The organism is Streptomyces oryzae (assembly GCF_017676365.1).
GTDB classification, from domain to species: Bacteria; Actinomycetota; Actinomycetes; order Streptomycetales; family Streptomycetaceae; genus Streptomyces; species Streptomyces oryzae.
This window is the reverse complement of sequence record NZ_JADKMA010000007.1, coordinates 1-56212: the sequence shown is the minus strand read 5'-3', so window position 1 is coordinate 56212 and position 56212 is coordinate 1. Positions and strand designations below refer to the sequence as shown.

At 71.6% G+C, this 56212-nt stretch carries 51 protein-coding genes and 4 tRNA genes (1 of these 55 cut by a window edge); 22 read left to right on the top strand and 33 right to left on the bottom strand.

Annotation, left to right across the window (positions count from 1 at the left end):
- The 5 genes in view from ITI46_RS02635 to ITI46_RS02615 are tightly spaced (at most 57 nt apart) and all read right to left on the bottom strand, a layout consistent with a single transcriptional unit that may run on beyond the window.
- Positions 1 to 56: the start of a cytochrome c biogenesis CcdA family protein gene (locus ITI46_RS02635; RefSeq protein WP_209237715.1), read on the bottom strand. 790 nt of this gene lie to the left of the window's left edge; the window shows 56 of its 846 coding nt (coding positions 1–56); it begins with the start codon at positions 54 to 56; its stop codon lies off the left edge, out of view.
- Positions 57 to 72: 16 nt separating this feature from the next.
- Positions 73 to 912, bottom strand: coding sequence for a DsbA family protein (locus ITI46_RS02630; protein ID WP_209237714.1), 840 nt, complete (start codon positions 910 to 912; stop codon positions 73 to 75).
- 57 nt (positions 913 to 969) lie between these two features.
- The gene (locus ITI46_RS02625) at positions 970 to 1341 is read right to left on the bottom strand and encodes a hypothetical protein (protein WP_209237713.1); all 372 of its coding nucleotides are present in this window, start codon (positions 1339 to 1341) and stop codon (positions 970 to 972) included.
- A 36-nt stretch (positions 1342 to 1377) separates the two neighbouring features.
- A complete protein-coding gene (locus ITI46_RS02620) occupies positions 1378 to 3462 on the bottom strand; it encodes a tetratricopeptide repeat protein (protein WP_209237712.1) in 2085 nt (694 codons plus the stop codon).
- The gene (locus tag ITI46_RS02615; RefSeq protein ID WP_209237738.1) at positions 3459 to 4145 is read right to left on the bottom strand and encodes a SanA/YdcF family protein; all 687 of its coding nucleotides are present in this window, start codon (positions 4143 to 4145) and stop codon (positions 3459 to 3461) included. Before ITI46_RS02615 ends, ITI46_RS02620 begins: the two co-directional genes overlap by 4 nt.
- Positions 4146 to 4323: 178 nt before the next feature.
- Here ITI46_RS02615 and hrpA point away from each other — a divergent pair, with 178 nt between their 5' ends.
- The 3 genes from hrpA (at position 4324) to ITI46_RS02600 (ending at position 8861) form a co-directional block, all read left to right on the top strand.
- Positions 4324 to 8382, top strand: a complete 4059-nt coding sequence (hrpA, locus tag ITI46_RS02610) for an ATP-dependent RNA helicase HrpA (protein ID WP_209237711.1) — start codon at positions 4324 to 4326, stop codon at positions 8380 to 8382.
- 65 nt (positions 8383 to 8447) lie between these two features.
- Positions 8448 to 8522: transfer RNA gene (locus ITI46_RS02605), tRNA-Asp, on the top strand.
- Between the two features lie 168 nt (positions 8523 to 8690).
- Positions 8691 to 8861, top strand: a complete 171-nt coding sequence (locus ITI46_RS02600; protein ID WP_209237710.1) for a DUF6274 family protein — start codon at positions 8691 to 8693, stop codon at positions 8859 to 8861.
- Positions 8862 to 9246: 385 nt separating this feature from the next.
- Here the strand turns inward: ITI46_RS02600 and bldC are convergent, their stop codons facing one another.
- The gene (bldC, locus tag ITI46_RS02595; protein ID WP_003949541.1) at positions 9247 to 9453 is read right to left on the bottom strand and encodes a developmental transcriptional regulator BldC; all 207 of its coding nucleotides are present in this window, start codon (positions 9451 to 9453) and stop codon (positions 9247 to 9249) included.
- A gap of 511 nt (positions 9454 to 9964) precedes the next feature.
- Positions 9965 to 10840, bottom strand: coding sequence for a DUF8083 family protein (locus ITI46_RS02590; RefSeq protein ID WP_209237709.1), 876 nt, complete (start codon positions 10838 to 10840; stop codon positions 9965 to 9967).
- Positions 10841 to 11041: 201 nt separating this feature from the next.
- Between ITI46_RS02590 and ITI46_RS02585 the strand changes: the two genes are divergently transcribed.
- Both ITI46_RS02585 and ITI46_RS02580 read left to right on the top strand, forming a co-directional pair.
- On the top strand, positions 11042 to 12154 hold the full coding sequence (locus tag ITI46_RS02585; protein ID WP_307808036.1) for a Leu/Phe/Val dehydrogenase: 1113 nt from the start codon (positions 11042 to 11044) through the stop codon (positions 12152 to 12154).
- Between the two features lie 273 nt (positions 12155 to 12427).
- Positions 12428 to 12688, top strand: coding sequence for a DUF3073 domain-containing protein (locus ITI46_RS02580; RefSeq protein ID WP_209237708.1), 261 nt, complete (start codon positions 12428 to 12430; stop codon positions 12686 to 12688).
- Positions 12689 to 12880: 192 nt separating this feature from the next.
- On the opposite strand, the gene purM is transcribed toward ITI46_RS02580, so the two are convergent.
- The 6 genes from purM to purS form a co-directional block, all read right to left on the bottom strand.
- Positions 12881 to 13951, bottom strand: coding sequence for a phosphoribosylformylglycinamidine cyclo-ligase (gene purM / locus ITI46_RS02575; protein ID WP_209237707.1), 1071 nt, complete (start codon positions 13949 to 13951; stop codon positions 12881 to 12883).
- A 111-nt stretch (positions 13952 to 14062) separates the two neighbouring features.
- Positions 14063 to 15613 (bottom strand): amidophosphoribosyltransferase, encoded by a 1551-nt coding sequence (gene purF / locus ITI46_RS02570; protein WP_209237706.1) that lies wholly within the window; start codon positions 15611 to 15613, stop codon positions 14063 to 14065.
- A gap of 54 nt (positions 15614 to 15667) precedes the next feature.
- Positions 15668 to 16510, bottom strand: coding sequence for a maleylpyruvate isomerase family mycothiol-dependent enzyme (locus ITI46_RS02565; RefSeq protein WP_209237705.1), 843 nt, complete (start codon positions 16508 to 16510; stop codon positions 15668 to 15670).
- Positions 16511 to 16636: 126 nt separating this feature from the next.
- Positions 16637 to 18940 carry a phosphoribosylformylglycinamidine synthase subunit PurL gene (gene purL, locus ITI46_RS02560; protein ID WP_209237704.1) on the bottom strand — a complete coding sequence of 768 codons (2304 nt, stop codon included), beginning with the start codon at positions 18938 to 18940 and terminating at the stop codon, positions 16637 to 16639.
- Positions 18937 to 19620: a phosphoribosylformylglycinamidine synthase subunit PurQ gene (gene purQ / locus ITI46_RS02555; protein ID WP_209237703.1), complete on the bottom strand. Its 684-nt coding sequence runs from the start codon at positions 19618 to 19620 to the stop codon at positions 18937 to 18939. Before purQ ends, purL begins: the two co-directional genes overlap by 4 nt.
- Positions 19617 to 19925: a phosphoribosylformylglycinamidine synthase subunit PurS gene (purS, locus tag ITI46_RS02550; protein WP_209237702.1), complete on the bottom strand. Its 309-nt coding sequence runs from the start codon at positions 19923 to 19925 to the stop codon at positions 19617 to 19619. The genes purQ and purS overlap by 4 nt, the downstream gene beginning before the upstream one ends.
- A 414-nt stretch (positions 19926 to 20339) precedes the next feature.
- On the opposite strand from purS, the gene ITI46_RS02545 reads away from it, so the two are divergent.
- From ITI46_RS02545 to ITI46_RS02535, 3 genes are all read left to right on the top strand, one after another.
- On the top strand, positions 20340 to 20657 hold the full coding sequence (locus ITI46_RS02545; protein ID WP_209237701.1) for a histone-like nucleoid-structuring protein Lsr2: 318 nt from the start codon (positions 20340 to 20342) through the stop codon (positions 20655 to 20657).
- Between the two features lie 216 nt (positions 20658 to 20873).
- Positions 20874 to 20945: transfer RNA gene (locus tag ITI46_RS02540), tRNA-Gly, on the top strand.
- A 79-nt stretch (positions 20946 to 21024) separates the two neighbouring features.
- Positions 21025 to 21097, top strand: a tRNA-Gly gene (locus ITI46_RS02535).
- Between the two features lie 164 nt (positions 21098 to 21261).
- On the opposite strand, the gene ITI46_RS02530 is transcribed toward ITI46_RS02535, so the two are convergent.
- From ITI46_RS02530 to ITI46_RS02520, 3 genes are all read right to left on the bottom strand, one after another.
- The gene (locus tag ITI46_RS02530; protein ID WP_209237700.1) at positions 21262 to 21630 is read right to left on the bottom strand and encodes a hypothetical protein; all 369 of its coding nucleotides are present in this window, start codon (positions 21628 to 21630) and stop codon (positions 21262 to 21264) included.
- A gap of 149 nt (positions 21631 to 21779) precedes the next feature.
- Positions 21780 to 22349: a hypothetical protein gene (locus tag ITI46_RS02525; protein ID WP_209237699.1), complete on the bottom strand. Its 570-nt coding sequence runs from the start codon at positions 22347 to 22349 to the stop codon at positions 21780 to 21782.
- Between the two features lie 371 nt (positions 22350 to 22720).
- Positions 22721 to 23911: a helix-turn-helix domain-containing protein gene (locus ITI46_RS02520; protein WP_209237698.1), complete on the bottom strand. Its 1191-nt coding sequence runs from the start codon at positions 23909 to 23911 to the stop codon at positions 22721 to 22723.
- A 365-nt stretch (positions 23912 to 24276) separates the two neighbouring features.
- On the opposite strand from ITI46_RS02520, the gene ITI46_RS02515 reads away from it, so the two are divergent.
- From ITI46_RS02515 to ITI46_RS02495, 5 genes are all read left to right on the top strand, one after another.
- A complete protein-coding gene (locus ITI46_RS02515; protein WP_209237697.1) occupies positions 24277 to 25239 on the top strand; it encodes an ABC transporter ATP-binding protein in 963 nt (320 codons plus the stop codon).
- Positions 25236 to 26057: an ABC transporter permease gene (locus tag ITI46_RS02510; RefSeq protein WP_209237696.1), complete on the top strand. Its 822-nt coding sequence runs from the start codon at positions 25236 to 25238 to the stop codon at positions 26055 to 26057. Before ITI46_RS02515 ends, ITI46_RS02510 begins: the two co-directional genes overlap by 4 nt.
- Before the next feature lie 72 nt (positions 26058 to 26129).
- A complete protein-coding gene (locus tag ITI46_RS02505; RefSeq protein ID WP_209237695.1) occupies positions 26130 to 27458 on the top strand; it encodes a histidine kinase in 1329 nt (442 codons plus the stop codon).
- The gene (locus ITI46_RS02500; RefSeq protein ID WP_307808035.1) at positions 27451 to 28083 is read left to right on the top strand and encodes a response regulator; all 633 of its coding nucleotides are present in this window, start codon (positions 27451 to 27453) and stop codon (positions 28081 to 28083) included. The genes ITI46_RS02505 and ITI46_RS02500 overlap by 8 nt, the downstream gene beginning before the upstream one ends.
- 78 nt (positions 28084 to 28161) lie before the next feature.
- Positions 28162 to 28234 (top strand) — tRNA-Gly (locus tag ITI46_RS02495).
- A 77-nt stretch (positions 28235 to 28311) separates the two neighbouring features.
- Here the strand turns inward: ITI46_RS02495 and ITI46_RS02490 are convergent.
- From ITI46_RS02490 to purD, 4 genes are all read right to left on the bottom strand, one after another.
- Positions 28312 to 29223 (bottom strand): phosphoribosylaminoimidazolesuccinocarboxamide synthase, encoded by a 912-nt coding sequence (locus ITI46_RS02490; protein ID WP_209237694.1) that lies wholly within the window; start codon positions 29221 to 29223, stop codon positions 28312 to 28314.
- Between the two features lie 145 nt (positions 29224 to 29368).
- Entirely contained in the window at positions 29369 to 30898 is a 1530-nt protein-coding gene (locus ITI46_RS02485) for a N,N-dimethylformamidase beta subunit family domain-containing protein (RefSeq protein ID WP_209237735.1), read from the bottom strand.
- 342 nt (positions 30899 to 31240) lie between these two features.
- The gene (locus ITI46_RS02480; protein WP_209237693.1) at positions 31241 to 33373 is read right to left on the bottom strand and encodes a hypothetical protein; all 2133 of its coding nucleotides are present in this window, start codon (positions 33371 to 33373) and stop codon (positions 31241 to 31243) included.
- Positions 33374 to 33719: 346 nt separating this feature from the next.
- A complete protein-coding gene (purD, locus tag ITI46_RS02475; protein WP_209237692.1) occupies positions 33720 to 34994 on the bottom strand; it encodes a phosphoribosylamine--glycine ligase in 1275 nt (424 codons plus the stop codon).
- 193 nt (positions 34995 to 35187) lie between these two features.
- Here purD and ITI46_RS02470 point away from each other — a divergent pair, with 193 nt between their 5' ends.
- Positions 35188 to 35880: an SLATT domain-containing protein gene (locus ITI46_RS02470; protein WP_209237691.1), complete on the top strand. Its 693-nt coding sequence runs from the start codon at positions 35188 to 35190 to the stop codon at positions 35878 to 35880.
- 66 nt (positions 35881 to 35946) lie between these two features.
- On the opposite strand, the gene ITI46_RS02465 is transcribed toward ITI46_RS02470, so the two are convergent.
- The 5 genes from ITI46_RS02465 to ITI46_RS02445 all read right to left on the bottom strand — a co-directional run bounded on the left by ITI46_RS02465 (position 35947) and on the right by ITI46_RS02445 (position 40582).
- Positions 35947 to 36606, bottom strand: a complete 660-nt coding sequence (locus ITI46_RS02465) for a putative DNA-mimic protein (RefSeq protein ID WP_209237690.1) — start codon at positions 36604 to 36606, stop codon at positions 35947 to 35949.
- A gap of 17 nt (positions 36607 to 36623) precedes the next feature.
- Positions 36624 to 37565, bottom strand: a complete 942-nt coding sequence (locus tag ITI46_RS02460; RefSeq protein ID WP_247745361.1) for an alpha/beta fold hydrolase — start codon at positions 37563 to 37565, stop codon at positions 36624 to 36626.
- The gene (locus tag ITI46_RS02455; protein WP_307808034.1) at positions 37562 to 38299 is read right to left on the bottom strand and encodes a GntR family transcriptional regulator; all 738 of its coding nucleotides are present in this window, start codon (positions 38297 to 38299) and stop codon (positions 37562 to 37564) included. Before ITI46_RS02455 ends, ITI46_RS02460 begins: the two co-directional genes overlap by 4 nt.
- Complete coding sequence (locus ITI46_RS02450) at positions 38296 to 39648, bottom strand: aspartate aminotransferase family protein (RefSeq protein WP_209237732.1); 1353 nt, start codon at positions 39646 to 39648, stop codon at positions 38296 to 38298. Before ITI46_RS02450 ends, ITI46_RS02455 begins: the two co-directional genes overlap by 4 nt.
- Positions 39649 to 39952: 304 nt before the next feature.
- On the bottom strand, positions 39953 to 40582 hold the full coding sequence (locus ITI46_RS02445; protein WP_209237689.1) for a LysE family translocator: 630 nt from the start codon (positions 40580 to 40582) through the stop codon (positions 39953 to 39955).
- A 110-nt stretch (positions 40583 to 40692) separates the two neighbouring features.
- On the opposite strand from ITI46_RS02445, the gene ITI46_RS02440 reads away from it, so the two are divergent.
- The 4 genes from ITI46_RS02440 (at position 40693) to ITI46_RS02425 (ending at position 44550) form a co-directional block, all read left to right on the top strand.
- Entirely contained in the window at positions 40693 to 41145 is a 453-nt protein-coding gene (locus tag ITI46_RS02440; protein ID WP_209237688.1) for an Lrp/AsnC family transcriptional regulator, read from the top strand.
- Between the two features lie 98 nt (positions 41146 to 41243).
- A complete protein-coding gene (locus ITI46_RS02435; protein WP_209237687.1) occupies positions 41244 to 41828 on the top strand; it encodes a DJ-1/PfpI family protein in 585 nt (194 codons plus the stop codon).
- Positions 41825 to 42355: a MarR family winged helix-turn-helix transcriptional regulator gene (locus tag ITI46_RS02430; protein ID WP_209237686.1), complete on the top strand. Its 531-nt coding sequence runs from the start codon at positions 41825 to 41827 to the stop codon at positions 42353 to 42355. The genes ITI46_RS02435 and ITI46_RS02430 overlap by 4 nt, the downstream gene beginning before the upstream one ends.
- A 170-nt stretch (positions 42356 to 42525) precedes the next feature.
- The gene (locus tag ITI46_RS02425) at positions 42526 to 44550 is read left to right on the top strand and encodes a serine/threonine-protein kinase (protein ID WP_209237685.1); all 2025 of its coding nucleotides are present in this window, start codon (positions 42526 to 42528) and stop codon (positions 44548 to 44550) included.
- 214 nt (positions 44551 to 44764) lie between these two features.
- On the opposite strand, the gene ITI46_RS02420 is transcribed toward ITI46_RS02425, so the two are convergent.
- Positions 44765 to 46429, bottom strand: a complete 1665-nt coding sequence (locus tag ITI46_RS02420) for an ABC transporter permease (RefSeq protein WP_209237684.1) — start codon at positions 46427 to 46429, stop codon at positions 44765 to 44767.
- On the bottom strand, positions 46426 to 47454 hold the full coding sequence (locus ITI46_RS02415) for an ABC transporter ATP-binding protein (protein WP_209237683.1): 1029 nt from the start codon (positions 47452 to 47454) through the stop codon (positions 46426 to 46428). Before ITI46_RS02415 ends, ITI46_RS02420 begins: the two co-directional genes overlap by 4 nt.
- A gap of 127 nt (positions 47455 to 47581) precedes the next feature.
- Here ITI46_RS02415 and ITI46_RS02410 point away from each other — a divergent pair, with 127 nt between their 5' ends.
- Positions 47582 to 48061, top strand: coding sequence for a GbsR/MarR family transcriptional regulator (locus tag ITI46_RS02410; protein ID WP_307808033.1), 480 nt, complete (start codon positions 47582 to 47584; stop codon positions 48059 to 48061).
- A 164-nt stretch (positions 48062 to 48225) separates the two neighbouring features.
- On the opposite strand, the gene ITI46_RS02405 is transcribed toward ITI46_RS02410, so the two are convergent.
- Positions 48226 to 49164 (bottom strand): diacylglycerol kinase catalytic domain-containing protein, encoded by a 939-nt coding sequence (locus ITI46_RS02405; protein WP_209237730.1) that lies wholly within the window; start codon positions 49162 to 49164, stop codon positions 48226 to 48228.
- A gap of 337 nt (positions 49165 to 49501) precedes the next feature.
- On the opposite strand from ITI46_RS02405, the gene ITI46_RS02400 reads away from it, so the two are divergent.
- Both ITI46_RS02400 and ITI46_RS02395 read left to right on the top strand, forming a co-directional pair.
- Positions 49502 to 50785, top strand: a complete 1284-nt coding sequence (locus ITI46_RS02400) for an adenylosuccinate synthase (RefSeq protein ID WP_209237682.1) — start codon at positions 49502 to 49504, stop codon at positions 50783 to 50785.
- 97 nt (positions 50786 to 50882) lie between these two features.
- Positions 50883 to 51491 carry a Uma2 family endonuclease gene (locus ITI46_RS02395; RefSeq protein ID WP_209237681.1) on the top strand — a complete coding sequence of 203 codons (609 nt, stop codon included), beginning with the start codon at positions 50883 to 50885 and terminating at the stop codon, positions 51489 to 51491.
- Here ITI46_RS02395 and ITI46_RS02390 read toward each other — a convergent pair.
- Complete coding sequence (locus ITI46_RS02390) at positions 51479 to 52090, bottom strand: HXXEE domain-containing protein (RefSeq protein WP_209237680.1); 612 nt, start codon at positions 52088 to 52090, stop codon at positions 51479 to 51481. The two genes, ITI46_RS02395 and ITI46_RS02390, sit on opposite strands and share 13 nt — an antisense overlap.
- 204 nt (positions 52091 to 52294) lie before the next feature.
- Here ITI46_RS02390 and ITI46_RS02385 point away from each other — a divergent pair, with 204 nt between their 5' ends.
- The gene (locus ITI46_RS02385) at positions 52295 to 52561 is read left to right on the top strand and encodes a hypothetical protein (protein ID WP_209237679.1); all 267 of its coding nucleotides are present in this window, start codon (positions 52295 to 52297) and stop codon (positions 52559 to 52561) included.
- Positions 52562 to 52653: 92 nt separating this feature from the next.
- Here the strand turns inward: ITI46_RS02385 and ITI46_RS02380 are convergent, their stop codons facing one another.
- The 4 genes from ITI46_RS02380 to ITI46_RS02365 form a co-directional block, all read right to left on the bottom strand.
- A complete protein-coding gene (locus ITI46_RS02380; RefSeq protein ID WP_209237678.1) occupies positions 52654 to 53367 on the bottom strand; it encodes an alpha/beta hydrolase family protein in 714 nt (237 codons plus the stop codon).
- Positions 53364 to 54602: a kynureninase gene (kynU, locus tag ITI46_RS02375; RefSeq protein WP_209237677.1), complete on the bottom strand. Its 1239-nt coding sequence runs from the start codon at positions 54600 to 54602 to the stop codon at positions 53364 to 53366. Before kynU ends, ITI46_RS02380 begins: the two co-directional genes overlap by 4 nt.
- Positions 54595 to 55416 carry a tryptophan 2,3-dioxygenase family protein gene (locus ITI46_RS02370; RefSeq protein WP_209237675.1) on the bottom strand — a complete coding sequence of 274 codons (822 nt, stop codon included), beginning with the start codon at positions 55414 to 55416 and terminating at the stop codon, positions 54595 to 54597. Before ITI46_RS02370 ends, kynU begins: the two co-directional genes overlap by 8 nt.
- A gap of 242 nt (positions 55417 to 55658) precedes the next feature.
- The gene (locus tag ITI46_RS02365; protein ID WP_209237673.1) at positions 55659 to 56072 is read right to left on the bottom strand and encodes a DUF3151 domain-containing protein; all 414 of its coding nucleotides are present in this window, start codon (positions 56070 to 56072) and stop codon (positions 55659 to 55661) included.
- Between the last annotated feature and the right edge of the window lie 140 nt (positions 56073 to 56212).

Here is a 56212-nt window from a genome sequence, read left to right as displayed (position 1 = left end):
GGGCTGAGCAGGGCGAGGAGGCCGCCGAGGAAGGCGGCCAGATATCCGACGTCCATCCCTCGTCAGTCCCCGTCAGCCCTCGTCGCCGGACCGGCCGGGCTTGTCGGTCTTCTTGGCCGCTGTCGCCGCGCGTTCGATGGCGTCGGTGAAGACCTCGTCCGGCTGGGCACCTGAGATCGGCTGTCCGTTGACGAGGAAGGCCGGGGTGGCGGCGGCGCCCAGCCCGTACGCCTCGTTGCGGTCCTTGTCGAGCAGCTTCCTGGCGGCCTTGCCCGCCCGGTCGCGGTCGAAGCGGTCGAGGTCCTTCACGCCCGCCTGCTCGGCGAGTTCGTGCAGGTGGCCGGTGGTGAAGGAGCTCTTCTCGTTGCCCTTGTCGGCGTAGACGGCCTTGTAGAACTGCCAGAACCGGCCCTGCTGTCCCGCCGCGTAGCTCGCCAGCGCGGCGCGTTCGGAACCCTTGCCGAAGACGGGGTAGTTGCGCCACTCGATGCGCAGCAGGCCCTTCTCGACGTACTTCTCGACCAGCTTCGGCTCGGTGTCCCGCGCGAACTTGCCGCAGAACGAGCAGCCGAAGTCGGCGTACTCGATCATCACGACGGGCGCGTCCTTGTCGCCCCGCGCGAACGGGTCGTCGGCGCTGCGCCGCGCGAGCTTCAGCAGCGCGGGGTCGCCGGCTGCGGTGTCGTCGGAGCGGCCCTCGACGGTGGCGTTGCCGTTGGCGTCGCGGGAGTCGGCGCCGTTCCCGCCGACGGCGTACTGCGACAGCCAGCCCGCGAGCAGCGCGGCGACGGCGACGAGCGCGCCGATGACGATTCCCTTGTTCTTGCTCTGATTCTTGCTCTTGTTGCTCTTGTTGCTCTGGTTCTGGTTCTGGTTCTGGTTCTGCTTCTTGCTCTGCCCGTTCGACGGCATGCGAAAGTCTCCTGTACTGCGTGTACGGCGAATGCGGAATGCGGCGAACCGGGGCCGCTATACGCGCAGTACGGAGAGTTCGACAGGAGTGGGGGGCGGTATCGGCGCGGGACCGCGCACGGGCGGGCGTGCGTGCGCCGCGCCGATCACGCTGTGCGACTGCGGGGTCAGACAGGCCGGGAGCGCGAGAGGCAGCAGTTGCTGCTGGCCGGCGGCGGGCGCCGCCGGAAGCGCGCCGCCGCCGTCCTTCGACTTGTGGCAGTGGGAGGGCCCCGCATCGGCGGCGGGCGCGGAGGCGGAGACGGTGGTTGTGCCGGAGGCGGCCGCTCCGCCCGTCAGGTGGACGGCTCCGCACAGGGCGAGCAGCAGCGCCACGAGGACGGCGAGGGCTTGCCGTTCGCCTCGTGTCGTCCGCTCGCCACCGTGCATGCCGCCACCCTAACGGGGCGCGGCCGGCCGGCCCGTTCAGCCCAGTACGCGCCGAAGGACGCCCGCCACCTCCTCCGCCGTCAGCAGCGGTCCGGTCTGCTCGTCCTTCGGGGTGTACGCCTGCTCGATGTGGTCCCGCGCCGCGTCCAGGTCACCGCGCTGCTCCGCGATGCGGGCCAGCAGATACCGCGCGGTGCGGTGCTTGGGCGAGTCCTCCAGTACGGGCGCGAGCAGCGCCTCGGCCTCCGCGTACGCCTCCTGCGTCGCGACGTCGTTCACCAGCGCCTCCGCCAGCTCCATCGAGGGGTCGAAGAGCGAGGTGAGCATGAAGCCGCTGTAGCCGAGCCGCACGATGTGGTGCACGTCGCGCGCGGTGCGCAGCCACTCCACCGCCTCCTCGGCCCTGCCCTGTCCGCGCAGCGCCCGCCCCAGCCAGTACGCGGCCTCGTGCAGCGGGTCCTTCTCCTCGCGGCCCGTCCAGGCGAGCCGCAGCAGCCCCTCCGCCTCCGCGTACCGCTTCCACCGCACGAGCTGCATACCGGCGCGCCAGCCGTACCAGACCCGTCCGCCCTTCGCGGCACGGGTCCACCAGCGGACGGCCTCTTCCATGTCGCCGTAGTCGTCACCGACCCGGTTGCCGACCCAGCTGGCGGCGTCGGCGCGCCCGAACCTGGCCGCCTTGCGCAGCCACGGCTCCGCCTTGACCGGCTCGTCCAGCCGTACGTACAGCGCGCCCAGTCCCTCGATCGCGTCCAGGTCGCCCGCCTTGGCCGCGGGCAGGTAGAGGGGGACGACCGCCTTCTCGTGGGCGCCGCACTCCTCGTGCAGCATGCGGCCGAGCGCGTACGAGGCGGCGGGGGCCTGCGGGTTGTCGGGGTCGGCGGCGGCGCGCTTGTAGTGCCGTACGGCCTCCGGGAAGCGGCACAGCCGCTGCATCAGGCGGCCGAGCTCCAGATCGGCGGCCGGGTCGCCGGACTCGGCGGCCTCGTGGAGCTCGGCCAGCCGGGGCTCCTCCTCGTCGCCGAGCGCGGGCGGCGTGCTCTGCTCGGCCTCCTCCAGGTCCTCCAGGCAGTCGGCGGCGTCCTCGTAGAAGTCGTCGTCTCCCTCGGTGCCCTCGTCGGCGGCCTCCAGCCAGCGGCGGGCCTCGGCCAGCCGCCACTGGTCGCGGTAGTAGGAGCCGAGCCGCCGCTGCTGGACGCGGTCGCCTGCCTCGGCGCCGGGCAGCAGCGACGCCTCGTACTTCTCCAGCTCGCCGTACTGGAGGTGTACGGCGCTGAGGGTGCGGGCCAGCAGCCGGGAGTCCGGATACCGGCGCAGCCCGTCCTCCAGCACCCGGCAGGCGTCCTCGTACCGGTCGAGGTTGTAGTGGAGGAGCGCGTGCCAGTGGTCCGTGCGCGGGTCGCCGAGCGCCTGCGCCTTCTCGTACACCCTCTCCGCGTCCGGGAGGAAGGACGGGTAGGAGGTGAACCACTCGGGCTCCGTGTGCAGTTCGGAGAAGGGCTCCAGCTCCAGGAACTCCTCCATCTGCTCGTCGAGGTCCTCGGAGCGTTCCTCGGGCGGCAGCGCACGTAGTGCGGCGAGCTCGGCGATCCGGTCCTCGTAGCGATCGAGCCGGGCGCCCAGGTCGATCAGCCGGTCCTCTATGTGGTCGGCGACGTGGTCGTACGGCGCCGCCTCGTCCAGCTCCGACCTGGCCTCTTCCGTACGGCCCTGGCGCAGCAGGAGGAGGGCGCCGTTGGTGCGGCACTTGACGCTGCCGAGCTCCGCGCCCTTCGCGTACCACTCGGCGGCGCCCTCGGGGTCGTCCAGCCGCTCCAGCAGCAGCTCCGCGAGCCCGAACGCGCAGTCGCCGTCCCGCTCGGCCGCGGTGCGGTACCAGTAGTCGGCGACCGTGTACTGGCCGCGGTCCTTCGCGGTGACCGCCCGCAGCCGCGCGGCCCGCGCGTCGCCGCCCCTGGCCGCCTCCTCCAGCCACGGAACGGCGTCGTCCACGCGCCCTCTGCCGACCAGGTACTCGCCGTACGCCTGCTTGTCCGCCGCGTCGCCCTCCTCGGCGGCGCTGCGGTACTTGCGCTCCTCGGCCGAGAGCTCGCCGCCGGTGCTGGTCCCCGTTGATGTCATGGCTGTCTGTCGCTTTCTCGCGGTTTCTTCGAGTGGTGGCTGCCGTGGTCGCCCTCGCTGCCGCTGTGCTGCGCGGACTCGGCGAGGGCGCGCCGTACGCCGGGTTCGCGGGGGCCGAGGAAGTGCGGGTCGGGGGTGAGGGCCGCGTCGTACGCCGCCTTCACCGCGCCCGGCAGCTCGCGCAGCCCGCCCGCGTACCAGGTCGCGTCCCGCGGCTCGCGCACGGGGACGCCGTAGGAGTCGACGCCGGCGGCCCGGCACAGTGCGGCGGCGCGGCGCAGGTGGTAGTCCTGGCTGACCAGCAGCGCCCGGTGCACTCCGAAGACGCGGGCCGCGCGTGCGCACGAGTCCCAGGTGTCGAAGCCCGCGTAGTCGGCGACGATGCGGGAGGAGGGGACGCCGCGGTCGGTGAGGTAGTCGCGCATGGCGCCGGGTTCGTCGTAGTCGCGGCGGCTGTTGTCGCCCGAGACCAGCAGGACGCGGACCTTGCCGGCGCGGTAGAGCCGGGCCGCGGTGTCGAGGCGGTGCGCGAGATAGGGGGAGGGCTCGCCGTCCCACAGGCCGGCGCCGAAAACGAGAGCCACCGGGGCGCTGGGCGCGTCCGCGACGCCCTCACGGATGCGGCCGTCGGTGCTCAGCCGCATCCAGGTCGCGGGGAGCAGCGCCAGCACGCAGGCGAGCATGGTGCCCTGCACCCACCGCCTGCGGCGTGCCGTCACACTGCCTTTCACCCCGGCCCCGTCTCCCCCGCCTGTCCCGTCCGTCCCACCCGGTTTCATTGCGTACAGCGACGCGGAAGCCGCGCCACCGGTTGCAAACCGTTCGCCACCGGCTCCCCGCGGGTGCGATCCTTGGCGTGGTATGTCGACTTCCACCCAGACCCCCGCCCCCTCTCCCCAGGAACTGACAGCGCGCATCCCGCACCTCATGCTCGGCGACCAGCACCGGCTGGCCCGCCGTCTCGCGGGGGCGCGGAAAATCCGCAAGTCCGAGGCCCGCGCGGCCGTCCTCGCGGAGATCTCGGCTGCGATGGACGCCTCCGAGCTGCGCGTGGCCGCCCGCCGTGCGGCGGTTCCGCGGATCACGTATCCCGAGCAGCTGCCCGTCAGCCAGAAGAAGGACGCGATCCTCGAGGCCGTCCGCGATCACCAGGTGGTGATCGTCGCGGGCGAGACCGGTTCCGGCAAGACGACGCAGATCCCGAAAATCTGCATGGAGCTCGGCCGCGGCATTCAGGGTGTGATCGGTCACACCCAGCCGCGCCGGATCGCGGCGCGTACGGTCGCCGAGCGGGTGGCGGAGGAGCTGGGCTCGCAGCTGGGCGAGGCGGTCGGCTGGAAGGTGCGCTTCACCGACCAGGTGAGGGACGACACGCTGGTCAAGCTGATGACCGACGGCATCCTGCTGGCCGAGATCCAGCAGGACCGTGAGCTGCGCCAGTACGACACGATCATCATCGACGAGGCGCACGAGCGGTCCCTCAACATCGACTTCCTGCTCGGCTATCTCGCACAGCTGCTGCCCAGGCGGCCCGACCTCAAGGTGATCATCACCTCGGCGACGATCGACCCGGAGCGGTTCTCCCGGCACTTCGGCGACGCACCGATCGTGGAGGTCAGCGGCCGTACGTATCCGGTCGAGGTCCGCTACCGGCCGCTGCTGGACGAGGACGAGGAGGGCTCCGCGGCGCCCGACCGGGACCAGATCACCGCGATCTGCGACGCCGTGGACGAGCTGCACGCCGAAGGGCCCGGCGACATCCTGGTGTTCCTCTCCGGTGAGCGGGAGATCCGGGACACGGCGGACGCGCTGGAGAAGAAGTTCACCCGCGAAGGCAAAGGCCCGCGCCCCGGCAGCCCCGTCGAAGTGCTGCCCCTCTACGCACGCCTGTCCAACGCCGAGCAGCACCGCGTCTTCCAGCCGCATCCGGGCCGCCGCATCGTGCTGGCCACCAACGTGGCGGAGACGTCGCTGACCGTCCCCGGCATCAAGTACGTCATCGATCCGGGCACGGCCCGCATCTCGCGCTACAGCCACCGCACGAAGGTGCAGCGGCTGCCGATCGAGCGGATCAGCCAGGCGAGCGCCAACCAGCGCAAGGGCCGCTCGGGGCGTACGTCGGACGGCATCTGCATCCGGCTGTATTCGGAGGAGGACTTCCTCACCCGGCCGGAGTTCACCGACCCGGAGATCCTGCGCACCAACCTGGCCTCCGTCATTCTCCAGATGACGGCAGCCGACCTGGGGGAGATCGAGAAGTTCCCGTTCATCGACCCGCCGGACCACCGCAGCATCAAGGCGGGCGTGCAGCTGCTGGAGGAGCTGGGCGCGCTCGACAAGCAGCAGGGGCAGAAGCGGAAGCTGACCCAGCTGGGCCGCCGCCTCGCCCAGCTGCCCGTCGACCCGCGGCTGGCCCGGATGGTGCTGGAGGCCGACAAGCACGGCTGCGCACACGAGGTGATGGTGATCGCGGCGGCGCTCTCCATCCAGGACCCGCGCGAGCGCCCCTCGGACAAGCAGCAGCAGGCCGACCAGCAGCACGCCCGCTTCAAGGAGGAGACCAGCGACTTCCTGGCGTTCCTCAACCTGTGGCGGTATGTACGCGAGCAGCAGCGGGAGCTGTCCTCGTCCGCCTTCCGCCGGATGTGCAAGGCGGAGTTCCTCAACTATCTGCGGATACGCGAGTGGCAGGACATCTACTCCCAGCTGCGCCAGGTCGCCAGGACGATGAAGATCCGGCTGAGCGAGGACCAGGCCCAGGAGCCGTCGCCGGACGCGATCCATCAGGCGCTGCTTGCGGGGCTGCTGTCCCATATCGGCCTCAAGGACACCGAGAAGAACGAGTATCTGGGCGCCCGCAGCGCGAAGTTCGCGGTCTTCCCGGGCTCGGCGCTGTTCAAGAAGCCCCCGCGCTGGCTGATGTCAGCCGAGCTGGTCGAGACCTCCCGGCTGTGGGCCCGGGTGAACGCGAAGATCGAGCCGGAGTGGATCGAGCCGCTGGCCGGCCATCTGGTCAAACGGACGTACAGCGAGCCGCACTGGGAGCAGAAGCAGGCGGCGGTGCTGGCCTACGAGCGGGTGACGCTGTACGGCGTGCCCGTCGTCGCGCAGCGGAAGGTCAACTACGGCCGCATCGACCCGGAGACCTCCCGCGACCTGTTCATCCGCAACGCGCTGGTCGAGGGCGACTGGCGCACCCACCACCAGTTCTTCCAGGACAACCGCAAGCTGCTGGACGAGGTCGAGGAGCTGGAGCACCGCGCCCGGCGCCGCGGCATCCTGGTGGACGACGAGACGCTGTACGACTTCTACGACCAGCGCGTACCCGAACACGTCGTCTCCGGGGCGCACTTCGACTCCTGGTGGAAGAAGAAGCGCCGCGAAGAGCCCGACCTGCTCAACTTCGAGAAGTCGATGCTCATCAGCGACCGCGCCGAGGAGATCTCCGCCGCCGACTACCCGGACGTGTGGCGGCAGGGCGGCCTCGCCCTCCCGGTGACGTACCAGTTCGAGCCGGGCACGGACGCGGACGGCGTGACGGTGCACGTACCGCTCCAGGTGCTCAACCAGGTCACGGGCGAGGGCTTCGACTGGCAGATCCCGGGCCTGCGCGAGGACCTGGTCACCGAGCTGATCCGGTCCCTCCCCAAGGCGGTCCGGCGGCACTACGTCCCCGCGCCGAACTACGCCAAGGAGTTCCTGCGCCGGGCGCAGCAGCACCAGCCTGGCGCGGGCGCGCCGGACGAGCCGCTGACGTACACGCTGGCCCGCGAGCTGAAGCGGATGGTCGGCGTCCCGGTGGCGGCCCAGGACTTCGACTGGGCGAAGGTCCCCGACCACTTGAAGATCACCTTCCGGGTGACCGACGAGCGCCGCCGCAAGCTCGCCGAGAGCAAGGACATCGAGGCGCTCCAGATACAGCTCAAGTCGCAGACGCAGACGGCGATCTCCAAGGCGTTCGACTCCTCGGCGCGCGCAGTCCGCAACAAGGCCCGCAAGGCCGCCACGGACGCCTCAGCGGCCACGGAAACCGCCTCCGCGCCCGCCCTCCAGCGCACAGGGCTCACCAGCTGGACGATCGGCTCGCTCCCCCGCACGTTCGAGACCAGACGCGCGGGCCAGCCGGTGCGGGCCTACCCGGCGCTGGTGGACGAGGGCGACTCGGTGGCCGTACGGCTCTACGACACCGAGGCCGAGCAGCGCACCGCCATGTGGCGCGGCACCCGGCGCCTCATCCTGCTCAACGTCCCCTCGGATCCCGCGAAGTTCGCCCAGTCGAAGCTGAACAACCAGCAGAAGCTGGCCCTATCCCGCTCCCCGCACGGCAGCGTGCAGGCCCTCTTCGAGGACTGCGTCGCGGCCACCGTCGACCAGCTGGTGGCCGCACGCGGCGGCCCCGCCTGGGACGAGGAGTCCTTCCGCAAGCTGTTCGACGCCGTACGCGCCGACCTGGTGGACGCCACCTTGCGTACGGTGCGCCAGGTGCAGGAGGTACTGGCCGCCTGGCACTCGTGCGAGAGCCGGCTGCGGACGACGACCAGCCCGGTGCTGGCCGACTCCGTTGCGGACGTACGGCAGCAGCTCGCCGGCCTGATCAAGCCTGGGTTCGTCACCGAGCACGGGGCCGGACGGCTGTCGGACCTGATGCGCTATCTCGTCGCCGCCGACCGGCGCCTCCAGCAGCTCCCGCACAACGTGGAGCGTGACCGGACCCGGATGGCCAAGGTCCATGAGATGCGGGACGAGTATCTGTGGCTGCTGGAACAGTTTCCTCCGGGCCGGCCGGTGCCACAGGCCGCGCGGGACATCCGGTGGATGCTGGAGGAGCTGCGGGTCAGCTACTTCGCCCACGCGCTGGGCACCGCGTACCCCGTCTCCGACAAGCGGATCGTGAAGGCGGTGGACGCCGCCGCACCGTGAGGGTTCTGTCGCTGAGAGTGAGTTCGCTCCGGACGCCTGACCTGCTGTAGAGTTCCATCTCGCGAGGTCCTGTGGAGCAGTTTGGAGTGCTCGCCACCCTGTCAAGGTGGAGGCCGCGGGTTCAAATCCCGTCAGGACCGCAGAGATCGAGAGGCCCGCGAGTTCGACTCGCGGGCCCTCTTTTTTGCGGGGCCCGGCAACCAATGGTTGCCGGGCCCTTTTCGTGCGGGCACCATCCAGCCAATAGCCCCTCCCGTGTTGACGACCCGGGGACGATGGGTAGTCCTGGCCCGGGGAGGAGGTGGCTCATGGGGAGGGACCCCATCGATGCGGGGCGGCGGGAGGCGAGGGCGCTGCTGCGCAGCCACTTCGCGGCAAGTGGGCGTCGGCACCATGCGACCCGGCACTGCCCGCTCTGCCACCGCCTGCTCCGCCTCGCGATGGCGGCTCCGCGCGCGGCCGGCCGGAAGCACAAGTGAGGGGCGGCGCCGAGCTGTTGGCGCATTACCCCAAAAGCGCGGACCACCGCAAGGTTTCCCAAGTGTGACGGGAGTCACCCAACCGACTCGTACCAGCGGGGAACCTGAGGCCCCCTCAGAAGCCCTCAATTTAATATGTGCAATTGCACTACACGACGGGGCGGACCCACACACTCCGCCATCAACCGCCGGCGCGCCACCACGCTCCCGCGAAACCGGTGGGCACAAAAAGATCGCGCTGGACCCGGCGGAGTCCAGCGCGATCAACGGACAAGCACTGTTGGGGCAGCGACCTGGCCGTGTGGTGCGCAGTGGGCGGATCGGTGGGGTGGGGGCCCCGGAAACGCCCCTGTGTGGTGCTGTTGCGCCTGCTCAGGAACCCTGATCAGGCTTCGCTGCGCTGCTGCGGAATGCCCGCGAGCAGTGCGCGAACCTCCGCCTCGCGGTAGCGGCGGTGTCCTCCGAGCGTGCGGATGGACGTGAGCTTGCCCGCCTTTGCCCAGCGCGTGACCGTCTTGGGGTCCACACGGAACATCGTGGCAACCTCAGCCGGGGTCAACAGCGGCTCGGCATCAGGGGTGCGAGCGGTCATGAGCGGCCTCCTCGGGAGAACCGAACCATCACGGTTCTTTCCTCTAAATTCTGCACCTTGACCCGCGTTGCCCGATATGGCGGACGCGAGCCGAGTCGGTTATAGGACGAACGGCTTGTCCTCGGCACTACAACTACACCATCTGTCCAGCCACGTCGGCCAAACCGATGGAATTGCCCTCTCAGGTGTTCAACCTCGGCGGAAGCCGATGGACCGTCCTATAGCGGACAGTCATCCCCCTGTAACGATCAGTCACAACGGGAGCAAGGGTCATCAGACCCACCAAGGAGCGCAATACCGATCTATCCGCCCATAGTTGGACGGAAGGAGCCCCGTGCGGACTCCTTGTCCTATTTTGACACGAGGGGTAGCTCTGAGAGCAAGACCCGTTTAAGTGCAATCCATCACGCTTGAGGCAAACACCCGGTTCGGGACGTAGGTCCTACTCCCTCCCCTCCAGTCGGCGGGGCCTCGCGCGACAGCCGTCCCCCGCTGGTCGGCGGGGTGGGCCTCAGCTCGCGTACTGGAGCCGGCGGACCGCTCTCCAGCGCGCTGTCAGCCGCTCGTACGCCGCACCGGCACGCTCACCGTCGCCCGCGCGGAGGGCCTGCAGACCCTCCGCCACATCGGCGGCGGAGTGGTCGCCCGCCAGCTGCTCCTCGGGGATGGCGTGAGCCAGCCCGCCGTAGTCCAGCTCGACCAGGGAGCGCGGGTGGAATTCCTCCAGCCAGCGGCCCACATCGATCAGGCTCTCGACGAGCGGCCCCTCTTCCAGCTCCTCGCGGAGCACCTTCAGGCCGCGAGCGAGGCGGCGCCTCGCCTGGACCATTGGCGTGCGATAGCGGAAAACGAACTGCTGTCCGCTCTCCTGACCCGATTCCGGCTTCGCAAACTCCCTTTCTTCGTCCTCGAAGAGAACGAACCAGCGCACGGGCACATGCCACAGCGCCGTACGGATCCAGGGCCTGGCGTCCGGGTTGAGCTCGCGCCAGCGCTCGTAGTCGGCCGCCGCCTGGCGCCGTACGACGGGCGGCAGCGCGGCGTCCAGCACCGGCTGGGGCAGGGCGAGTTCGCGGTCGTCGGCGGCCTGGGTGAGCGCGGTGAGCGCCTGCCAGCTGCGCAGCCGGGTGCGCCAGGGGCAGACGCACGTCACACCGTCCACCTCCGTCACGAACGCCTCGGCGCTCTCCCGGACCGGTACGACCACCGGCGGCACCGGCACCAAGTCGGCCAGGGCGCGGCGGATTTCGTCCTGCGCGGTGGGGAAGCGCTGCTGCTTCGCATATGCGATCCAGTGCGAGCGCTCCGGCTCGGGGAAGGCCGCCAGCGGTTCGTAGACCCGCAGGTACGCCGCGTACGGGACGACGACCGACGCTTTCTCAGCCACGCATTGCCTCCAAGCCTGAACCACCTGCGGACCGGTCTCATGAGCGAGCCTGGAAGACAGTTGACTACCCCGATCGTGGGACCGCAACGTGCCCGTGACGCGCAGGTCGTACGCTGCTCCACGACCGGCCCTCGCGGGCTTCGACTGCCACAAGCGGCGTGTCCGCCGAGGGCTACGACGCGATTCCAGGAGTCACCAACCGTGATCGAGGTATCTGTTCCCGACGGCGTCCCCGCTGGGGACCCGGTCATCAGCACCCTCTTCCGCTCCGAGCAGGGCGGACACGAGCAGGTCGTGCTCTGCCAGGACCGGCCCAGCGGCCTGAAGGCCGTCATCGCGCTGCACTCCACCGCGCTCGGCCCCGCGCTGGGCGGCACCCGCTTCCACGCGTACCCGGGCTCGGCCGACCCCGAGCAGGCCGCGGTCCTCGACGCGCTCAACCTCGCGCGCGGGATGTCGTACAAGAACGCGCTGGCCGGGCTCGACCACGGCGGCGGCAAGGCCGTGATCATCGGAGACCCCGAGCAGATCAAGACCGAAGCCCTGCTGCGCGCCTACGGGCGGTTCGTCGCCTCCCTCGGTGGCCGGTACGTGACGGCCTGCGACGTCGGCACCTACGTGCAGGACATGGACGTCGTGGCGCAGGAGTGCCGCTGGACGACCGGCCGCTCGCCGGAGAACGGCGGCGCGGGCGACTCCTCGGTGCTGACCGCCTTCGGCGTCTTCCAGGGCATGCGGGCCGCCGCACAGCGGCTCTGGGGCGCTCCCACGCTGCGCGGCCGGCTGGTGGGGATCGCGGGCGTCGGGAAGGTCGGCAAGCACCTGGTCTCGCATCTGCTGGAGGACGGGGCGCGGGTCGTGGTCACGGATGTGCGCGAGGCGTCCGTACGCGCCGTGCTGGAGGCCCACCCGGGCGCCCCGCTGGCGGCCGTGGCCGACACGGAGGCGCTGATCAGGACCGAGGGCCTCGACCTGTACGCGCCGTGCGCGCTCGGTGGCGCGCTGAACGACGAGACGGTGCCGGTGCTGACCGCCAAGGCCGTCTGCGGCGCCGCCAACAACCAGCTCGCGCACCCCGGCGTGGAGAAGGACCTGGCCGAGCGCGGCATCCTCTACGCGCCCGACTACGTGGTGAACGCGGGCGGCGTGATCCAGGTCGCGGACGAGCTCCACGGCTTCGACTTCGCACGTGCGAAAGCAAAGGCGGAGAAGATCCACGACACCACCATGGCGATCTTCGAGCGCGCCGACGCGGACGGGGTGCCCCCGGTGGCCGCCGCCGACCGGCTCGCTGAGCAGCGCATGGGCCGGTGAGTGTGACGCGTGAGACCACCGTGACAGTGGTCTCACCACCCCACGGCGGGTCCCTCAGCTACAGGAAGGTAAAATCGCCACTGACCAGCACGAGAAGGGTCAACGGGCGCGTCGGACGGCGGCCGTGTCGTGCGGGCGACGTACCGTACGGCGGCGGAAGCAGGTACCGTTGAAGCCCTGAGTACCGGTCTCTCGGTCGAGAGGCCGCTCTGAACCATGAACGCGTGTCAAGACTCTGGGGCCGTCGAGCCCCGTCGTTGAGGGGGTCGAGCCATGGGGCGCGGCCGGGCCAAGGCCAAGCAGACGAAGGTCGCCCGCCAGCTGAAGTACAACACTGGCGGGACGGACCTATCGCGCCTGGCCGAGGAGCTGGGCGCATCGACATCGAACGAGTCGCCGAACGGCGAGCGCTTCGAGGACGATGAGCAGGACGACCCGTACGCACGGTACGCGGATCTGTACAACGACGAGGAGGACGACGACGCGGGCGCGCCCGGGTCGTCCGAACCCCAGTCGAAGCGCCGCGGCGCCTGACGTTCGCCCGTACTGACCCGGTCCGGCAACCGCCGGGCCGGGTTCTGGCGCGCGCGCCGGACCTGCGGTGCGGTACGGCGGGCCTGCGGTGTGGCAGCAGCACAGCGGCGGCAGCCGCGCGGCCACCTCGCGCTGGGCAGCCGTGCGGCGCGCGGGGCGGCCGCTATCGGCCGGGCGTCCGCCGTCAGATGCTCAGCGGGCATAGTCACCCGTGAGGGTGACCGCCTCCGTGCGGTCCCCGCGCTCGGTGATCTCGCCTGCCACCCAGGAGTCCACACCCCGCTCGGCGAGGGTCGCCAGCGCGGCGTCGGCCGACTCCTGCGGTACGACGGCGACCATGCCGACGCCCATGTTCAGCGTCTTCTCCAGCTCGGCCCGCGCCACATCGCCCGCGCTGCCGACCACCTCGAACACCGCGCCGGGCCGCCAGGTCGAGCGGTCCACCGTGGCGTGCAGTCCGTCGGGGATGACCCGGGCGAGATTGCCGGCCAGTCCGCCACCGGTGATGTGCGAGAAGGCGTGCACCTCGGTGGTGCGGGTCAGCTCCAGGCAGTCCAGCGAGTAGATCTTCGTGGGCTCCAGCAGCTCCTCGCCCAGCGTGCGGCCGAACTCCGGGACGTGCCGGTCCAGGGCCCAGCCCGCGCGGTCGAAGACCACGTGCCGCACCAGCGAGTACCCGTTCGAGTGAAGACCGGACGCCGCCATCGCGACCACCACATCGCCCGTACGGATGCGATCGGGGCCCAGCAGTGCATCGGCCTCCACGACGCCGGTGCCCGCGCCCGCCACGTCGTACTCGTCCGGCCCCAGCAGCCCCGGGTGCTCGGCCGTCTCGCCGCCCACCAGCGAGCAGCCCGCCAGGACGCAGCCCTCGGCGATGCCCTTGACGAGGTGCGCCACGCGCTCGGGGACGACCTTGCCGACGCAGATGTAGTCCGTCATGAACAGCGGCTCGGCGCCGCAGACGACCAGGTCGTCCACGACCATCGCCACCAGGTCGTGACCGATCGTGTCGTGCACGTCCATGCGCTGTGCGACGGCGACCTTGGTGCCCACGCCGTCGGTCGCCGAGGCGAGCAGAGGGCGGGTGTAGCCCTTGAGGCGGGACGCGTCGAACAGGCCCGCGAAGCCGCCGAGGGCGCCGATGGACTCCGGGCGCCGGGTCTTGGCGACCCACTCCTTCATGAGCGTCACGGCCCGGTCGCCGGCCTCGATGTCGACGCCGGCGGCGGCATAGCTGACGCCTTCGCTGCTGTTGGTCATGGGTACGTCGTCTCTCGTGTCTGCGGGAGGGAGAGGGCGCTCCGCACGTCCCCGTGGCGGCGAGGCCGTAGGGAGCGGGCGCGCCCCTCCACGAGCGCGGGCGGGCGGAGGCTACGGGCGCTTCAGTGCGTCGGCGGCACCGACGCCGGAGGCCAGCGTGTTGACGCCGTCGACGTCGGACTCCGCCTCGGCTTCGAGCAGGTGCTTGCCCAGCAACTCGGGGTCGGGCAGCTCCATCGGGTACTCCCCGTCGAAGCAGGCGCGGCACAGCTGGTTCTTGGGGATCGTCGTCGACTCGATCATGCCGTCGATGGAGATGTAGGCCAGCGAGTCGGCCCCCAGCGACTTGCCGATCTCGTCGGTCGAAAGACCGTTGGCGATCAGTTCGGCGCGGGTGGCGAAGTCGATGCCGAAGAAGCACGGCCACTTGATCGGCGGTGAGGAGATCCGTACGTGGACCTCCTTCGCGCCCGCCTCGCGCAGCATCCGCACCAGGGCGCGCTGCGTGTTGCCGCGGACGATCGAGTCGTCCACCACGACCAGCCGCTTGCCGCGGATGACTTCCTTGAGCGGGTTGAGCTTGAGCCGGATGCCGAGCTGGCGGATGGTCTGCGAGGGCTGGATGAAGGTCCGGCCCACATAGCTGTTCTTGACCAGGCCCGAGCCGTAGGGGATGCCGCTGGCCTCGGCGTAGCCGATCGCCGCCGGGGTGCCGGACTCGGGCGTCGCGATCACCAGATCGGCGTCGGCCGGGGCCTCGGCCGCCAGCTTGCGGCCCATCTCCACCCGGGAGAGGTAGACGTTGCGGCCCGCGATGTCGGTGTCGGGGCGCGCGAGGTAGACGTACTCGAAGACGCAGCCCTTCGGCTTTGCTTCGGCGAACCGCTGGCTGCGCAGTCCGTCCTCGTCGATGGCGACGAGCTCGCCCGGCTCGATCTCCCGGATGAAGCTGGCGCCGACGATGTCCAGCGCCGAGGTCTCGCTGGCCACGACCCAGCCGCGCTCCAGCCGGCCGAGGACCAGCGGCCTGATGCCCTGCGGGTCCCGGGCGGCGTACAGCGTGTCCTCGTCCATGAAGACCATCGAGAACGCGCCCTTGACCTGGGGCAGCACCTGGGGCGCCGCCTCCTCGACGGTGAGCGGCTTGCCGTCCTCGTCGGTCTGGCCCGCGAGCAGCGCGGTGACCAGGTCGGTGTCGTTGGTGGCCGCCACCTGGGTGGCACGGCCGCCGGGGGCGTCGGCCTGCTGGGCGACCAGCTCCGCGAGCTGCGCGGTGTTGACCAGGTTGCCGTTGTGGCCCAGGGCGATGGAGCCGTGGGCGGTGGCGCGGAAGGTGGGCTGGGCGTTCTCCCAGACCGAGGCGCCGGTTGTCGAATAGCGCGCGTGACCCACCGCGATGTGGCCGCGCAGGGAACCGAGGGAGGTTTCGTCGAAGACCTGTGAGACCAGGCCCATGTCCTTGAAGACCAGGATCTGGGAGCCGTTGCTCACCGCGATGCCCGCGGACTCCTGACCGCGGTGTTGCAGGGCGTACAGGCCGAAATACGTGAGCTTCGCGACCTCTTCCCCCGGCGCCCAGACACCGAAGACGCCGCATGCGTCCTGGGGGCCTTTCTCACCGGGGAGGAGGTCGTGGCTGAGCTTTCCGTCACCACGTGGCACGCCTTCGAGTCTACGGCCAGCAACCCGCTCAGCCGAACCGGGGACCTGTGACCTTCAGCCCAGTACCGGCAGCACCCGGGACAGATCGGCGCGGGCGCCACTGGCGGTGAGCTGCGGCGTACCCAGCGCTTCGGCCCAGGTGGTGCGGCCGGTGGCGAGCCGGATCCAGGTCAGCGGGTCGGTCTCCACCACGTTCGGCGGGGTGCCGCGGGTGTGCCTGGGGCCCTCGATCGCCTGGACGACGGCGAACGGCGGGATCCGCACCTCCACGGAGGCGCCCGGGGCCTTGGCGGCCAGCGCGTCGGCCAGCAGCCGGACGGTGGCGGCCGTCGCCTGCCGGTCCAGCGCCACCCGCACACCCGTGGCCCGCGCCAGGTCGTCGCTGTGCACCACCAGCTCGACCAGCCGGGTCACGGTGAAGTCGAGCATCCGCATCGTGCCGAAGCCGTGCGGGATCAGCAGGTCCTCGCGTACGGCCGACTCGATGACCGGCTCCAGGTCGGCGACGGCCTGGTCGATACGGGCCGCGCCGTCGGGCGACGACTGAGCGTCCTTGCGGGTGTCCGCGTCCAGCTTCTCGGCGACGGTCGCGGTCGAGACGGCCCAGCGGGAGAGGGTGACCTGCGGCGCCTTGGTGGTCACCTCCGTCTCCGGGCGGGCCAGGAAGCGGGGGACCGCGTCGATCTGCCCGGCGATGTGCACCAGCAGGTGGTGCACGTCCCATCCTGGCAGCCCGGACGGGAGCGTCTGCTGCTCGGGCGTGAGGCGGTGCGCGGCGTCCGCCACGGCCTCGACCTGGTTGATGAGCGCGGTGCGGATCCGGTTGGGGTCGTACGTACGCCGGTCTCTTCCAGAGGAGTTTCCAGAGCGAGAGGTGGTGCGTCGAGCGGGCGGCATACGCGTGAGATTAACCGCCGGGTGCCCATTTGCGGGAGAAGGCCCCTGCCCCGCACTTCTTTCGGGGACAGGGGCCTTCGCCAGGCGGCCGGGGCCCGGCAGCTCAGCCGGCGAGGTCCGGCACGCTCAGCCGAACAGCTCCGGGATCGTGGCCTCGTGGTGGCGGCGCAGCTCCTCCAGTGGCAGCGAGAACTGACCCTGGATCTCCAGCGCTTCCCCGTCCACGACACCGATCCGCGCCGCGGGCATCCCGCGCGCCGCGCACATGTCGGTGAACCGCACCTCCTCGCTCCGCGGGATGGCGACCAGCGCCCGGCCCTGCGACTCCGAGAAGAGGAAGACGAAGGGGTCGAGGCCGTCGGGCACCACGATCCGGGCGCCCTTGCCGCCCTTGAGGCAGGACTCCGCGAGGGCCTGCAGCACGCCTCCGTCGGAGATGTCGTGCGCCGCGTCTGCCATGCCGTCCCGCGAGGCGGCGATCAGGATCTCGGCGAGCAGCCGCTCCCGCTCCAGGTCCACCCTGGGCGGCCGGCCGCCCAGGTGGCCGTGTGCGACCTGGGACCACGCGGAGCCGCCGAACTCCTCCTCCGTGTCGCCGAGGAGGTAGACCAGGTGGCCCTCGTCGCGGAACGCCATCGGGGTGCGGCGGGCGACATCGTCGATCACACCGAGCACACCGACCACCGGTGTCGGGTGGATGGCGGCCTCGCCGGTCTGGTTGTACAGCGAGACGTTTCCGCCGGTCACCGGGGTGCCCAGCTCCTTGCAGGCGTCGGCGAGACCGCGGCACGCCTCGGCGAACTGCCACATGGCCGCCGGGTCCTCGGGGGAGCCGAAGTTGAGGCAGTCGGTGACGGCCAGGGGGCGCGCGCCGGTCGCGGCGACGTTGCGGTACGACTCCGCGAGCGCCAGCCGCGCTCCCTCGTACGGGTCGAGCTTGGCGTAGCGCCCGTTGCCGTCGGTGGAGACGGCGACGCCCAGCCCGCTCTCCGCGTCGATGCGGATCATGCCGCTGTCCTCGGGCTGCGCCAGCACGGTGTCGCCGAGCACGTAGCGGTCGTACTGGTCGGTGATCCAGGACTTGGCTGCCTGGTTCGGCGAGGAGACCAGCGCGAGCGCCGCGGCCCGCAGCTCCTCGCCGTTCGCCGGGCGGGGCAGCTTGGCCGGGTCGTCGGCCTGCAGCGCGTCCTGCCAGTCGGGGCGGGCGTAGGGGCGCTCGTAGACGGGGCCCTCGTGCGCGACGGTACGGGGGTCGACGTCCACGATCTTCTCGCCGTGCCAGAAGATCTCCAGCCGGTCGCCGTCGGTGACCTCACCGACGACGGTCGCGGTGACCTCCCACTTCTCGCAGATCTCCAGGAAGCGGTCGACCTTGTCCGGCTCGACCACCGCGCACATCCGTTCCTGAGACTCGGACATCAGGATCTCCTCGGGGGAGAGCGAGGAGTCGCGCAGCGGCACGGTGTCCAGTTCGACCTGCATACCGCCCGAGCCGTTGGAGGCCAGCTCACTGGTGGCGCAGGACAGCCCGGCGGCGCCCAGGTCCTGGATGCCGACCACGAGATCGGCGTGGAACGCCTCCAGGGTGCACTCGATGAGCAGCTTCTCCTGGAAGGGGTCGCCGACCTGCACGGCGGGGCGCTTCGACGGCTTCTCGTCGTCGAAGGTTTCCGAGGCCAGGATGGAGGCGCCGCCGATGCCGTCGCCGCCGGTCCTGGCGCCGTAGAGGACGACCTTGTTGCCGGTGCCCGCGGCCTTCGCCAGGTGGATGTCCTCGTGCTTCATCACACCCACGCAGAGCGCGTTGACCAGGGGATTTCCCTGGTAACAGGCATCGAAGACGACCTCGCCGCCGATGTTGGGCAGCCCCAGGCAGTTGCCGTATCCGCCGATCCCCGCGACAACACCGGGCAGCACCCGCTTGGTGTCGGGGTGGTCGGCGGCGCCGAAGCGCAGCGGGTCCATGACGGCGACCGGGCGGGCGCCCATCGCGATGATGTCGCGGACGATGCCGCCGATACCGGTCGCGGCGCCCTGGTACGGCTCGACGTACGAGGGGTGGTTGTGCGACTCGACCTTGAAGGTGACGGCGTAGCCCTGGCCGACATCCACCACGCCGGCCTGCTCACCGATACCGACCAGCATCGCCTCGGCGCCGGGCCCCTCGGTCGGTGCCTTCTCGCCGAACTGCCGCAGATGCACCTTGCTGCTCTTGTAGGAGCAGTGCTCGGACCACATCACCGAGTACATGGCCAGCTCGGCGCCGGTGGGCCGGCGGCCGAGGATCTCCCGGATGCGGGCGTACTCGTCCTCCTTGAGGCCGAGCTCCTTCCAGGGGAGTTCCGTCTCCGGCGTCTGCTCGGCGTGCTTGACGGTGTCGAGGGTGTGGCTGTGGCTGTGGGGCTGCGAACTGTGGCTCTGGGGACTCATGAGGCGACCAGCTTCTTCAGGGCCGAGGTGAAGAAACCGAGCCCGTCGGTCGTCGGCCCGGTCAGGGCCTCGACAGCGTGCTCGGGATGCGGCATGAGGCCGACCACGTTCCCGGCCTCGTTGGTGATTCCGGCGATGTCGCGGCGCGAACCGTTGGGGTTGCCGTCGAGGTAGCGGAAGACCACGCGGCCCTCCCCCTCCAGCTCGTCCAGGGTGCGCTCGTCGGCGACGTAACCGCCCTCGCCGTTCTTGAGCGGAACGACGATCTCCTGGCCGCGCTCGTAGTCCGACGTCCAGGCAGTGGTGTCGTTCTCGACGCGGAGCCGCTGGTCGCGGCAGATGAAGTGCAGATGATCGTTGCGCGTCAGCGCACCGGGGAGGAGATGGGTTTCGCACAGGACCTGGAAACCGTTGCAGATGCCGAGCACCGGCATTCCGGCCTTCGCCTGTTCGACAACCGGCTCCATGATGGGCGAGAACCGGGCAATTGCGCCGCACCGCAGATAGTCGCCGTACGAGAATCCGCCCGGCAGCACGACCGCGTCGACCTGCTGCTTGCGCAGATCCTTGTCGCGGTGCCAGAGCGCCACAGCTTCTCCGCCCGCGATACGGATGGCGCGCCGTGCGTCGCTGTCGTCGAGAGAACCGGGAAATGTGACGACGCCGATACGGGTGGTCACGCCACTGCTCCTTCGGATGCGGCGTGCGGACCCGCCTCGACGGGACGTTCACTCCCGTCCGCGTCCTGGACGCGCACGGTGAAGTTTTCGATCACGGTGTTGGCGAGAAACGTCTCGGCGAGTTCGTGTATGCGGGCGAGGGCGTCCCCGTCGACGGGGCCCTCCACTTCGAGTTCGAAGCGCTTGCCCTGGCGGACATCGGAGATGCCCTCGAAACCCAGGCGGGGCAGTGCACGCTGCACCGCCTGTCCCTGGGGGTCGAGGATCTCCGGCTTCAGCATGACGTCGACGACGACGCGAGCCACAGGTACTCCTAGTGCTTAGCGGGGCGCTGCGCTGGCCAGCGTACCCGGCATGAGAATCTACGCGCGTTGATATACGCGTCGGGTTCTGAGCTGCGATACGTGCTGCGATGTGGGCCGCGGTGCGAGCCGTAACCTGTGCGGATCCTGGTGGGACTTCGCGAAGCACTGGGAAAACCGGCGGGAAAAAAGTAGGGTCCCGATTGCGGCCGGAACCGGAAACAATTCCGCGGGCCACAATTTTGTGCGCCCTTTGCACTTCGGTGCACTCCGGTACCCGCGCGCAGCACCTAGTTGAATAAGAACCTGTCTCCTACTCGGGTTCACCCCGCATACCCGCCGGTCGGCGGGGGCCTGCCGACGACGCCGTAATGCCGGGTGACCCCCTTTCGTGATCCTGAGGAAGGACCGATATCCGTGGCACAGCGTGTAGTAGTGATGCTCTCCGACGACATCGATGGCGGAGAAGCGGCGGAGACGGTCTCCTTCGGCCTGGACGGCAAGACATACGAGATCGATCTGAACTCCGACAACGCGAAGCGGCTCCGCACCGAGCTGGCCCCCTTCGTCGAGGCCGGCCGCAAGCGGGCGAAGTCCGGCAAGACCTACCGCCGGACCTCGATCGACCCCGACCCGCGTGCGGTGCGCGCATGGGCGGAGTCCAACGGCTTCGACGTACCGGCGCGGGGGCGCATCCCGAAGAAGGTGTACGAGGCGTTCCGCGCCGCGAGCTGACCGCCGGGGTCGAGGGGGCAGCGGAACGAGGCGGCGGCGGCCGCCCCGCCGCCCCTCCCGGCGCTGACGGCGGTGGCGGAGCCCTCTCCGGCAGGGGGCAGGAAGAACCGGAACGGAAGCTGCTGGGGCTCGACTTGCCAGAGCCCCCGGGTGATCGGCTAGAGTCAAGGCACGCCGCGAGGGGGACCCCGAAAGGGGAAGACCTCAAGCAAGCGTGCGGGTGTAGCTCAGTAGTAGAGCGCCCTCTTTCCAAGAGGGAGGCGCAGTGTGCGATTCCTGTCACCCGCTCTCCGGTACCGACCGTCGATCGGAAACGATCAGGTACAGTATTGGTCGCGCCACTCGGTGAGAGCCGGGTGGAGGCAATGCGGACGTAGCTCAGTTGGTAGAGCGCAACCTTGCCAAGGTTGAGGTCGCGAGTTCGAGCCTCGTCGTCCGCTCGGTCTCATTGAGATGCCCGGCTGGTTCTCTCCAGCCGGGCATCTTTGCGTAAGCCCCGGCGCGTACGCCCAACGTCCCGCGCGGCAGCGCTCCCCCTTCCCCCCTCCGCTGCATACCGTCCGGTCGGTTGGCGAAAGAGGGGCCCGCGACCCGAGGCAAAGCTTCACTGCGGCGGATCCGGACACCGCTCACCCGCGCGCGGGCACACCAGCACACACCGCACCACCAACTGCCCGTGCGAGTAGTACCCCGCGTACGCATCAGCCCCCCGCTCAACGCATTCCCGCAGATACTGCAGCTTCCCGTCGACGTCCCGCGGCGGCGCAGCCCGCACTTCCTTCTTCAACCACGCCCAGGCATCCCCCGGATCGGTAAAGGTCCCCGCCCGCATCTGCTGCGGCTTGCGGAACCAGTGGCTGACCGTGTTCGGCGGCACGGCCGCCTGAAGGTTCCGCGCCTCGCTGTCCTTGGGCCACCGCCCTCCGGTGTAGGCGTACGCGTGCCAGTGCACCGTCCGGTCTTCCTTCCTCACGGGCACGGCACCCCGCTCCGCGGACGGGACGCCACGCTGCCAGGATCAGCGCCTGCATGGTGCCCCTCCTTCCGCCGGATTCCTCGGCGGACCCGCCTCCGGGCCCAAGGCCGTCACGCGTTTGGAGTGGAAGCCGCACGCACCCCCGGTCAGCAGCCCTCGGCCCGGCTGCGCGGAACCCGTCGGCAGATGGCATCAACGGCCTCGGGAATCTCCTCGGGATCTGCGGGCAGCCCCGCACACACCGCACAGCGCAGCTCCTCCCGCCCAGGCCCGGACCCACGCTCATAGCTGCGCACCTGAAGGCAGCGATCGGTCCCACAGACCGCACACCGATACGGAGCGGGCGGCAACACCCCGGTCCGGCCAGCGACCACCAGCCGCACCGCCGCTTCCATCTGAACCTCCGACGCAATCCACGCCAACTGCCCGACCGGCAACCGGAACGACGCGTCCGCGAGGGTCGATGCCCTGTGCCAGACAGCAGCCTCCTGCACCGCCCAAACGGCCACACGGCTGGCGTCATGGGTGCCCCGATGCCGCACCTCGGCATGGCGAGCGCGCCAGGCAAGGCGGGTGAGGACGGCGGCCCGCTGCTCCCCATCAGCGCCATCCCACGTGCCACGCAGAAACTCACTCCCCAGCACACCCTCGACCCCGACACCCTCAACCCACTCAGCCAGCAGCCGAAGCAACGCCAACTCCCGCTTCTCAGCCACCGGCCACCCCCGGCCGAGGACGGCAACGCGCCCGGATCACCGTGGTCCCGTCCTCCTCAGTGCTGACCAGCCTGATCGGCTTGCCACAGTTGCGGCAGGTGCCGTATGCGCCCTTTGGGCTGTGGCAGCTGTGGCCGGCCGAGCTCATGGGCAGGCCGCCTCGTTGAAACGGTCGTTCACTCGGGTTTTCGCGCGTGTCTTCGGTCTGCGCCGTCATGGGTGCCCTCAGTCATGTCTACGCCGGGATTTGGCCCGGCTATTTCGACGGTGATCGCCTGATCACTGACCGTAGGGTCGCTCCGGCGTCGGCCACCATGGCACTTTCAGCGGCGCCGCCTGCGAAGTGCCAACGAGTTCCCGGGAGTTACGCCCTACAGAGGCAGCCGGACGGCATCAGCGAGCCCGCGCATATCCGGGGTCAGCGTGCGCCGCCGCCGGACGATCCGTCCCAGGATGTCCCGGGCGTACCGCTGCTGCGGCAGCCACTGAGGGGACGCGGCCCGGATCTGTTGCAGCACGTCCACGGCCTCCCCGTATCGGCGAAGCCGTGCGTGGGCGTCGGCGACATCGAGAAGGTGCCTGTTGCGGTTGTTCGACGTGGGCCGCAGCTCAGTGAGCGGGACCTGCTCGGAGACCGCCAGCACGCGGTCCGGGCGCCCCGTCACCGCCTCGTGCTCGGCGCATTTCAGCACCACGGTGGTGGGGCCGAAGGTGCGCAGCCAGTCGCCTCCCGGCGAGTGCTCACGGCCAAGGGCCGCAGCCGCAGCGCTCGCCATACGGAGGGCGTCCGCCGCCTGCTCCTGACGAGCATCACGCACCGACGCCGCCGCGACCCGCAGCATCATCCAGCCCCAGGTGGCCAGTTCGTCCGCCGTCGCGCGGGACAGCCGCGGCTCGGTCTCGTCCGCCCATCGCTCGGCCAGCTCGCGTGCTTCGGCCACACGACCGGTCCGCAGGAGGAGCCAGTACTGGATGACGGCTGTCGCCGCGCCGTCCAGCGGGTCGGTCGCCTGCGCGAGTGCCCGGTCCAGAGCATGCGTCGCTGCCTCGAACTGACGGTTCTGCGTCAGCAGCCACCCCGTCAGCTGAAGCAACCGGCCCCGGACCGCGCGGGCAGGCGGGTCCTCGTCGTCCAGTGCGTCGGCATCGCGCAGCAGCTGAGGGAGCACCACTGCCAGCTCCGCGAACCGGTCGCCCGCGAACAGCGGCTCGGTGGCGCGCAAGGCTTCACCCAGCCCCCGCGCGGTGGGCTCGGTGTCCGACAGTTCGGACGGCTGTCGGGGAACGGTGAGCGCCGCGCGTACCTGTTCCCAGGGCTCGACGGGCACCGCGTCGTCCATACCCTCGCCATGTCGCAACAGCGCGCTGGTGGGCATGCGCAATGCGACGGCCAACGCCCGTGCCGTCTCCAACCGCGTGTCATGGAGCTCCCGTTGCTCCAGCTTGCGGATGAGGGATACGGACACCCCCGATGCGGAAGCCAGCCCCCGTTGCGTCAGCCCGGCGCGCTTCCTCGCCTCGCGGAGCCGAGTGCCGATGTGCATGTCGCTGCTCTCCGGCATACGTGCTCTCCGTTCTGACCTTCGACACTCAAAACGGTACGCCCGCAATCCGGCAGCCGCAGCGGCCTCCTTTTCAGGGCTCGGCCGCGTTGATGGCCGGCTCTGGCTCCCGCACCATTGCAAACGGACCGGGCGGTATGCGTCATGACGGGACTGCGCATCCGGCGTCACGGGCTGCCGGCGGGTCGCGATGAGGAGCGGGTGACGCTGTTGGTCGAACGTGACCACGTCCGTGTGCGGGCTCGGTACGAAGAACCGCGCCGAGGGGGCGGCGCCTTGGAGCCGGCCCTCGGAATGACGTTTGTCATTCGTACCCATGACGGCCCGCACTCCCTCCGTGCCCCGGGCGGCGGAAGAGTGGAGGCATGGATGCGATCGAGGTTGAAGGGCTGAAGCGCCGGTACGCGGCGGAGTCGGGAGCGGGCGGGGAGGGGTTCGAGGCCGTGCGGGGGATCTCGTTCTCCGTGCGGGAGGGGGAGATCTTCGCGCTGCTCGGCACCAATGGGGCGGGGAAGACGTCCACGGTGGAGGTGCTGGAGGGGCTGGCGCGGCCCAGTGGGGGGACGGTACGGGTGCTGGGGTTCGATCCGTACGGGGAGCGGGCCTTTGTGCGAGCGCGTACCGGGGTGATGCTTCAGGAGGGCGGCTTTCCGTCCGAGTTGACCGTCGGCGAGACGGCGACGATGTGGGCGGGGGTCACCAGTGAGGCGCGACCGCCAGGTGAGGCGCTGGAGTTGGTCGGGCTGGGTGGCAGGGGCGGCGTACGGGTCAAGCAGCTGTCCGGGGGCGAGAAGCGGCGGCTGGATCTGGCGCTGGCGCTGATCGGGCGGCCCGAGGTGCTGTTCCTGGACGAGCCGACGACGGGCATGGACCCCGAAGGGCGCCGGGACACCGCCGAGTTGGTGCGAGCGCTGCGGGCCGAGGGCACGACGGTGCTGCTGACCACCCACTATCTGGAGGAGGCCGAGCAGCTGGCCGACCGGCTGGCGATCATGCAGGCCGGGCGGATCGTGGCGTCGGGCACCCCCGAGCAGGTGGTCGCCGAACGGCCCTCGCGGATCACCTTCCGGCTGCCGGCCGGGGTCAGGGCCGAGCGGCTGCCGCTGTCCGTACCCGCCGCTGTGGACGGCCGCGCGGTGACGGTGCGGACGTACGAGCTCCAGCAGGCGCTGACCGAACTGCTGCTGTGGGCACGGGAGTCCGGAATCACGCTGGAGGGTCTGCAGGCGAAGTCGGCCTCCCTGGAGGAGGCGTTCTTGGAGATCGCCCAGGCCGGTAACCGGCTGGGGCGGGACGATCAGCAACTCATGACGGGGGTTGGGGCATGAGCAGTACGACGACGATGGCTGAAGTGGCGGCGGAAGGCCGCATGGGCAGGGCGAGCAGGCTGTCGGCGCGGCGGGTGCGGGCGCTGGCCCGCGCCGAGCTGACGCTGCTGATCCGCAACAGGTCGGCGCTGTTCGTCGTGCTGCTGCTGCCGACCGTGATGACGTTCTCGCTGAAGTCCGCCGCCGGCCAGGCGGATCTGTCCGGCACCGGACTCTCGGTGGGCACCGCCGTGCTGCCGGGCTCGGTGGGGATGGTGCTGCTGTTCGCCGTCTACAGCAATCTCGTCGGCGTCTATGTGGGCCGCCGCGAGGAGCTGGTGCTCAAGCGGCTGCGTACGGGGGAGGCGGACGACCTGGAGATACTGGGCGCCGCCGCGCTGCCGTCGGTCACCATCGGCGTCGTCCAATCGGCGCTGCTGCTGGCGGGCGGGGCGCTGCTGCTGGACGCGGGGGCGCCGGCGCGCCCTGACCTGGTGGTGGCGGGGCTGGTGCTCGGGCTGCTGCTGACGGCGATGCTGGCCGCCGCCTCGGCCGCGTACACGCGGACCGCCGAGCTGGCGCAGCTCACGCCGATGCCGCTGATGCTGGCGACGTTCGCCGGGTCCGGGGTCTTCGTCCCGCTGGAGGTCTACCCCGACCGGCTCGCCGAGATCTGCCGCTGGCTCCCGATGACGCCGGTGATGGACCTGCTGCGGAGCGGCTGGACGGAACAGCTAAGCGGGCCCGGGACGCTGCGGGCGCTGGCGGTCGTGGCGGGCTGGGCGGTGCTGGCAGCCCTTGTGGTGCGGCGCCGGTTCCGGTGGGAGCCCCGCCGCTGACCGGCCGCGGGGCCGGTGGCCTGGCGGCTGCCGCATACGGTGTGCCGTGACCGAGACGAGGAGGGATCGCCGATGATCCGCTGGGGGCGGCAGAAACGGCGGAGCTGGCGGCAGCGCAGCAAGCTGGAGCAGGTCGAGGTGTCCACCCGCTGGATGCTGCTGCTCACACCGTGGATCTACTTCGTCAGCGGCATGCCGCAGTTCCTCATCCAGGTGACGTCCGCGCCGCGGCCGAAGGCGCTGGCCGGGGCCGTGGTGGTGCTGGGGTTCGTCCAGTGCGTGGTCGCGGTGCGCGGGCTGCGGCAGGGGGTCGACCACTATCTGGGGAAGGCCGAGGCCCGGCGGGGCCCGCTGGCCATCGTCGCGGGGGTCTTCGCCCTCAGTACGACGCTGGTCACGGTGCTGATCGCGCACGGGTGGGCGGGCGATACGGTCGGGCCCGCGATGGCGCTGTTCGCCGGCGTTCCTGGGCTGACGGGGGTGTACGGGCTCACCGTGCCGTGGCGCCGCTCCGCAGCGGTGACGGCGGCCGGCTCCGCGCTCGTGGCCGGTGTGTTCGCCGCGGCGGGCATGGCGTGGCCCAGCCTGCTGGGCACCCTGTTCGTGCTCGGGATCGGCGGGGTGACCGGGATCTTCACCCCGCGCTGCTCGGCCTGGTACATCGCCGTGATGCAAGAGCTCGACGAGGCGAAGGAGGCGCAGTCGCGGCTCGCGGTCGCGGAGGAGCGGCTGCGCTTCAGCCGGGACCTGCACGATGTGATGGGCCGCAATCTGTCCGTCATCGCGCTCAAGAGCGAGCTGGCGACCCAGCTGGCCCGGCGGGGCGCCGAGACGGCCGTCGAGCAGATGCGGGAGGTCCAGGAGCTGGCCCGCCAGTCGCAGACCGAGGTGCGTGCCGTGGTACGCGGCTACCGCGAGGCCGGACTGGAGACCGAACTCGCCGGGGCGCGCTCGGTGCTGCGGGCCGCGGGGGTGGACTGCCGTATCGAGTCCGCGGGGCCCGAGATGGCGCGGGAGGTGCAGTCGGCGCTGGGCTGGGTCGTGCGCGAGGGCGCCACCAATGTGCTGCGGCACGCAGAGGCGAGCCGCTGCACGGTGCGGCTCGGCGCCGGTGCGAGGGGCAGCGCCGTGCTGGTGATGGAGAACGACGGGCTGCGGCCTGAGGCTTCCCAGGGCGGGTCAGGCCTCACCGGGCTGCGCGAGCGCCTGGCAGCTCTCGACGGCACGCTGACCGCGGAACGCGACGAGTCCGCACAGCTCTACCGGCTGCGCGCCGAGATTCCGCTGGACGGCCGCCGCCCCTCCGCGGCGTCGGCTGAGCGTGAGGCCGAGCGTGCCGTCGGCGGGGTGGCGGGTGCGGGTGCGAGTGCTGTTGCGGGAGAGGGAGAGGGACGTGAGTGAGGAGGCGAGGGCGACGGAGCGCATCCGGGTGCTGCTGGCCGACGACGAGCATCTGATCCGGGGTGCGCTGGCCGCGCTGCTGGCGCTGGAGGAGGATCTGGCCATCGTCGCCGAGGCGGCCTCGGGCCCCGAGGCCATGGCCATGGCCCGGGCGCACCGCCCTGACGTGGCCGTACTGGACCTCCAGATGCCGGGCGCGGACGGGGTACGGGTCGCGGCCACGCTGCGCGAGTCGGTGCCGGAGTGCCGGACGATGATCGTCACCAGCCACGGCAGGCCGGGCCACCTCAAGCGGGCGCTGGCGGCGGGCGTGCGGGGCTTCGTACCGAAGACGGCCTCCGCGCAGCAGCTCGCGGAGATCATCCGTACCGTCCACGAGGGCAGCCGCTATGTGGACCCCGAGCTGGCCGCCGACGCCATCAGCGCGGGTGACTCGCCGCTGTCGGCCCGCGAAGCCGAGCTGCTGGAGCTGGCCGCTGACGGGGCACCGGTCGCGGAGATCGCCAAACGGGCTTCGCTGACCCAGGGCACCGTCCGCAACTACCTCTCGGCCGCCGCCGCCAAGCTGGGCGCCGAGAACCGGCACACGGCGGTGCGGAGGGCCCGCGAGCGGGGCTGGATCTGAGCCGGTCCCGGGCCCGGGGAGGTCCGGCTATACTGGGCCCCGCACCACGGCGGCCCACCAGGGCCGAGGGTGGCGCATGCGGACGTAGCTCAGTTGGTAGAGCGCAACCTTGCCAAGGTTGAGGTCGCGAGTTCGAGCCTCGTCGTCCGCTCGGTTCACGAGTGAAGGGCCCCGGTCTGCGGACCGGGGCCCTTCGGCGTGTGCGGGCCTCGCCAGTGTCGGCTTCCGTCAGCTCCAGGGGACACCGGTGAGGCGTTCGTACGCCTCGATGTAGCGGGCCCGGGTGGCCTCGACGACCTCGGCGGGCAGCGCGGGCGGCGGCTGCTCGGAGGTGCGGTCCCAGCCGGAGGCCGCGGAGGTCAGCCAGTCGCGTACGTACTGCTTGTCGAACGAGGGCTGGGAGCGGCCCGGCTGCCACTGTTCGGCGGGCCAGAAGCGGGACGAGTCGGGGGTGAGCACCTCGTCGGCGAGGGTGAGCACCGGCTCATCGCCCGTCTCGTCCCAGCCGAACTCGAACTTGGTGTCGGCCAGGATGATGCCCCGCTCACGGGCGATCTCGCGGCCCCGGTCGTACGCGGCGAGGGTGGCCTGGCGCAGTTCGGCGGCGGTCTCCGGGCCGACCTCGCGGGCCACCTCCTCGTAGGCGACGTTCTCGTCGTGCTCGCCCACGGCCGCCTTGGTGGCCGGGGTGAAGATCGAGCCGGGCAGCTCGGAGCCGTTCTCCAGACCGTCAGGGAGGGCGAGCCCGCACACCGTGCGGGACTCCTCGTACTCGGCCAGCCCCGACCCGGCGAGGTAGCCGCGGGCCACGCACTCGACGGGCACCATGCGCAGGGAGCGGCAGATCATGGTGCGGCCCTCCCAGTCGGCCGGTGCGCCCGCCGGCACCTCGGTGCTGAGCACGTGGTTGGGCAGCATGTCCGTCAGCTGCTCGAACCACCAGAGGGAGAGGCGGGTGAGGATGCGCCCCTTGTCCGGGATCTCGGTCGGCAGCACCCAGTCGTACGCGGACAGCCGGTCGCTGGCGACCATCACCAGGTTGCCGTCCTGGTTCCGGTAGAGGTCGCGCACCTTGCCCGTGTGCAGGTGCACCAGGCCGGGGACCTGGGCGGGCCCGGGCTTTTCGACGAATCCCGTCACGTTCTTTCCTCTCTGGGGGCAGCCGACGCATTCGGCGGGTGCCCCAATCCTCCCTCGTCCCCACCTCGCCGCCGGACCTTGCCCCGCATGGGCGGCATGCGCCTCGCAGGATTCGCCGGACGCGCGTCAGCCCCTCTTGCACGCGTCAGTCCCTCTTGCAAATGCGGTCCAGCAGATTACTCGTGGCCCGCTGCACGCGAGTGTCGACGTACCCGGGACGGTCCAGCGCCGGGGACCAGGCGAAGGTCCCGGAGGAGAAGACCAGCGCACCGGAGGGGGCACGGTAGAGCGAGGTCTCCTGATGCCGCTTGGCCCCACCGCGATCGTGGTAGGGCGAGTGCGCCAGCAAGATGCGGGAGGTGTGCTCCGGAAGCACCGTGCGCGGGTAGTAACGATCCGCCTCACCCGCGACGAGTCCGGGCAACTCGTCGCCCTCGCAGGCGCCGGTGGACTCCCACAGCCAGTGGTCCGCATTGCGGACGATCAGCGGGTAGGGCTCGGCGACCTGGCCGGCGTACTGGATACCCAGCAGCGCCTGCTCGGGCCGGCCCTGCTCCCGCCACAGTGCGGGGCGCCCGGGCCCCCGCCGTTTTCGGCAGGTCAGCAGCCGGTCCGGGGCGCCCGAGGGCAGCGCGTCGAGTTCGACCTGCCAGTACATGGTGTTGGCCGAGAGGAACACCAGCGCTGTGCCGCTGTCCCGGGCCCGCTCGGCAGCCCGGCGCATGGGCACGGACCAGTACTCGTCGTGGCCGGGGAAGACCAGCCCCCGGTAGCGGGTGGGGTCGATGTTCCCGGCGTGCAGATCGCGGGTGTCGGCGTAGGCCAGGTCGTAGCCGTACCGCTCGGCCCAGCGGATGAAGTCGTAGGCGTGGCCCACATGCAGGGGCAGCCCCGAGCCCGCGTACGGGCGGTCGAAGGAGACGGTCATCGCCGCCTCGCTCTCCCCGAGCAGCCGCCCCTGGTCGTCCCAGGCGTGGTAGAGGCTGGCGCCGGTGCGGCCGTCCTCGGGGAAGAGGTTGTACGCCTGCCACGTCACATCGGGGAGGACGAGCAGCAGGTCGGCGGGGTCGCGGTCGCGAACGGTGAACGGGATGTGCGAGCGGTGGCCGTCGGCGGTGGTCAGCACCGCGACATAGGCGCCGGTGGACCAGTAGTCGGGGATCTGGAGCCGCCAGGAGAGCCACCAGTGGTGGCAGGAGACGGTGCGGTCCGCGGTGAGCGGCGCCGGCTGCATGATGCCGGACAGCCGCGGACTCGTAGTGATCTTCGTAGCGCCCGCCCCGCCGTAGTGGCCGATGCGGTAGACGTCCACGCTGAAGGGCTGCGGCGGATTGACGGTGATCCGGAAGTCGATGGACTCGCCGGGCGGGGTGCCGCCGGCCACGGAAGCGAAGCCCTTGATCTGGCAGCGCACATCGTCGGCGGTGGGCGGGGCGCTGCTGGACAGCCCGCGGGTGCGCGGCTTGGGCACGGTCTGATCGCAGCGCGCCAGCGCCCGCACCAGCTCCGGGGTACGGGAGGTCTGGCCGGGTGCCTGGTCGACGCAGTCGACGTACCAGGGGACGAGGCGGCCGTTCTCGAAGTAGTTCTCACTCACCCGCAGCCAGGGCAACGGGCCCTGGCCGAACGGATCGGTCACGGCGTGGGCCAGCGCCCCCGACTCCCACCGCCGCATCGGCTCGGCCGCCGCCTCGCTCCCGAGAGCCGCCTTCCTGCCGAGAGCTGCCTCCCTCCCAAGAGCCGCCTCGTTTCCGAGAGCCGCCTCGTTCCGGCGAGTTGCCTCGTTTCCGCGAGTTGCCTCGCTCCCGGGATGCAGGGACTGCTGCTCTGCCTGCGCACGCCGCTCGGCTTCACGTACGGGCTGCCCGGTCCGCTCGGTTCCCATCGCTGCTCCCTCCCCGGCACCCTCGCTCCGCTCCACCGTGCTGCCGCTGTGCCGCGGGTGTGACGGCAGACAGCACATCACATTACGCAAGGGTGTGGTCACCCTTCGTCGCTAAATGGCTGGAGATGATCTTCAGACGAGCCGAACGGGCTTCTCCGGTCGGACACCGACAGCGGCCAGCCAGTCCCGCAGCCCCGCCGTCTCACCGTCCTCGACGAGTGCGAGCACCAGTGCGGACAGCTCGCTGGTGCGCCGGCCCTCGACGTACAGCGCCGGGCCGTCCAGCCAGTCCAGCCCCGGTGTCGCACCCGCCGTGTCCACGGCGGCGCAGCAGACGGCTGCGGTGATGTGGTCGGCCAGCAGCTCCTTGCCACCGCGCGGCGGCTGGAGCGGCAGCCCCATGGGGGCCAGGGGCGCGAGGTGCGTGCTCCCCGCACCCGGCAGGGGCCCCGCGCCGGGGCTCGCACCGATGACCCCGGGGGCGCTCGCCGTCTGGACGCGCGCCACCTCCGCGCTGATACGCGCGGCCAGCGCGTCGATCCCGCCCGGCGATGCGAACCGGTCGAGCACACGGGCCAGCGTCGGCCCCGCCAACGTGTGCCCGGCAGCGCCCGCAGGCAGCGCCGCGCCGCCGGGTGCCGAGGACGGATCGTCGCCGTTGCGGGAACTGTCGCGCTCCGGTCTCAGGGAGCCGTGTCCCTCCGGTGACCTCAGGGAGCTGCGCCCCTCCGGTCTCAGCGCGCTGTCGCGCTCCGGCCTCAGAGGTCTCTCGCCTCCCGATACCGGGCGTCTGTCGCCCCCCGGCGTCGGGCGTCTGTCGCCTTCGGGCACCGGGGGACCGGCGGCACCCACAGCCCCGACTGCGGAACTCCGCGCCGAGTGCCCGACTGCCAGCGGGGAGGCCGCGTCTTCGGCGGCGCGAGGGGTGCCGGCCGAGGCCGGTGAGGGTGCGCCCGTGGCGTCCAGCGCGGCGAAGAGGCGCGCCGCCTCCGAGCGCCAGATGCGGTCGACGACCTCCTCCGGATACGCGGACCACTCGACCGGCGTCCACTCCGGCGCCGTCTGCCGCAGTCCGGCCGCGGGCACCGGTGGGCAGGGCCCCAGAAAGAGGCGGGCGGCGAGCAGCGAGACCGCGCCGTCCACGGTGCCCGGCTCTTTCAGCAGGTCGCAGGCGGGGCGTTCGCCGAGCCGCGAGGTGAAGCCCTCCGCGAGCCGGTCGCGGCGGGAGAGCTCGGTCAGCGCCGAGACCACTCCGGCGTCCAGCCGGGTGGGCCACAGGCCGAGCCGCCAGGCGGGCAGTGCCACCCGGGTCAGCAGCCGGTCCCACCCGGCATAGGCGAGACCGACCTGTTCCTGCGCCGCGACCCGCAACCCGTGGCCGACGGCCTGGGCGCGGTCGGCGGCGGCAGCGGCGACGCCCTGCTCCATCGCGGCGGCGTACGGGCCGGCGGCGCGGAGCATCAGCCGGGCGAGCGGCCCCACCAGCCGGTGCACCGCCCGGCGCAGCAGTGCCGCGCCCCCGCGCAGGGCGCGCCCGAGCGGTCCTGGCCCGCCCAGTGCGGCGGCGAGCGGTCCCGGTGGTCCCGGCCCCCAGACCGAGGCGTGGCCGGGGCCGCGGGCCGGGTCGGAAGGCCGCTCGGCACCGGCGACTGCCGCGTCCAGCCCGCGGACGAAGCGCCGCGCTGCCGCTATGTCGGGGTGGGCCGAGGGCCCGGTGCCCGCCACCACGGGGGCGAGCAGCGCGCGCAGTTCGGCGACGCGCATCCACCACAGGAACGGCGAGCCGATGACCAGGACGGGGGCCGCGCCGCGCGCCGAGCCCTCGCCGGTGTCCGCGCGGAAGTGCGTGCGGTCCTCCAGCCAGCTGTCGCAGTCCGGTGTCAGCGCGATGGCCGAGGGGGCGGGGACCTCCAGCCGGTCGGCGAGGTCACGGACCAGGGCGTGCAGATCGGGCGCCGCGCCCTCCTCGACGGGCACCGTCGGCGAGACGGCCGGGCGGCCCCCGGCGATGACGAGCCCGGCGACCACGGCGCAGGCCAGGGCGGCGACGGCCAGCCCGGTGACCGCCCAGCGGGCGGCGTCCCATCCAGGCCCCGGGCCGAACTGTCCCGTCGTACGCCCCACCCACAGGATCACGGCGGCGGCTGCCGGGAGCAGCGCCAGCGCGAGCGCCGTACTGCGCACCCGGAGCACGGCGAGGGCGTGGGCGCGCGGGGAGCGCGCGACCGTGCGCCGGCCGGGGAGGGGTCCACCGGAACCGCTCACATCTCACCCCCGCACCTTTCAGGCCGCAGCCGGGCTCTCCGGCTTCCACCCACTGTGTCACCGCGCTCCGACACCGCAATGCGCGCTGCGCCAGTCGGAGGGACGGTTCGAGACCGCTCGGCGCCACGTCGGCGGGCCGCGCGCGAACAGTCCGTACTCCGGTCCGCACACCGCCCGCGTGACGGCCGGACGGCGGCCTCACGGCGCTTGTTCGGCACCATAGTTGGGGCCCTGGCAGGCGTCAGCCGTAAGCGGGCGTCGTCACTCGATGGAATGGCTTTGGGGAGAGCTCTTGCCCGGGCGGGACCAGGGGTATATGGGTCAGCTCCCTTGACAAGCGGCCAGGTCAGCCCTCGACGGCACCGGCCGCGGCGCGCTCCGCGATGTCCTTGCGGTGGTGCGAGCCCGCCAGCCGGACGCGGCCGACGGCCGCGTAGGCACGGTCCCGGGCCTCGGTGAGGTCCGCGCCGGTCGCGGTGACCGACAGGACCCGGCCGCCCGCGCTGCGCACCGTGCCGTCCTCGTCGGCCTTGGTGCCCGCGTGCAGTACGTACGCCCGCGGCCCGTCCTCCCGCTCGATCGCGTCCAGCCCCTCGATGACATCACCCGTACGAGGCGCAGCGGGGTAGCCGTGTGCCGCGACCACGACCGTGACCGCCGCGCCGTCGCTCCAGCGCAGCGCCGGGAAGTCGGCGAGCGCCCCGGTGGCCGCCGCGTACAGCAGCCCGCCCAGCGGCGTACGGAGCCGGGCCAGCACGGCCTGCGTCTCCGGGTCGCCGAACCGGGCGTTGAACTCGATGACCCGCACCCCGCGCGAGGTGAGGGCGAGCCCCGCGTACAGCAGCCCGGAGAAGGGGGTGCCGCGGCGGCGCAGTTCGGCGACGGTGGGCTCCAAAACCGTGGTGGTGATCTCGTCCACCAGCTTCGGGTCCGCCCACGGCAGCGGCGAATAGGCGCCCATGCCGCCGGTGTTGGGGCCCTCGTCGGCGTCGTAGGCGCGCTTGAAGTCCTGCGCGGGCTGGAGGGGTACGACGGTCTCGCCGTCGGTCACCGCGAAGAGGGACACCTCGGGGCCGTCCAGGAACTCCTCGATGACGACGGCGCCGCCGCAGGCGCGGGCGTGGGCGCGTGCCTGCTCGATGTCGTCGGTCACCACGACGCCCTTACCGGCGGCGAGCCCGTCGTCCTTGACGACGTAGGGCGGGCCGAACGCGTCCAGCGCGGTGTCGGCCTCCTCTGGCGTGGTGCACACATAGCTGCGTGCCGTGGGGACGCCGGCGCCCGCCATGATCTCCTTGGCGAACGCCTTGGATCCCTCCAGCATGGCGGCCTCGGCGGACGGGCCGAAGACGGGGATGCCGCGGGCGCGTACCGCGTCGGCGACGCCCGCGACCAGCGGGGCCTCGGGGCCGATGACGACGAGGTCGGCGCTGACCTCCTCGGATGCCGCGAGCGCGGCGACCGCCTCGCCGTCGAGCGCGTCCACGGCGTGCGGCGTGGCCACCTCGGCGGTCCCGGCGTTGCCGGGCGCGCAGTGCACGGCACCGACCTCGGGGTCGAGGGAGAGCGAGCGACAGATTGCGTGTTCGCGGGCACCGCCGCCAATGACCAGAATCCTCACGCCGCCAACCCTAACGGCCCGCGCGGGCTCACCCGTGCGGCCCTTACGAGTGACACAGTGGCGTCCTATACCCGACCGTGCGCCACTTCTGGGGGGAAATCGGCGCGGATCGTCGGCGTGGTCCCACTTTTGGCGGTAGGAATTGAGGCCGCCGGGAACGCGGGGGCAGGACGGGCAGGACGAAGGAGCATGCGTGAAGCGGGTCAAGCAGCCGGATCTGCTGGGGCGGGGGTTCCCGTCCGGGGACTGGAACGAGCCCGCCGAGCGCCTCGAGGAGCTGTACCAGTGGGTGGAGCAGGAGGCGATGCGCCTCGTCGAGTGGTATCTCGCGGACCGGGTACGCAAGCGCCGGTGGGCGCGGTGGCTGCGGGCCGGCGTCGTGGCGGGGGCCGCGGTGGGTGCGCTGGTGCCGCTGGCCGATCTGGCGGGCGTCGCGTTAGCGCACGGGCACTCCGGCTACGTCGGTTACGTCGCGCTGCTGTTCGCCGCGGTGTGCGCGCTGTCGGACCGCTGGCTCGGGCTGACGTCCGGGTGGATGCGGGACATCGCCGCCGCGCTGGCCGTGCACCGGCGGCTGGAGATGCTGCGGTACGAGTGGGCCGCCGAGAACGTCCGTGAGGTGCTGGGCCCCGCCGAGGGCACGGCCGGGGAGGCGGCGGAGCGGGCGCTGGCCGTGCTCCGCCGCTTCTCGGAGGACGTGAACGAGACCGTACGGGCCGAGACGGTGGACTGGATGGTCGCCTTCCGTACTGCGGGCTCCCCCCTCACGCTGGCCTCGCCGAGTGCGGGGCCCGGCGGCCGGGGCACCTCGATGCGCAGGCTGCCCCCGCCGAACGGGGCCGGGGGCTGGGCCACCATGCCGAGGCAGCGGCCACCGGGCGGCTGACGGGAGACGTCTCAGAGGCCCCCTCAGGAGAGGCCCCTCAGAAGCCCCCGCAGCCGGACACGAGCGTCAGCCGAACACGATCATCGACCCCTGCGCCAGACTGCGCGTCGCCGCAGCATGCAGGCTCAGCCACACATGCCGCTCCCTGCCGAACGGCGTGCCGTCCTCGTAGCCGATGGCCGCGGAGGCCGCGGGCTCGTCCAGATCGGTGGGGCGCAGCGGCGCAGCCGGCGCGGGCGGCGGGTTGTCCGGGTCGATCCCCAGGTGCGGCCCCACCGTCCGCAGCTCGCGCAGCAGTCCGTGGCTGGAGCCCAGCGGGCCGCCGCCCTCCAGCAGTTCGTCGGCGGACAGCGGCGCGGTGAAGTCCACCGGGATGTAGGCGCCCGCGTGGTCGTAGTGCCACACCAGGTGCGACTGCTGGGCCGGCTGCTCGAACATCTCCAGGAGTTGCTCGTAGTCGCTGCCCAACTCCCCCACAGGCGTGACCTCCAGACCGGCGGCCAGCAGCAGATAGGCGCGGCGCAGATAGTGCAGGGCCTCGTAGTCGAAACCGGCGACCGGGGCGACGTCGCCCGACAGGCCCGGCATATAGCCGAAGACGGGAACCGTGGGCAGGCCGGCTTCGGTCAGCGCTCTGTCGTAGGTGGCGATCTCTTCCGAGAAGGGGTTGTCGGGGCTGTGGCAGAGCACGTCGACGAGGGGGACGAGCCAGAGGTCACAGGCCAAGGGGCGCTCCAATACCGTCAGGAACCTGCCTGTTCCCCAGCGTAGTGCGAGCAGCGCCCGGTGAGGACGTGCAGTACGGAGGAGGCGTGCGTCCACAGCAGCGCGCCGCCCACCCCGGGCAGCAGGTGCCGTACGGCACCCGGCACCCGCGCCGTCAGCCCCTCGCCCTGGTCCGGCGAGTGGCCGAAGTCCTGGTCGCCGTACCAGAAGTCGACCGGCACCCCGATCGCCGCCAGATCGATGTCCCAGCGGCCCATGGCGAGCACGGTGTCGCGGGCGTAGCCGTCCGGGCCCTGAGCGAACGCCTCGTCCAGGGCACGGCGGTAGGCGGCCGCGAAGTCGGCGCGCTCGTAGACCGCCCGGTCACAGGGCGGGCTGCCGGAGAGCACCATGTCCCACATCGCCTGCGGGGTGAAGCGTGCGAACTCCGCGTGTGCCGCCTCGGGTTGACGGGTGGCCAGCGCGGTGAGGCGGTACAGGTCGGCGGGGAGTACGCCGGTGAAGGGCGGCTCGGCGAAGCGGGGGTCGGCGATCTCGTCGGCGCCGGAGACCACGGCCAGCGCGCCGACCACCCCGTGCGCGGCACAGGCGAGTGCGAAGGGCGCCCCCTGGGAGTTGCCCACCATCGCGGGGCGGTCCAGTCCGCGCGCCTGGGCGAACGCGGCGACGTCGGCCGCGAAGTCGTCGAACGTACGGCCGGGCGCGGGCGTCGAGGCGCCCAGCCCCGGGCGGTCCAGCGCGATCAGCCGTACGCCCAGCTCGTCCACGACGCCCGCGCCGAAGCCGAGCGAGCGGGACGTTGCGGCGCCGGGCGAGAAGAGGACGGGTATGCCGTTCTCGGGCCCCCACTCCGCCCACGCCAGTTCACGGCCGTCGGGCAGCGGCGTACTGCCGGTGCGCGCTGCGGGAGCGACCAGGCCGGCGGAGCCGTCGGGAACTACTGTCATGTGTGCTGTCATGCGTGCGGCTCCTCGGCGCCGACCTGGGCCAGCGCATGCTGATGGTAGGTGGCCATGACCTCGCGGGCCGCGCGTGCGTCGCCCGCCTCGACGGCGTCCAGCAGCGCGTTGTGCCCGGACCACAGGCGGCCGCGCAGCGAGGAGTACCGGCGCAGGACGGGGACGGCGAAGACCCAGCACTGGACGCGGAGCCGGTCGAGGAAGTCGCAGACGTACGGATTGCCCAGCAGCCCGCTCAACTCCCGCCAGAACCGCAGGTCGTAGGCGATCAGCACATCGAGATCTCCGGCGCGCGCCGCGCGTTCGGCGGCGTCGGCCCGGCGGCGTACCGACGCCAGCACCTCGGGCCCCAGGCCACCGAGCGCACGGCGGGCCACCGACATACCGGCCGAGAGGGGCGAGGGCGCGGAGGAGGCCGGGGAACCGCCCGCGTGTTCCTGGTCGGTCTCGATGCCCTGGAAGACGCCGTCCACCACCAGCTGCCGGGCCTCGCACATGGCGCGGTAGTCCGCCAGGGTGAACTCGTGGACGCGGAAGCCGCGGTGCTGTTCCACGTCCAGCAGCCCCTGCGCGGCGAGATCGACCAGCGCCTCGCGGACCGGAGTCGCGGAGACGCCGTACTGCTCGGCGATCTCCTTGACCGTGAAGTCGCGCCCCGTGGCGAGCCGGCCGGCCAGGATCTCGTCGCGCAGCGCGGTGGCGATCTGCGAGCGCAGGGTGCTGCGTTTGATCACGCGCCCGATCCCCCACCCGAAGCCGCCCCGGTGACGGTGTGCGCGTCGGCCGCGGTCAGCGCCTCGTCCAGCACGGCGAGGCCCTCCTTGAGCTCCGCCTCGGTGATGTTGCACGGCGGTACGACATGGGTGCGGTTCATGTTGACGAATGGCCACAGGCCACCGCGCTTGGCGGCCGCGGCGAAGTCGGCCATGGGTCTGTTGTCGGCGCCGGTGGCGGCGTAGGGGACCAGCGGCTCGCGGGTCCGCTGGTCGCGCACCAGGTCCAGGGCCCAGAAGACGCCGGTGCCGCGCACCTCGCCGACCGAGGGGTGGCGGGCCGCCAGCTCGCGCAGCGCCGGGCCGATGACGGTCTCGCCCAGCCGCGCGGCGTGCTCGACGATGCCCTCCTCGGCCATGGTGCGGATCGTCGCGACGGCGGCGCCGCAGGCCAGCGGATGCCCCGAGTAGGTGAGCCCGCCGGGGTAGGGGCGCTGCTCGAAGGTCTCGGCGATCCGTGAGCAGATCGCGACCCCTCCGAGCGGTACGTAACCGGAGTTGACGCCCTTCGCGAACGTCATCAGATCGGGTACGACGTTGTAGAGGTCGGCCGCGAACCAGGTGCCGGTGCGGCCGAAGCCCGCCATCACCTCGTCCAGCACGAAGACGATGCCGTACCGGTCGCAGATCTCCCTGACGCCCGCCAGATAGCCGGGCGGCGGCATCATGATCCCGGCCGTGCCGGGGATGGTCTCCAGGATGACGGCGGCGACGGTCTGCGGGCCCTCGTACGCGATCGTCTGCTCGAGGTGCGCCAGCGCGCGCTCGCACTCCTGCTCCTCGGTCTCGGAGTAGAAGGGCGTGCGGTACAGGTGCGGCCCGTGGAAGTGGACGACGCCCGCGGTGCCGCTGTCGGACGCCCAGCGGCGCGGGTCGCCCGTGACGTTGATGGCCTGCTGGGTGCCGCCGTGGTAGGAGCGGTAGGCGGAGAGCACCTTGGCGCGTCCGGTGTGCAGCCGGGCCATCCGGATGGCGTGCTCGACGGCGTCGGCGCCGCCGTTGGTGAAGAAGATCTTGTCCAGGTCGCCCGGCGTCCGCTCGGCGATCAGCCGGGCCGCCTCGGAGCGCGCCTCGATCGCGAAGGCGGGCGCGAAGGTGCACATCTTCGCCGCCTGCTCCTGGATCGCGGCGACGACCTTGGGGTGCGCGTAGCCGATGTTGGTGAAGACCAGGCCGCTGGTGAAGTCGAGGTACCGGTTCCCCTCGTAGTCCCAGAAGTACGAGCCCTCGGCGCCGGCCACGGCAAGCGGGTCGATCTGCCCCTGCGCCGACCAGGAGTGGAAGACATGTGCCCGGTCGGCGTCGTACACGGCCCGGCCGGTCGCGGGGTCCGGCTGCGGCGTGGTGCGGAGGTGCGGTGTGGTGCGGGGCTGCGGTGTGGTGCCGCGCTGCGGTTCGGTGCCGGGCTGCGATGAGGGCTGGTGGTGCGTCGTCACGGTCGGTACCTCGGTTCGCTCGCGTGTCGCCCGTCCGGCCTGGGACGGATGCTTCCGGGCAGGGAGGCCCCCGGAAGGGTGACAGCCAGCGTAATGTCGCGCGCCCGCCTTCCGCGCAGGGAGGGCGGGACAGCGGGAGGGGACCGGCGGACCGGGACCGCGGGAACGGGACGCCCGCTCAGTGCGGGAGCTGCTCCACCAGCAGCAGGGCGCCCAGCACGACCATCACCGCGCCGGAGAGCCGGGTGATGACGCGGGCCGCGGTGGGGCGGGCGCGCAGGACGGTGCGGGCCAGCGAGCCCACGCCCAGGTAGACGGCGCCGGCGGTGCACATGTGCAGCAGTCCGAGCAGCCCGATCTGGAGGGCGAGCGGCCAGTGGCCGTGCTGGTCGGCGAACTGGGGCAGCAGCGCGACGTACAGCAGCAGCGCCTTGGGGTTCAGTCCGCTGACCCCGGCGCCTTTGAGCACCCGGGAGCGCGCGCCGGGCCCTTCCGCCCCGGCCTCGTCCACCTGCGGCGCCCCGGCGTCCTTCGCTCCGGCGAAGGTCGTCACCCCGAGCCACACCAGATAGCCGGCGCCCAGCGCCGTGAGCGCGGTCAGTACGCCGGGCGTCTGCGCGACCACGGCCGCCACTCCCGCCACGACGACGGCGGTGAGCCCCACGTACCCCAGCATCAGCCCGCCGACAGCAGGCACCACCGACCGGTCCCGCAGCCCTGCGGTGATCGTGTACGCCCAGTCGGCGCCCGGGACGAGTATGAGCAGAAAGGAGACGGTGAAAAACGCGGCTATGGAGCTGACAGCCATGGATGGTCCTTCCTCTCCGCGGGGTGCGAGGAGGAAGAATAGAAAGAAATGCCTCGAAGGTGTTCCCTGAAAAGGTCGTCTGACGTGCTGAGAGTGGAAGAATCTTCCCCATGGACGACTTGGACCGGCAGATCCTTGCGGAGCTCCAGAACGACGGCCGGCTGACCGTCACCGAACTGGCAGCGCGGGTGGGGCTCAGCCTCTCCCCGTGCCACCGCCGGCTGCGCGAACTGGAACGCAGCGGCGCCATCCGCGGCTACCGCGCCGTAGTCGACGCCGACGCGGTGGGCCTCACCTTCGACGCGCTCGTCTTCGTCACCATGCGCCAGGAGGACCGCACCACGGTCTCCGCGTTCGAGCAGGCACTGACCGAGCTTCCGCAGGTGATCCAGGCCCAGCGGCTCTTCGGCGATCCGGACTATCTGCTCCGCGTCGTCACCGCCGACCTGGCCGCCTTCCAGCGCCTGTACGACGAGAAACTCGCGACGCTGCCGGGCGTGCAGCGGCTGAGCTCGACGCTGGTGATGAAACATGTGGTCCATGAGCGCCCGCTGCCGGCGTGAGGGCGGGCCCGCAGCGCGGCGACCCCGGGTTCATTGACAGTTCGCTGTCGAAATGACAGCATCCTGTCATTCACCATCGAGCGCCCATGGAGGCCGCCATGACCGTCCATCTCGCCGTGTACGACACCGTCGCCGACTGGGAGTACGGTCACGCCGTCGCGCACCTCCCCGGTGGCGTCCGCACCGTCGGCCTCACCAGCAGCACAGTCACCACCAAGGGCGGGCTGCGCATCGAGCCGGACATGACGCTGGACGGGCTGCGCCCCGTCGACAGCCGGCTGCTGATCCTGCCCGGCGCCGACACCTGGATCAGCGGAGCCCTCGCCGACTTCGCCTACACGGCACGGGAGTTCCTGCACGCGGGCGTGCCCGTCGCCGCGATCTGCGGAGCCGTCTACGGGCTCGCCGACGAGGGGCTGCTCAACGAGCGGGCGCACACCAGCGCCGCGCGCGAATTCCTCCAGGCGGCAAACGGTTACCAGGGCAGTGCGCTCTACCGCGAAGCGGACGCCGTCACCGACCGCGATCTGATCACGGCGGGACCGACCGAACCCGTGGCCTTCGCCCGCGAGATCTTCACCCGGCTGGGCACCTACGAGCCCGACGCCGTGGACGCCTTCTACCGGCTCCACCAGCACTCCGACCCGGAGGCCTACGCGGTCTTCGCGGCGGCGCGGGCATGAGCGAGCATCCTGGCGAACGGGAGCTTCCCGGTGAACGGGAGCTTCCCGGTGAACGGGAGCTTCCCGGTGACCGCGGGCTTCCCGATGAACGGGAGTTGGTGAGCGAGACCGCGCTCGCCGTCTTCCGGCTCAACGGCCAGTTCCTCGGCGCCGCCGAACTGATCGCCCGCCCGGCCGGGCTGACCGCCGCCTGGTGGCAGGTCCTCGGAGCCGTACTCCGCGAACCGCTGCCCGTCGCCGGGATAGCCCGGGCCATGGGCATCACCCGGCAGAGCGTGCAGCGCATCGCCGACCTGCTGGTCGAACGGGGCCTCGCCGCCTACGAACCCAACCCGGCGCACCGCCGCGCCAAGCTCCTCACCCCCACCCCCGAGGGCCGCGCCGCCATCGAACGTATCGTCCCCGGCCATGCCGAGCTGGCCCGGAGGCTGTGCCAAGAGCTGGGCGGTGAGCGGGAGTTCGCCCGGGTGGCGGCGGCCCTGCGGCGGCTCTCGGAGGCGATGGAGGCCCTGTACCCGGAGAAATGACAGCGTGCCCGAGGGGAACTTCGCGGCACACGATCAAAGCGAAGCTTGTCAGAAGCTTGTCAGCAGCCCGACCGTGACCTTCCTGCCGGACAGTGAGATGGGAGACGACGACCGACAGGCCAAGCGACGTTGAGCGACGTCGAGCGACGAAATACGGGGGCGGGCAACGGATGACGGACCTGACGCCACAGGACCCGGTCGGAATCGGCGGCTATCGGCTGCTGAGGAGACTGGGCGCGGGCGGCATGGGACGGGTGTACCTGGGGCGCTCCTCGGGCGGCAGGACGGTGGCCGTCAAGCTGGTGAAGGAAGAGCTGGCGGCCGACCCCTCGTTCCGGACACGGTTCCGGATGGAGGTGGAGGCCGCGCGGCGGGTCGGCGAGAGGTGGACGGCACCGGTGCTGGACGCCGACACCGAGGCCGACACCCCATGGGTGGCCACCGGATACGTCGCCGGGCCCTCGCTGGAACAGGTGATCTCCGCCGGGCGGGCGGGCAGCGGTGCGCCCTCGGCGCGGCAGGGGCACGGGCCGCTGCCGCCCGGCTCGGTCCGCGTTCTGGCGTACGGACTCGCCTCCGCGCTGCTCGACATCCACGGCGCCGGGCTCGTCCACCGGGACCTGAAGCCGTCCAATGTGCTGCTGACCATCGACGGGCCGCGCGTCATCGACTTCGGTATCGCCCGCGCGCTGGACGAGGTGCCCGCCTCCACGCTGACCAGCACCGGCATGGTCGTCGGTTCGCCCGGCTACATGTCGCCCGAGCAGATCACCGGCGGCAGGCTCTCCCCGGCGAGCGATGTGTTCTCCCTCGGCGCCGTGCTCGGCTACGCCGCGACCGGACAGCCGCCCTTCGGCCTGACCGGTGGCGGCGGCGGGGTGCACGCGCTGATGTACAAGATTGCCTCCGAGGAGCCGGACCTGGGCGCCCTCGGCGCCGACCCGGCCGACGAAGAGGCCGTACGGCTGCGGGAGTTGATCGGCGACTGTCTCGCCAAGGACCCCGCGGCGCGGCCCGCGCCTGAGGAGGTCGTCGCGCGGGTGCAGCCGGTGTCCGTCGGCGCCTCGGCCCCGCCGTGGCTGCCCGCGGGGCTCTTGGCCGAACTGGGCCGCGAGGCGGTGCGGTTGCTGGACACGGACACGCCGCCGCGGGGGTCGGGGAAGCCCGAGGGGTCCGGCCCGGGGGAGGATCCGACCGCTGTCAGGGCTTCCGTTTCCGGTTCCGGTTCCACTTCTGGCCTTGGCCACGGCCCCGGCTCCGGTTCGGCGTTCGGGGCGGGGTCGGAGTCCGGGTCCGGGGGCGGGCCCGAGGCGCCCACCTCGGCGCTTCCGGCGTCCGGCGGGGGCCAGCACGCACCGCGGCGCCGTGTTCGGCGCAGCCGCCGTGCGCTGCTCGCCGCCGCGGCGGCCGTGGTCCTGGTGGGCGTCGGGGTCGCCGCAGCCGGCACCGGTATCGGGCCGCTCGGCGGCAACGGCGGGGGCGGCGGAGGCAAGGACGGGGACAAGGCGTCCTCCGACGTGCCCGCACCGTATCTCGGCACCTGGGTGGGTGCCGTCGAGCGGGACGGCAGGCCCACCGGCCAGTACCGCCGCTTCGACGTCACCAAGGGCAAGGAGGGCGAGATCGTCGCCACCAGCATCAGCCTGGGCACCGACTACGAGTGCAAGAGCGACGGCAAGCTGGCCTCGGCCCCCGGAGCCGGGGGCGACGGCGAGGGCATGCGGCTGGACACCAAGGTCGTCAAGAGCACGCCGGCCGGCAGGTGCGCGGCGATCGGCGTCCATACGCTGACGGCCAAGCCGGGCGACGTCCTCGAATGGCGGGCCGCGGGGCGTACGGCGACGCTGCGCAAGGTTGCCGACCCGCGGCGGATGCCGGACGGGCTGGTCGGCGAGTGGCGCCGCCCGCTCTCGGGCGGCGGCCACCAGACGTTGACCGTGCGCGGTGACGGCTCCGCCGATCAGGGGCTGACGATGGTGTCGGACGGCGCTGAGCACTGTGAGGCGCGGGTCGATGTCTTCTCCCCCGGCACCGGCACGGAGCCGGCGCGGCTGGCGCCGCCCGACGTGGACCGGTCCGCGTCGCGGGGCACCTGTGCGGCGGGGGACACCTCCACGTTGCGGGTGGACGGGGATGGTGTGCTGCTCCGCGAGTTCCCTGACGGGCGGGTGCTGCGGTACCAGGCTGCCGACTGAGGGGGTGCGCCTGACTGTTGTTCGCGGACTGCGGGTGAGTTTTGGTTGCGCGCGCAGTTCCCCGCGCCCCTTATTTGTTTCCCCGCAAGCTTGGGCAGTCTGCTCCCCCAAGCTCTTCGAGCAGGGGGCACCCCCAGGGCGCAGGGTGGGCAAGCGCAGCCCCCATGCCGGGCACCGACAAGCATGACCCGCACCCCTTCAGTACGCGGCGCCCTCACTTCGCGTCGAGGTCCCGGCGGCGGAAGCCGGCAACGCCGCAGGCGATCAGGGCAGCGGCCACCAGCGTCAGCAGGACCATCGGCGTCCAGCGCATGTCGGAGGCGGGGAGTTGGGGGACGTGGCCGAAGGGGGAGAGGTCGTTCAGCCAGCCGGGCAGGTCGAGGAGCTTGCCGAGGTAGCCGACGACGAAGCCGTAGGCGGGAACGGCCCAGGCCAGCGCGGTCGCCCGCGGTGCCCAGCCGAACAGCAGGACGGCGAAACCGCCGGTCACCCACAGCGCGGGCGCGTAGGCGAGCCCCGCGCCCAGCAGCTCGGCCACCAGGCCGCCGTCGCCCGCCGAGGCGGCTCCCGTCAGGCCGAGGGCGAGCGCGCCCAGCGCCAGGACGAGGGTGCCGCCGCCCAGTGCGGCGACCAGGTGCGAGCCGAGCCAGCGGGACCGGGACAGACCGGTGGCCAGCAGGGGTTCGACACGCCCCGCGGTCTCCTCGGAGCGGGGCCGCAGCGCGGCCATCACCACGAACAGCGCAGCGACGACGGCGACGACGAGCATCACCGTCGAGGCGAACGACTCGACCAGCGTGCCGCCCGCCTTGGCGAGGGCTTCGCGTACGTCGTCCAGGTCCTTGAGCATGTCGTCCACGTCGCCGAGGATCGACCCGTACATCGCGCCGAGCAGCAGCAGCCCGGCGCAGAAGCCGAGGAACAGCCCGCGGTGCAGCCGGACGGCGAAGCCGACCGGGTTGGTGAGCGCCTCCGTCGCGCTCGGCCTGCCCAGCCGGGGCGGCAGGATGCCGGCGCCCACATCGCGCCGGGTGCTGAGCGCGTATCCGGCGGCGGCCGCGACGAGGGCCAGCGCGAGCGCGGGCAGCAGCGGCCACCAGCGGTCGTCGACGAAGGGGTAGCTGCGCTGGATCCAGCCGATCGGTGAGACCCAGGAGACCGCCTCGGTGCCGACGTCGCCCGCGGCGCGCAGCCCGTAGGACGCACCGAGCACGGCCAGCGCCATCCCGGAGGCGGCCCTGGTGTGTGCGGACAGCTGTACGGTCACGGCCGCGACGCCCGCGAAGACGAGGCCGATCACGGTGTGCGCGGCGCCGTAGAGCAGTGCGCCGCCCGTGGTGGCGCCCTCCAGCCCCGCGCCGGGCAGCGCGGCGGCCAGCAGCAGCCCCAGCAGCACATTGGCGCTCGCCGCCACGGCGAGCGCCGAGGTGAGCGTGGCGTGCCGTCCGACGACGCCGGAGCGGACCAGCTCGGCGATGTTGCTCTCCTCGTCGGCGCGGGTGTGCCGCACGACGGTCAGCACGCTCATCAGCCCGGTGAGGATCGCGCCGTAGCCGAGCATCATCAGGCTGAGTGCGGAGGCCGGGGTGAGCTGCGAGAGATAGTGCTCGGGTCCCGTCATCGCCAGCATCGCGGGCCCGCTGAGGGTCTTGACCATGTCGGCGCGCTTCTGCGGGTCGTCCGGCGCCATCTGCGTCGCCTTGTTCACGCTCGCCAGTGTGAACAGCAAGGTGGCCAGCACCCAGGCGGGCAGCCGTACCCGGTCGCGGCGCAGCGCGAAGCGGAAGAGGGCGCCGGTGCCGGCGAGCGGGTGGCCCGCCGTCCCGCTCCGGTCGGGTACAGCGCCGGTGCGGGGCGCGGTCTCGGTGACGGTGCTCATCGGGCGCTGCCCTCCGCTGCTGCGGCGTCGGCCGAGGCACCGGCCGACGCGTCCGCGGTGGTGCCGGAAGGGGCGCCGGAGGTGGTGTGGCCGAGCTCGGACAGTTCGTCGCCGTAGTGCCGCAGCATCAGCTCTTCCAGGGTCGGCGGGTGGCTGACCAGGCTGCGGACGCCGATCCCGCTCAAGTGGCGTACGGCGGCCCCGAGGTGGGCGCCGTCGACCGCGAAGTGCACCCGGTCGCCGTCCGTCCGCAGGTTGTGGACACCGGGCAGCTCCTCCAGACCGGTCGGCGGACCGTCGGTCTCCGCCTCGATCGTCGTCCGGGTCAGATGGCGCATCTCGCCGAGCGTCCCGGACTGCACGGTCCTGCCGAGCCGCACGATGCTCACCCGGTCGCAGAGCTTCTCGACCTGGGACAGGATGTGGCTGGAGAGCAGGACGGTACGGCCCTGGGCCTTGGCCTGGAGGATGACGTCCTGGAAGACGACCTCCATCAGCGGGTCGAGCCCCGAGGTGGGTTCGTCCAGCAGCAGCAGTTCCGCGTCGGAGGCGAGCGCGGCGATGATGGCGACCTTCTGCCGGTTGCCCTTGGAGTAGCTGCGGCCCTTCTTCGTCGGGTCGAGGTCGAACCGCTCGATCAACTCCGCCCGCTTCCCCGCATCGATGCCGCCGCGCAGCCTCGCCAGCAGGTCGATGGCCTCGCCGCCGGTGAGGTTGGGCCACAGCTCGACGTCGCCGGGGACGTACGCCAGCCGCCGGTGCAGGGCGACCGCGTCGTGCCAGGGGTCGGCGCCCAGCAGCCGGGCGGTGCCGGTGTCGGCGCGGAGCAGGCCCAGCAGGATGCGCAGGGTCGTGGACTTCCCCGCGCCGTTCGGGCCGAGGAAGCCGTGCACTTCGCCGGTGGCGACCTCCAGGTCGAGCCCGTCGAGGGCCCGGGTCCTGCCGAAGGTCTTGACGAGGCCGGACACGGAGATCGCCGGGGTGGAGGGTGCCGCGGAAGGGGTCGCGGTCGTGGACGCGTTCATGGTTTGGAAGCTACGCTCATTTCACAAATTTGTGAAGTTAAGGAAGCGTTAGGATCGTCCACAGGAGCGCTGAGCAGGGAGAACGCTGAGCAGAGGGAACAGCGAGCACAGGGAGAAGCTGACAGACGTGGCAGATCAGGACCCCGTGGAGGACTACGAGAAGCGGGCCTCCCCCTTCGTGGAGCGGTTCGCCGCGGATCTCACCGAGGCGGGCATGCAGCGGATGGCGTCCCGCGTCTTCGCCTGTCTGCTCACCTCCGACGACGCCGCGCTCACCTCGGCGGAGCTGAGTGAACGGCTGCATGCCAGTCCGGCGGCGATCTCCGGTGCCGTGCGGTATCTGTCGCAGGTCGGGATGGTTTCCCGGCAGCGTGATCGCGGGTCTCGCCGCGAGCGGTACCAACTGCACCAGGACGTCTGGTACAGCACCCTGCTGAGTCGCGATCATGTCCTGGGCCGGTGGCTGGTCACGCTGAACGCCGGGGCGGAAGCAATTGGTGCGGAGACGCCCGGGGGGCGGCGGTTGCGGGAGAGTGCGGAGTTTCTTGAATTCATGCGGCAGGGGTTGGAGGAGCTGCTGGAACGGTGGCAGTCCCGTCGCGGTTGAGCCCTCTCACTTCCCGGGGAGGGGGTGCCCCTCGTTGTTGTTTGCGGTCTGCGGGTTCATTGTGGCTTGTCGCGCAGTTCCCCGCGCCCCTGAGTTGTTCTCCGCGAAGCTTGGGCAGTCTGCGCCAGGGGCGCAGGGTGGGCAAGCGCAGCCCCCTTTGCGGGTCAGCCCGTAGGTAGGACCAGGTGCCAGGCGCGGGGGTGGACCGTCCAGGTGCGGGATTCCGCGGGGGCGGCGAAGGCGCCCGCGTCCGCGTCGGCGCGGTAGCGGAAGCCCTCGGGGGCCGAGACCGTCACGGACTTGGCGCGTACGCGGACGGGTTGGCCCGCGAGGGGCTGGACGGAGAGCTCTGCCAGGCCCTCGGCGCCGTTAGTGCGTACCGTCACATCCATCACCGGCCGGTCGGGCCCTGTGACGACCGCCCCGTCCGCCTCAACCCGCAGCCGCTGCACGGTACGGACCTGCGGAGTGCGGGGCGCCGGGGTCACCGGTGCCGGGGCCCTCTCGTCACGTTCGCCGTCGGCGCGGGACAGCAGGGTGCGGGCCAGCGCGTGGTACATCCGGCGCCACGGCGAAGCCGCAGCCGAGGGGGCGCCCTCCCGGTGCTGCGGGGCCGGCGAGGGGGCGTCCTGCGTCCCCTCCGTACGCAGGCCGCCCAGCACGATGCCGTCCTCGTCGTCGACCAGCAGGTCCAGCGCCCGCAGGGTGCCGCGCAGCACCGTGCGGGCGGCCGAGACCGCGTCCAGCGGGAGGCCGAGGCTGCGGGCGAGGGCGACCGAGGGGCCGTTGCCGACCGGCACCACCGACAGCGCCGTCTCCGCCAGTGCGCGTTCTGCGTGCAGATGCTGGACGGCGCGCAGCAGTGCCCGGTCGTTGCCGACCAGGACGGGGCGCCTGCCGCCGCGCCGGGCCAGCAGCCGCGCCGTCTGCGCCGGATCGTCGGGGAGACACAGCTTGAGCCCCGGCGTCCCGGCGCGCAGCACGTCCCGCGCGATGCGTACGGACTCGGCGTCCGCGAGCCGGGCGACCGGGTCGACGACCACGAGCAGCGGAACCTCCCCCGAGCTCTTCGAGCAGGGGGTGCCCCCGGCGGCCTGGTCCACGCTCGCGGGGGGCCTCGCGGAATCTGGAGCCGACACCACGGTCCTTCCTGATGTATCCGGAGGATCCGGATGGTTCCGATGCGTACTTCCTTGCGTACCGGGGTTGCGTGCTGACGTTGCGTACCGGGGCGGTGCTGGTCCGTACGGCCGTCCGGGCCGGGGCACTCCCCTGTTCGTCACCCGGGAGAATTGTTCGGTAATCTCTCGGTGCAAGAGCCCCTGCCGCTGTTGCGCCAGGGGCTTCCTCTATCTGGGGTACCGGCCTGCGGCTCTTGCGCTGGCGCCGAACGGCGCCACCGCACGTGGGACATGCCCCGCCCGGAAGGGGTGTACGCCTGTGCCCGCACTTGTGCTGCTCGGTGCTCAGTGGGGTGACGAGGGCAAGGGAAAGGCCACCGACCTGCTCGGCGGCTCAGTGGACTATGTGGTGCGCTACCAGGGCGGCAACAACGCCGGCCACACGGTCGTCGTCGGCGACCAGAAGTACGCGCTCCATCTCCTCCCTTCCGGAATCCTCTCCCCGGGGTGCACCCCGGTCATCGGCAACGGCGTCGTCGTCGACCCCTCGGTCCTGCTCTCCGAGCTGAGCGGGCTCCAGGAGCGCGGCGTCGACACCTCCAAGCTGCTCGTCAGCGGTAACGCGCACCTGATCACCTCGTATCACGCGACGCTCGACAAGACGACGGAACGGTTCCTGGGCAAGCGGCGCATCGGCACCACGGGGCGCGGTATCGGACCGAGCTACGCCGACAAGATCAACCGGGTCGGCATCCGGGTCCAGGACCTGTTCGACGAGTCGATCCTGATGCAGAAGATCGAGGCCGCGCTGGACTTCAAGAACCAGGTGCTGGCCAAGCTCTACAACCGCCGCGCGATCTCCCCGCAGCAGGTCGCCGAGGAGCTGCTGGGCTACGCGGAGCAGATCAAGGGCTATGTCGCCGACACCACGCTGATCCTCAACGACGCGATCGACGCGGGCAAGGTCGTGCTGTTCGAGGGCGGCCAGGGCACGCTGCTGGACGTGGACCACGGCACGTACCCGTTCGTCACCTCCTCCAACCCGACCGCGGGCGGCGCCTGCACCGGTGCCGGGGTCGGCCCGACGAAGATCAACCGGGTCATCGGCATCCTGAAGGCGTACACCACCCGGGTCGGCGCGGGCCCCTTCCCCACGGAGCTGTTCGACGACGACGGCGAGGCGCTGCGCACCATCGGCGGCGAGTTCGGCGTCACCACGGGCCGCAACCGGCGCTGCGGCTGGTTCGACGCGGTCATCGCCCGCTACGCGACCCGCGTCAACGGCCTCACCGACTTCTTCCTCACCAAGCTGGACGTGCTCACCGGCTGGGAGCAGATCCCCGTCTGCGTCGCCTACGAGATCGAGGGCGAGCGCACCACGGAGCTGCCCTACAACCAGAGCGACTTCCACCACGCCAAGCCGGTCTACGAGTACCTGCCGGGCTGGAGCGAGGACATCACCAAGGCCAAGACCTTCGCCGACCTCCCCAAGAACGCCCAGGCGTACGTCAAGGCCCTGGAGGAGATGTCCGGAGCCCCCATCTCCGCCATCGGCGTCGGCCCGGGCCGCGACGAGACGATCGAGATCAACTCCTTCCTCTAACCCGGCCGTTCACCCGTTCGGACCAACCCATACGGAATGCCCCTCCGCTCCGGGCAGGGCCGGGTCACCCTGGCCTTCGCCTGGAAGGAGGTGCAACATGACGGTTATGGCCGAGCGCACGTCTCATACGTCGGTGGAGCACGGGTCCCACATGTCCGTGGAGGACTTCGAACGGATCGCCTCCACCGCCCCCGAGACCGTCACGTTGGAATTCATCGATGGACGGATCGGGGAGAAGGCAGTGCCGGACGGAGCTCACGCGGGTCTCATCATGTGGTTGCTCAAGCAGTGCATGCAGTCTCGCCCGGACCTCGACCTGGATCCGACGCAGGGGCTGAAGGTCGGCGCCTACCGCAAGGGGAGAGCACGTCCCGACGGCTCACTCGTGCCCCCGGACCACTTCGTGGGCCAGGGCGAATGGGCCGACCCCACAGGAGTGCTGATGACCGTCGAGGTCACCTCGTACGACTCCGACACCGACCAGCGGGACCGGAAGGAGAAACCGTCCGCGTACGCGACGGTCGGCATCCCCGTCTATCTCCTCGTCGACCGTGACCGCTGCGAAGTCGTCGTCCACACCAATCCCAACCCGGAAGCCGGCCGTTACCGCGACCTCCACACGGCGTCGTTCGGGGAGCGGGTGGACATTCCCGAACCGGTCGGGATCTCGTTGGAGACGGAGCCGTTGAAGCGTTACGTGCGCTGAGGCTTGCGCCCTCCCTTGGCGCGCAGCAGGCGCCCGGCCACGAAATGCGAGGCTGCCGTCGCGGCGGCCGCAGCGCCCAGACCGAGGGCGAGGTCGCGGGGGCGGGTGGGGTGGAGGAGGCCCGCGGCGCGCAGGCGGCGGCGGGCCCAGGCGGTGAAGGGGATGACCAGCAGGGGCGAGGTCGCCGAGCCGGGGGTGTAGCCGCGGGTGACGGCGGCCTGCGCCAGGTGTATGAAGCCGTGCAGTCCGAAGCCGGTGAGCGCGTGCTGGTAGAAGGCGCTGCGCCCGCCCGTGCGGTACCCGTCGACGGCGGCGGCCCCCACGATGGCGGCCATCATGCCGACCGCGGTCGCGAAGTGCCGCCCGTCCAGCGACTCCAGCCGCTCCCACACCGCCTCCGGAACGTCGGGCATCCGCTCCCGCATTTCGGGGATCCGGGTCCGGGTCCAGCGGGGGACCATGGCGACTTCCTCCGCGTCGTGCACCGCCCATGCCGCGAACAGGCCCAGGGTGACGCCGACTCCGACCGCGTCGCCCGTCGGCTCCGCGGCCGCCCGTGCTGATCGCGTCCGCGCTGCTTTCGTCCGGTCTGTGTTCATGCCGGAAGTGTGCAGGCCGTACCCGGGAGGCGCGCACGCACCCCCTGTCAGCTTAGGGACCGGGGCAGCCGGTAAGCGCCCGTGCGGGGTAGATGACCGGCACGTATGGACTAACGATGATCGTTTCGCCGCGAGGTGTGGAAGGCATCCGGACGCACAGCCAGAACCGCGCGAGACCGCGCACCAGACCCGCAAGGAGCACGTATGCGCATCCGCACCGCGACCGCAGCCGCCGTCCTGGCGACCGCCGCCGTTCTCGGCGCGGCGGGTACCGCCGCCGCCCACGACAACAACCACACCCGCTGGACGGCGCTCGCCCAGGACTTCAGCGACCACGCCCTGAACGCGCGTGTGAGCAGCAGCGACAACGACACCACGGACATCAAGTCGTTCTCGAACAAGGTCATCTCCGACAACGAGCTGCAGAACATCTCCAGCGGCCTGGCGATCGGCAAGATCGACGTCGACTGAGCCCGTCCGGCTCTTCAGGGCGCCGAGGCGTCCGCGTACCGTTCCGGCCCCGCCTGTCCGCGGGGCCGGACGCGTGCGTGCCCCGGTGCGGCTCAGCGCAGTGACCGGACCAGGACGTCGAAGGAGGGGGTGCGGGGGGTGATGGGGGCGTAGTGGCCGACGCCGGGCATCAGGTGCAGGCGGGCGCCCCAGTTGTTGGCGTAGCGGCGGGACAGTTCGATGGGGACCTCCTGGTCGGCGGTGCCGTGCAGGATCTCCACCGGGACGCGGGGCAACAGCCGCATCGGGTCCACGTCCCACAGCGCGGGACCGACCTTGTCGTCACCGCCGAGGAAGGCGGCGACGACCCCGCCGTTCAGCCGCATCTCATGGGCCCGCTCCAGATCGGCGACCGGCGCGAGCACGACCACCCGCCCGGCGGCCCCCTCCCGTTTGGCCGCTGCCCACAGTGCCAGCTGCCCGCCCGCCGAGTGGCCGAACAGCACGCTCGGCACCGCGCCCAGGTGGTCGAGCGCGGCGTCGATGTCCTCGACCGTCGTGGGCCAGCCGCCACCGCCGCCGACCCTGCGGTACTCGACCAGCGCGACGGAGAAGCCCTCGCCGGCCAGCGCGGCGGCGAACGGGGACAGATGGCTGCGGTCCCACGCCTCGCGCCAGAACCCGCCGTGCAGCAGCACCACCAGACCACCACTGGCGGCCTCCCCGTACAGGTCGATGACCTGCGAGGGGTGTGATCCGTACCGTTCCTGGCGCTCCGGCGCTGCGGGTGGAAGGGCCAGCAGTGGCTTGTAGTCGTCCTGGCTCACCGTGTTCCCCCGATCACTTCGCCCAGGACGCGGGCGGCACGCTCGACGTCCTGAAACGAAGTGTAGAGCGGGGTGAAACCGAAGCGCAGGACACCGGGGCGGCGGAAATCGCCTACGACACCGCGCGCGATGAGCTCCTTCATCACCGGCTCAGCATGCTCGGCCGGGTCGCACAGCAGGGAGATCTGGCTGCCGCGCCGCGCGGGTTCGGCCGGCGTCAGGGGACGTACCGAGATTTCCATACCGGCCGGTCGGTCGGTTCCGTAAGCCCCGACGCAGCGCAGGAAGAAGTCGGTGAGCGCCAGCGACTTGGCCCGTACGTCCTCGATCCGCACCCCCTCCCAGGCGCCGAGCGCGGTCTCCAGCGCGGCCATGGACAGGATGTCCGGGGTGCCCACCCGGCCGCGCGCCGCACCGCTCGCGGGCTCGTAGTCCGGGGCCATGGCGAACGGATCGGCGTGCGAATTCCAGCCCGGCAGCGGGGAGTCGAACCGCTGCTGGAGAGCGTCGCGTACGTAGAGGAAGGCGGGCGAGCCGGGGCCGCCGTTGAGGAACTTGTACGTGCAGCCCACCGCGAAGTCCACACCGTGCGCGTCCACGTCCACGGGCAGCGCGCCCGCACTGTGGCACAGGTCCCAGACGGCGAGCGCTCCGGCCTCGTGGACCGCAGCCGTCAGCGAAGGCAGGTCGTGGAGCGTGCCGGTGCGGTAGTCGACGTGGTTGAGCAGCACCGCCGCGGTGCGCGGGCCCGCCTCCGCCGGGACCTGTCCCGGCGCGAGGGCGCGCAGGGTGCAGCCGGTGAGCCGGGCCGCGGACTCGGCGATGTAGCCGTCGGTGGGGAACGTCGCCGCGTCGACGAGGAGTTCGTCGCGCCCCGGATCGTCCTGCCGTGCGAGGCGGACGGCGCCCACCACCGCCTTGAGGACGTTCACGCTGGTCGAGTCCCCGACGACGACCTGCCCCGGTGCCGCGCCGATGAGCGGCGCCACCAGCTCGCCGACCCGCTCCGGCATCGTCCACCAGCCCGACTCGTCCCAGGACCGGATGCGCAGCCGCCCCCACTCCCGGGAGACGACATCGGCGAGCCGCCCCTCGACGGCTCTGGGCAGCGCCCCGAGGGAGTTGCCGTCGAGATAGACGGTCGCGGGGTCGAGCACGAACAGCTCACGGAGGTGGGCGAGCGGATCGGCGGCGTCCTGAGCGAGGGCTTCGGCCGTGGGCGCGCGGTCAGACATGGCTGCGCGCCGTCCACAGCTCCGGGAACACCTGCTTGGCGGCCCGCTTCTCCAGCCAGGCCACCCCGGCCGAGCCGCCCGTGCCCATCTTGGCGCCCATCGCCCTGCGGGTCGCCACGAGATGGTCGTTCCGCCAGCGCCACACCAGTTCGGCCACCTCGGTCAGCGCCTCGCCGAGCTGGTGCGCCGGGGCGCCGGGGTCGCCCGCGTAGACCCGCACCCATACCGCCTCGACGCCCTCGTCGGGCTCGTACCTGCGGGACACATCCCGGTGCAGTACCGCTTCGGGCACGTCGGCGCCCTGCCGGGCGAGGAACCGCAGCGCCTCGTCGTAGAGGCTGGGCTCCTGGAGCGCCTTCTCCAGCTCCGCGTGCACCCGGGGCGAGCCCCGGTGCGGTACCAGCATGGAGGCGGACTTGTCGCCCAGCAGGAACTCCATCCGCCGGTACATCGCGGACTGGAAGCCGGACCCTTCGCCGAGCGCCGAGCGGTACGCGTTGAACTGGGCCGGGGTCAGATGTGCCAGCGGCTCCCAGGAGGCGTTCAGCGACCGCAGTTCGTACGTGGAACGCTTCAGCGCCGCGAGCGCGCCCTCGATGTCGTCCTGCCGCAGCCGGGTCGCCGCGGTCTGCCACTCGTGCACGATGACGGTGAACCACAGCTCCATGACCTGCGTGGTGACCAGGAACACCATCTCCCCGGGGTCCTCGGAGAGCGGGTGCTGGAGGTGGGTGAGGACGTCCGCGCGGACGTAGTCCTCGTACGGCGTGGTGCCCGCGAAATCCAGTACCGGGGCATCGGGGTCGTGTGACATCGCTGTCTCCACTCACTGTGCTTCCGGGTAGCGGTCCGCCCCTTCCAGATAGACATCCGGAGCCCCGGTCCCCTCGAGCCCTCACGGGCCCACTGCGCATCATCGGGCAGAGAGAGGGCGGCGGCAAGTTGTCCTGCGGTTCCCCGCGCCCCTGATGCGCTACCCGCGAAGCTTGGGCAGTCTGCGCCAGGGGCGCAGGGTGGGCAAGCGCAGCCCCCACGCGGGGTACGCAAGATCGCGCGTCAGCCCAACGTCGCAGCCGCCGTGGGGGAGCTCTCTTTCAGAAAGGTCGAGCAGCGCTCGTATTCGTCCTGCTCCCCGATCGCCTCCGCTGCACGCGCCAGCGCGTGCAGCGCCCGCAGGAACCCACGGTTCGGCTCGTGCTCGAACGGCACGGGCCCGTGGCCCTTCCAGCCGTTGCGGCGCAGCGCGTCCAGCCCCCGGTGGTACCCGGTTCGCGCGTACGCGTACGACTCGACGACGCGTCCCGCCTCGAACGCGTCGTCGGCGAGCTGCGCCCACGCCAGCGACGAGGTGGGGTGCTGCGCGGCGACCTCGGCGGGTGCCGTCCCGGCGGCGAGCAGTTCGCGGGGCTCGGGGTCGTCGGGCAGGTGGGTCGGGGGCGGACCCCCGAGCAGGTTCTCGTGAATGGCCATGACCCCCAGTGTGCCTGTACCTCCCGCGCTCCCCCGCGTCAGGACGCCGCCCGCCACGGAACGCCGGCGGCGCAGCGGCACCCACACAAAAACAGCCACGTCACAGCGCCCCCTCCCGCCGCACGCTTCCCCTCTGTCAC

What these genes read in the sequence shown, in the direction of transcription:
- ITI46_RS02580 (WP_209237708.1), top strand. Translation starts at nt 12,428, where the DNA reads ATGGGGCGCGGCCGGGCCAAGGCCAAGCAGACGAAGGTCGCCCGCCAG.
- ITI46_RS02425 (WP_209237685.1), top strand. Translation starts at nt 42,526, where the DNA reads ATGACGGACCTGACGCCACAGGACCCGGTCGGAATCGGCGGCTATCGG.
- ITI46_RS02370 (WP_209237675.1), bottom strand. Translation starts at nt 55,416, where the DNA reads ATGTCACACGACCCCGATGCCCCGGTACTGGATTTCGCGGGCACCACG.
- ITI46_RS02435 (WP_209237687.1), top strand. Translation starts at nt 41,244, where the DNA reads ATGACCGTCCATCTCGCCGTGTACGACACCGTCGCCGACTGGGAGTAC.
- ITI46_RS02505 (WP_209237695.1), top strand. Translation starts at nt 26,130, where the DNA reads ATGATCCGCTGGGGGCGGCAGAAACGGCGGAGCTGGCGGCAGCGCAGC.
- ITI46_RS02390 (WP_209237680.1), bottom strand. Translation starts at nt 52,090, where the DNA reads ATGAACACAGACCGGACGAAAGCAGCGCGGACGCGATCAGCACGGGCG.
- ITI46_RS02485 (WP_209237735.1), bottom strand. Translation starts at nt 30,898, where the DNA reads ATGCGGCGGTGGGAGTCGGGGGCGCTGGCCCACGCCGTGACCGATCCG.
- ITI46_RS02365 (WP_209237673.1), bottom strand. Translation starts at nt 56,072, where the DNA reads ATGGCCATTCACGAGAACCTGCTCGGGGGTCCGCCCCCGACCCACCTG.
- purM (WP_209237707.1), bottom strand. Translation starts at nt 13,951, where the DNA reads ATGACCAACAGCAGCGAAGGCGTCAGCTATGCCGCCGCCGGCGTCGAC.
- ITI46_RS02515 (WP_209237697.1), top strand. Translation starts at nt 24,277, where the DNA reads ATGGATGCGATCGAGGTTGAAGGGCTGAAGCGCCGGTACGCGGCGGAG.
- ITI46_RS02600 (WP_209237710.1), top strand. Translation starts at nt 8,691, where the DNA reads ATGGGGAGGGACCCCATCGATGCGGGGCGGCGGGAGGCGAGGGCGCTG.
- ITI46_RS02385 (WP_209237679.1), top strand. Translation starts at nt 52,295, where the DNA reads ATGCGCATCCGCACCGCGACCGCAGCCGCCGTCCTGGCGACCGCCGCC.
- bldC (WP_003949541.1), bottom strand. Translation starts at nt 9,453, where the DNA reads ATGACCGCTCGCACCCCTGATGCCGAGCCGCTGTTGACCCCGGCTGAG.
- ITI46_RS02420 (WP_209237684.1), bottom strand. Translation starts at nt 46,429, where the DNA reads ATGAGCACCGTCACCGAGACCGCGCCCCGCACCGGCGCTGTACCCGAC.
- ITI46_RS02620 (WP_209237712.1), bottom strand. Translation starts at nt 3,462, where the DNA reads ATGACATCAACGGGGACCAGCACCGGCGGCGAGCTCTCGGCCGAGGAG.
- purL (WP_209237704.1), bottom strand. Translation starts at nt 18,940, where the DNA reads ATGAGTCCCCAGAGCCACAGTTCGCAGCCCCACAGCCACAGCCACACC.
- ITI46_RS02520 (WP_209237698.1), bottom strand. Translation starts at nt 23,911, where the DNA reads ATGCCGGAGAGCAGCGACATGCACATCGGCACTCGGCTCCGCGAGGCG.
- ITI46_RS02565 (WP_209237705.1), bottom strand. Translation starts at nt 16,510, where the DNA reads ATGCCGCCCGCTCGACGCACCACCTCTCGCTCTGGAAACTCCTCTGGA.
- ITI46_RS02430 (WP_209237686.1), top strand. Translation starts at nt 41,825, where the DNA reads ATGAGCGAGCATCCTGGCGAACGGGAGCTTCCCGGTGAACGGGAGCTT.
- ITI46_RS02395 (WP_209237681.1), top strand. Translation starts at nt 50,883, where the DNA reads ATGACGGTTATGGCCGAGCGCACGTCTCATACGTCGGTGGAGCACGGG.
- ITI46_RS02510 (WP_209237696.1), top strand. Translation starts at nt 25,236, where the DNA reads ATGAGCAGTACGACGACGATGGCTGAAGTGGCGGCGGAAGGCCGCATG.
- ITI46_RS02415 (WP_209237683.1), bottom strand. Translation starts at nt 47,454, where the DNA reads ATGAACGCGTCCACGACCGCGACCCCTTCCGCGGCACCCTCCACCCCG.
- ITI46_RS02615 (WP_209237738.1), bottom strand. Translation starts at nt 4,145, where the DNA reads ATGCTCGCCTGCGTGCTGGCGCTGCTCCCCGCGACCTGGATGCGGCTG.
- ITI46_RS02630 (WP_209237714.1), bottom strand. Translation starts at nt 912, where the DNA reads ATGCCGTCGAACGGGCAGAGCAAGAAGCAGAACCAGAACCAGAACCAG.
- ITI46_RS02445 (WP_209237689.1), bottom strand. Translation starts at nt 40,582, where the DNA reads ATGGCTGTCAGCTCCATAGCCGCGTTTTTCACCGTCTCCTTTCTGCTC.
- kynU (WP_209237677.1), bottom strand. Translation starts at nt 54,602, where the DNA reads ATGTCTGACCGCGCGCCCACGGCCGAAGCCCTCGCTCAGGACGCCGCC.
- ITI46_RS02440 (WP_209237688.1), top strand. Translation starts at nt 40,693, where the DNA reads ATGGACGACTTGGACCGGCAGATCCTTGCGGAGCTCCAGAACGACGGC.
- hrpA (WP_209237711.1), top strand. Translation starts at nt 4,324, where the DNA reads ATGTCGACTTCCACCCAGACCCCCGCCCCCTCTCCCCAGGAACTGACA.
- ITI46_RS02460 (WP_247745361.1), bottom strand. Translation starts at nt 37,565, where the DNA reads ATGACAGCACACATGACAGTAGTTCCCGACGGCTCCGCCGGCCTGGTC.
- ITI46_RS02625 (WP_209237713.1), bottom strand. Translation starts at nt 1,341, where the DNA reads ATGCACGGTGGCGAGCGGACGACACGAGGCGAACGGCAAGCCCTCGCC.